General features: G+C 71.9%; 68 protein-coding genes (2 of these 68 only partly in view). 35 read left to right on the top strand and 33 right to left on the bottom strand.

The window, feature by feature from the left end; genetic code table 11:
- Positions 1-42 carry the beginning of a hypothetical protein gene (locus IH25_RS41145; RefSeq protein ID WP_157846962.1) on the bottom strand. 615 nt of this gene lie to the left of the window's left edge, so the window shows 42 of its 657 coding nt (coding positions 1-42); it begins with the start codon at positions 40-42; the stop codon falls past the left edge of the window.
- A 154-nt stretch (positions 43-196) separates the two neighbouring features.
- On the opposite strand from IH25_RS41145, the gene IH25_RS0110300 reads away from it, so the two are divergent.
- From IH25_RS0110300 to IH25_RS0110230, 15 genes are all read left to right on the top strand, one after another.
- Positions 197-391, top strand: a complete 195-nt coding sequence (locus IH25_RS0110300) for a helix-turn-helix domain-containing protein (protein ID WP_030606305.1) — start codon at positions 197-199, stop codon at positions 389-391.
- Positions 392-517: 126 nt separating this feature from the next.
- On the top strand, positions 518-1,042 hold the full coding sequence (locus IH25_RS0110295) for a hypothetical protein (RefSeq protein ID WP_030606302.1): 525 nt from the start codon (positions 518-520) through the stop codon (positions 1,040-1,042).
- Between the two features lie 154 nt (positions 1,043-1,196).
- Entirely contained in the window at positions 1,197-1,670 is a 474-nt protein-coding gene (locus IH25_RS0110290) for a hypothetical protein (protein ID WP_245172748.1), read from the top strand.
- A complete protein-coding gene (locus IH25_RS0110285; RefSeq protein WP_030606297.1) occupies positions 1,667-2,077 on the top strand; it encodes a hypothetical protein in 411 nt (136 codons plus the stop codon). Before IH25_RS0110290 ends, IH25_RS0110285 begins: the two co-directional genes overlap by 4 nt.
- Before the next feature lie 5 nt (positions 2,078-2,082).
- The gene (locus tag IH25_RS0110280; protein WP_245172755.1) at positions 2,083-3,360 is read left to right on the top strand and encodes an AAA family ATPase; all 1,278 of its coding nucleotides are present in this window, start codon (positions 2,083-2,085) and stop codon (positions 3,358-3,360) included.
- 292 nt (positions 3,361-3,652) lie between these two features.
- On the top strand, positions 3,653-3,907 hold the full coding sequence (locus IH25_RS0110275) for a hypothetical protein (protein WP_030606291.1): 255 nt from the start codon (positions 3,653-3,655) through the stop codon (positions 3,905-3,907).
- The gene (locus IH25_RS0110270) at positions 3,904-4,296 is read left to right on the top strand and encodes a hypothetical protein (protein ID WP_245172747.1); all 393 of its coding nucleotides are present in this window, start codon (positions 3,904-3,906) and stop codon (positions 4,294-4,296) included. Before IH25_RS0110275 ends, IH25_RS0110270 begins: the two co-directional genes overlap by 4 nt.
- Positions 4,293-4,478 (top strand): hypothetical protein, encoded by a 186-nt coding sequence (locus IH25_RS0110265; RefSeq protein ID WP_030606286.1) that lies wholly within the window; start codon positions 4,293-4,295, stop codon positions 4,476-4,478. Before IH25_RS0110270 ends, IH25_RS0110265 begins: the two co-directional genes overlap by 4 nt.
- A 108-nt stretch (positions 4,479-4,586) precedes the next feature.
- Complete coding sequence (locus IH25_RS0110260) at positions 4,587-4,844, top strand: hypothetical protein (protein ID WP_030606283.1); 258 nt, start codon at positions 4,587-4,589, stop codon at positions 4,842-4,844.
- Complete coding sequence (locus IH25_RS37450) at positions 4,841-5,023, top strand: hypothetical protein (protein WP_157846961.1); 183 nt, start codon at positions 4,841-4,843, stop codon at positions 5,021-5,023. Before IH25_RS0110260 ends, IH25_RS37450 begins: the two co-directional genes overlap by 4 nt.
- Positions 5,020-5,307 carry a WhiB family transcriptional regulator gene (locus IH25_RS39225; RefSeq protein ID WP_051753864.1) on the top strand — a complete coding sequence of 96 codons (288 nt, stop codon included), beginning with the start codon at positions 5,020-5,022 and terminating at the stop codon, positions 5,305-5,307. Before IH25_RS37450 ends, IH25_RS39225 begins: the two co-directional genes overlap by 4 nt.
- Positions 5,308-5,390: 83 nt before the next feature.
- Complete coding sequence (locus tag IH25_RS0110245) at positions 5,391-6,050, top strand: hypothetical protein (protein ID WP_157846960.1); 660 nt, start codon at positions 5,391-5,393, stop codon at positions 6,048-6,050.
- Between the two features lie 113 nt (positions 6,051-6,163).
- On the top strand, positions 6,164-6,400 hold the full coding sequence (locus tag IH25_RS0110240) for a helix-turn-helix domain-containing protein (RefSeq protein ID WP_245172746.1): 237 nt from the start codon (positions 6,164-6,166) through the stop codon (positions 6,398-6,400).
- A gap of 80 nt (positions 6,401-6,480) precedes the next feature.
- Positions 6,481-6,753 carry a hypothetical protein gene (locus IH25_RS0110235; RefSeq protein WP_157846959.1) on the top strand — a complete coding sequence of 91 codons (273 nt, stop codon included), beginning with the start codon at positions 6,481-6,483 and terminating at the stop codon, positions 6,751-6,753.
- Between the two features lie 7 nt (positions 6,754-6,760).
- Positions 6,761-10,735, top strand: a complete 3,975-nt coding sequence (locus IH25_RS0110230; RefSeq protein WP_051753862.1) for a hypothetical protein — start codon at positions 6,761-6,763, stop codon at positions 10,733-10,735.
- A 331-nt stretch (positions 10,736-11,066) separates the two neighbouring features.
- On the opposite strand, the gene IH25_RS0110225 is transcribed toward IH25_RS0110230, so the two are convergent.
- From IH25_RS0110225 to IH25_RS0110210, 4 genes are all read right to left on the bottom strand, one after another.
- Positions 11,067-11,405 carry a hypothetical protein gene (locus IH25_RS0110225; protein WP_030606265.1) on the bottom strand — a complete coding sequence of 113 codons (339 nt, stop codon included), beginning with the start codon at positions 11,403-11,405 and terminating at the stop codon, positions 11,067-11,069.
- Positions 11,402-11,863: a hypothetical protein gene (locus tag IH25_RS41900; protein ID WP_030606262.1), complete on the bottom strand. Its 462-nt coding sequence runs from the start codon at positions 11,861-11,863 to the stop codon at positions 11,402-11,404. Before IH25_RS41900 ends, IH25_RS0110225 begins: the two co-directional genes overlap by 4 nt.
- A gap of 86 nt (positions 11,864-11,949) precedes the next feature.
- Positions 11,950-12,798 carry a helix-turn-helix domain-containing protein gene (locus IH25_RS0110215; protein WP_030606259.1) on the bottom strand — a complete coding sequence of 283 codons (849 nt, stop codon included), beginning with the start codon at positions 12,796-12,798 and terminating at the stop codon, positions 11,950-11,952.
- On the bottom strand, positions 12,795-13,532 hold the full coding sequence (locus IH25_RS0110210; RefSeq protein ID WP_030606256.1) for a DUF6879 family protein: 738 nt from the start codon (positions 13,530-13,532) through the stop codon (positions 12,795-12,797). Before IH25_RS0110210 ends, IH25_RS0110215 begins: the two co-directional genes overlap by 4 nt.
- Positions 13,533-13,710: 178 nt before the next feature.
- On the opposite strand from IH25_RS0110210, the gene IH25_RS41140 reads away from it, so the two are divergent.
- The gene (locus tag IH25_RS41140) at positions 13,711-13,917 is read left to right on the top strand and encodes a hypothetical protein (protein ID WP_157846958.1); all 207 of its coding nucleotides are present in this window, start codon (positions 13,711-13,713) and stop codon (positions 13,915-13,917) included.
- A gap of 146 nt (positions 13,918-14,063) precedes the next feature.
- On the opposite strand, the gene IH25_RS0110200 is transcribed toward IH25_RS41140, so the two are convergent.
- The 14 genes from IH25_RS0110200 to IH25_RS0110130 form a co-directional block, all read right to left on the bottom strand.
- Entirely contained in the window at positions 14,064-14,372 is a 309-nt protein-coding gene (locus IH25_RS0110200; protein WP_030606253.1) for a hypothetical protein, read from the bottom strand.
- 57 nt (positions 14,373-14,429) lie between these two features.
- On the bottom strand, positions 14,430-14,564 hold the full coding sequence (locus IH25_RS42790) for a hypothetical protein (RefSeq protein WP_280842472.1): 135 nt from the start codon (positions 14,562-14,564) through the stop codon (positions 14,430-14,432).
- Between the two features lie 114 nt (positions 14,565-14,678).
- Positions 14,679-14,900: a hypothetical protein gene (locus tag IH25_RS0110190; protein ID WP_030606250.1), complete on the bottom strand. Its 222-nt coding sequence runs from the start codon at positions 14,898-14,900 to the stop codon at positions 14,679-14,681.
- A gap of 127 nt (positions 14,901-15,027) precedes the next feature.
- On the bottom strand, positions 15,028-16,167 hold the full coding sequence (locus IH25_RS0110185; protein WP_030606249.1) for a hypothetical protein: 1,140 nt from the start codon (positions 16,165-16,167) through the stop codon (positions 15,028-15,030).
- Positions 16,164-16,616 carry a hypothetical protein gene (locus IH25_RS0110180; protein WP_030606247.1) on the bottom strand — a complete coding sequence of 151 codons (453 nt, stop codon included), beginning with the start codon at positions 16,614-16,616 and terminating at the stop codon, positions 16,164-16,166. The genes IH25_RS0110185 and IH25_RS0110180 overlap by 4 nt, the downstream gene beginning before the upstream one ends.
- 49 nt (positions 16,617-16,665) lie before the next feature.
- Positions 16,666-16,809, bottom strand: coding sequence for a hypothetical protein (locus IH25_RS41135; RefSeq protein WP_157846957.1), 144 nt, complete (start codon positions 16,807-16,809; stop codon positions 16,666-16,668).
- Positions 16,806-17,408, bottom strand: coding sequence for a hypothetical protein (locus tag IH25_RS0110170; protein WP_030606245.1), 603 nt, complete (start codon positions 17,406-17,408; stop codon positions 16,806-16,808). The genes IH25_RS41135 and IH25_RS0110170 overlap by 4 nt, the downstream gene beginning before the upstream one ends.
- A gap of 195 nt (positions 17,409-17,603) precedes the next feature.
- On the bottom strand, positions 17,604-17,747 hold the full coding sequence (locus tag IH25_RS41575; protein WP_167346018.1) for a hypothetical protein: 144 nt from the start codon (positions 17,745-17,747) through the stop codon (positions 17,604-17,606).
- A complete protein-coding gene (locus IH25_RS0110160) occupies positions 17,747-18,253 on the bottom strand; it encodes a hypothetical protein (RefSeq protein WP_030606243.1) in 507 nt (168 codons plus the stop codon). The genes IH25_RS41575 and IH25_RS0110160 overlap by 1 nt, the downstream gene beginning before the upstream one ends.
- Positions 18,254-18,376: 123 nt before the next feature.
- Positions 18,377-19,546 (bottom strand): helix-turn-helix domain-containing protein, encoded by a 1,170-nt coding sequence (locus IH25_RS0110150; protein WP_107058356.1) that lies wholly within the window; start codon positions 19,544-19,546, stop codon positions 18,377-18,379.
- Between the two features lie 87 nt (positions 19,547-19,633).
- A complete protein-coding gene (locus tag IH25_RS0110145) occupies positions 19,634-19,816 on the bottom strand; it encodes a hypothetical protein (protein ID WP_030606241.1) in 183 nt (60 codons plus the stop codon).
- A complete protein-coding gene (locus tag IH25_RS0110140) occupies positions 19,813-20,169 on the bottom strand; it encodes a DUF6907 domain-containing protein (RefSeq protein WP_030606239.1) in 357 nt (118 codons plus the stop codon). The genes IH25_RS0110145 and IH25_RS0110140 overlap by 4 nt, the downstream gene beginning before the upstream one ends.
- The gene (locus tag IH25_RS0110135; protein ID WP_030606237.1) at positions 20,166-20,519 is read right to left on the bottom strand and encodes a hypothetical protein; all 354 of its coding nucleotides are present in this window, start codon (positions 20,517-20,519) and stop codon (positions 20,166-20,168) included. Before IH25_RS0110135 ends, IH25_RS0110140 begins: the two co-directional genes overlap by 4 nt.
- The gene (locus IH25_RS0110130; protein WP_030606235.1) at positions 20,516-20,911 is read right to left on the bottom strand and encodes a hypothetical protein; all 396 of its coding nucleotides are present in this window, start codon (positions 20,909-20,911) and stop codon (positions 20,516-20,518) included. Before IH25_RS0110130 ends, IH25_RS0110135 begins: the two co-directional genes overlap by 4 nt.
- A 974-nt stretch (positions 20,912-21,885) precedes the next feature.
- On the opposite strand from IH25_RS0110130, the gene IH25_RS0110125 reads away from it, so the two are divergent.
- On the top strand, positions 21,886-25,683 hold the full coding sequence (locus tag IH25_RS0110125; protein WP_078844194.1) for an AfsR/SARP family transcriptional regulator: 3,798 nt from the start codon (positions 21,886-21,888) through the stop codon (positions 25,681-25,683).
- A 21-nt stretch (positions 25,684-25,704) separates the two neighbouring features.
- Here the strand turns inward: IH25_RS0110125 and IH25_RS0110120 are convergent, their stop codons facing one another.
- Both IH25_RS0110120 and IH25_RS0110115 read right to left on the bottom strand, forming a co-directional pair.
- On the bottom strand, positions 25,705-27,393 hold the full coding sequence (locus IH25_RS0110120; protein ID WP_030606231.1) for a bifunctional 3'-5' exonuclease/DNA polymerase: 1,689 nt from the start codon (positions 27,391-27,393) through the stop codon (positions 25,705-25,707).
- Positions 27,394-27,454: 61 nt separating this feature from the next.
- On the bottom strand, positions 27,455-28,201 hold the full coding sequence (locus IH25_RS0110115) for a Clp protease N-terminal domain-containing protein (RefSeq protein WP_030606229.1): 747 nt from the start codon (positions 28,199-28,201) through the stop codon (positions 27,455-27,457).
- Positions 28,202-28,357: 156 nt separating this feature from the next.
- Between IH25_RS0110115 and IH25_RS0110110 the strand changes: the two genes are divergently transcribed.
- Positions 28,358-29,467: a DUF2786 domain-containing protein gene (locus IH25_RS0110110; RefSeq protein ID WP_030606227.1), complete on the top strand. Its 1,110-nt coding sequence runs from the start codon at positions 28,358-28,360 to the stop codon at positions 29,465-29,467.
- Positions 29,468-29,555: 88 nt separating this feature from the next.
- Here the strand turns inward: IH25_RS0110110 and IH25_RS0110105 are convergent, their stop codons facing one another.
- From IH25_RS0110105 to rpmB, 3 genes are all read right to left on the bottom strand, one after another.
- A complete protein-coding gene (locus IH25_RS0110105; RefSeq protein ID WP_030606225.1) occupies positions 29,556-30,068 on the bottom strand; it encodes a DUF4232 domain-containing protein in 513 nt (170 codons plus the stop codon).
- Positions 30,069-30,214: 146 nt separating this feature from the next.
- Positions 30,215-30,520 carry a 30S ribosomal protein S14 gene (rpsN, locus tag IH25_RS0110100; RefSeq protein WP_030606222.1) on the bottom strand — a complete coding sequence of 102 codons (306 nt, stop codon included), beginning with the start codon at positions 30,518-30,520 and terminating at the stop codon, positions 30,215-30,217.
- Positions 30,520-30,756, bottom strand: coding sequence for a 50S ribosomal protein L28 (gene rpmB / locus IH25_RS0110095; RefSeq protein ID WP_030606221.1), 237 nt, complete (start codon positions 30,754-30,756; stop codon positions 30,520-30,522). The genes rpsN and rpmB overlap by 1 nt, the downstream gene beginning before the upstream one ends.
- A 62-nt stretch (positions 30,757-30,818) precedes the next feature.
- Between rpmB and rpmG the strand changes: the two genes are divergently transcribed.
- From rpmG to IH25_RS0110070, 5 genes are all read left to right on the top strand, one after another.
- The gene (gene rpmG / locus IH25_RS0110090) at positions 30,819-30,983 is read left to right on the top strand and encodes a 50S ribosomal protein L33 (protein WP_030606219.1); all 165 of its coding nucleotides are present in this window, start codon (positions 30,819-30,821) and stop codon (positions 30,981-30,983) included.
- A gap of 9 nt (positions 30,984-30,992) precedes the next feature.
- Entirely contained in the window at positions 30,993-31,247 is a 255-nt protein-coding gene (locus tag IH25_RS0110085) for a type B 50S ribosomal protein L31 (RefSeq protein ID WP_030606217.1), read from the top strand.
- Positions 31,244-32,452 carry a CobW family GTP-binding protein gene (locus IH25_RS0110080; protein ID WP_030606215.1) on the top strand — a complete coding sequence of 403 codons (1,209 nt, stop codon included), beginning with the start codon at positions 31,244-31,246 and terminating at the stop codon, positions 32,450-32,452. The genes IH25_RS0110085 and IH25_RS0110080 overlap by 4 nt, the downstream gene beginning before the upstream one ends.
- On the top strand, positions 32,452-32,685 hold the full coding sequence (gene rpsR, locus IH25_RS0110075; protein WP_030606212.1) for a 30S ribosomal protein S18: 234 nt from the start codon (positions 32,452-32,454) through the stop codon (positions 32,683-32,685). Before IH25_RS0110080 ends, rpsR begins: the two co-directional genes overlap by 1 nt.
- A 513-nt stretch (positions 32,686-33,198) precedes the next feature.
- Positions 33,199-33,468: a DUF397 domain-containing protein gene (locus tag IH25_RS0110070; RefSeq protein WP_030606210.1), complete on the top strand. Its 270-nt coding sequence runs from the start codon at positions 33,199-33,201 to the stop codon at positions 33,466-33,468.
- Positions 33,469-33,552: 84 nt separating this feature from the next.
- Here the strand turns inward: IH25_RS0110070 and IH25_RS0110065 are convergent, their stop codons facing one another.
- Entirely contained in the window at positions 33,553-34,026 is a 474-nt protein-coding gene (locus IH25_RS0110065; RefSeq protein WP_030606208.1) for an ATP-binding protein, read from the bottom strand.
- A gap of 369 nt (positions 34,027-34,395) precedes the next feature.
- Between IH25_RS0110065 and IH25_RS0110060 the strand changes: the two genes are divergently transcribed.
- The 6 genes from IH25_RS0110060 (at position 34,396) to IH25_RS0110035 (ending at position 40,315) form a co-directional block, all read left to right on the top strand.
- Positions 34,396-35,220, top strand: coding sequence for a helix-turn-helix domain-containing protein (locus tag IH25_RS0110060; RefSeq protein ID WP_051753873.1), 825 nt, complete (start codon positions 34,396-34,398; stop codon positions 35,218-35,220).
- Between the two features lie 95 nt (positions 35,221-35,315).
- A complete protein-coding gene (locus IH25_RS0110055; protein ID WP_030606204.1) occupies positions 35,316-36,776 on the top strand; it encodes an aldehyde dehydrogenase family protein in 1,461 nt (486 codons plus the stop codon).
- Between the two features lie 120 nt (positions 36,777-36,896).
- Positions 36,897-37,445 carry a DinB family protein gene (locus IH25_RS0110050; protein ID WP_030606202.1) on the top strand — a complete coding sequence of 183 codons (549 nt, stop codon included), beginning with the start codon at positions 36,897-36,899 and terminating at the stop codon, positions 37,443-37,445.
- Between the two features lie 23 nt (positions 37,446-37,468).
- Positions 37,469-38,110 carry a PadR family transcriptional regulator gene (locus IH25_RS0110045; RefSeq protein WP_030606200.1) on the top strand — a complete coding sequence of 214 codons (642 nt, stop codon included), beginning with the start codon at positions 37,469-37,471 and terminating at the stop codon, positions 38,108-38,110.
- 83 nt (positions 38,111-38,193) lie between these two features.
- Complete coding sequence (locus IH25_RS0110040; protein WP_245172745.1) at positions 38,194-39,012, top strand: MerR family transcriptional regulator; 819 nt, start codon at positions 38,194-38,196, stop codon at positions 39,010-39,012.
- 202 nt (positions 39,013-39,214) lie between these two features.
- Entirely contained in the window at positions 39,215-40,315 is a 1,101-nt protein-coding gene (locus IH25_RS0110035) for a DedA family protein (RefSeq protein WP_030606195.1), read from the top strand.
- A 33-nt stretch (positions 40,316-40,348) separates the two neighbouring features.
- Here the strand turns inward: IH25_RS0110035 and IH25_RS0110030 are convergent, their stop codons facing one another.
- Both IH25_RS0110030 and IH25_RS0110025 read right to left on the bottom strand, forming a co-directional pair.
- On the bottom strand, positions 40,349-42,010 hold the full coding sequence (locus IH25_RS0110030; protein WP_030606193.1) for a threonine/serine exporter family protein: 1,662 nt from the start codon (positions 42,008-42,010) through the stop codon (positions 40,349-40,351).
- A gap of 132 nt (positions 42,011-42,142) precedes the next feature.
- On the bottom strand, positions 42,143-42,634 hold the full coding sequence (locus IH25_RS0110025; protein WP_029381130.1) for an inorganic diphosphatase: 492 nt from the start codon (positions 42,632-42,634) through the stop codon (positions 42,143-42,145).
- A gap of 124 nt (positions 42,635-42,758) precedes the next feature.
- Here IH25_RS0110025 and dacB point away from each other — a divergent pair, with 124 nt between their 5' ends.
- The 6 genes from dacB (at position 42,759) to folE (ending at position 50,431) form a co-directional block, all read left to right on the top strand.
- The gene (dacB, locus tag IH25_RS0110020; RefSeq protein WP_030606191.1) at positions 42,759-44,303 is read left to right on the top strand and encodes a D-alanyl-D-alanine carboxypeptidase/D-alanyl-D-alanine endopeptidase; all 1,545 of its coding nucleotides are present in this window, start codon (positions 42,759-42,761) and stop codon (positions 44,301-44,303) included.
- A 112-nt stretch (positions 44,304-44,415) separates the two neighbouring features.
- Positions 44,416-45,549, top strand: coding sequence for a zinc-dependent metalloprotease (locus IH25_RS0110015; RefSeq protein WP_030606189.1), 1,134 nt, complete (start codon positions 44,416-44,418; stop codon positions 45,547-45,549).
- Positions 45,550-45,741: 192 nt separating this feature from the next.
- Entirely contained in the window at positions 45,742-46,770 is a 1,029-nt protein-coding gene (tilS, locus tag IH25_RS0110010; RefSeq protein ID WP_030606187.1) for a tRNA lysidine(34) synthetase TilS, read from the top strand.
- 125 nt (positions 46,771-46,895) lie between these two features.
- Positions 46,896-47,456, top strand: coding sequence for a hypoxanthine phosphoribosyltransferase (gene hpt / locus IH25_RS0110005; RefSeq protein WP_030606186.1), 561 nt, complete (start codon positions 46,896-46,898; stop codon positions 47,454-47,456).
- A gap of 195 nt (positions 47,457-47,651) precedes the next feature.
- Entirely contained in the window at positions 47,652-49,691 is a 2,040-nt protein-coding gene (ftsH, locus tag IH25_RS0110000; protein WP_030606183.1) for an ATP-dependent zinc metalloprotease FtsH, read from the top strand.
- A gap of 134 nt (positions 49,692-49,825) precedes the next feature.
- Complete coding sequence (folE, locus tag IH25_RS0109995; RefSeq protein WP_030606182.1) at positions 49,826-50,431, top strand: GTP cyclohydrolase I FolE; 606 nt, start codon at positions 49,826-49,828, stop codon at positions 50,429-50,431.
- Between the two features lie 28 nt (positions 50,432-50,459).
- Here folE and IH25_RS0109990 read toward each other — a convergent pair whose 3' ends face one another.
- From IH25_RS0109990 to IH25_RS0109965, 6 genes are all read right to left on the bottom strand, one after another.
- Complete coding sequence (locus tag IH25_RS0109990; protein WP_030606179.1) at positions 50,460-50,948, bottom strand: DUF3180 domain-containing protein; 489 nt, start codon at positions 50,946-50,948, stop codon at positions 50,460-50,462.
- 79 nt (positions 50,949-51,027) lie between these two features.
- Positions 51,028-51,639: a 2-amino-4-hydroxy-6-hydroxymethyldihydropteridine diphosphokinase gene (folK, locus tag IH25_RS0109985; protein ID WP_030606178.1), complete on the bottom strand. Its 612-nt coding sequence runs from the start codon at positions 51,637-51,639 to the stop codon at positions 51,028-51,030.
- Positions 51,636-51,995: a dihydroneopterin aldolase gene (gene folB / locus IH25_RS0109980; protein ID WP_030606176.1), complete on the bottom strand. Its 360-nt coding sequence runs from the start codon at positions 51,993-51,995 to the stop codon at positions 51,636-51,638. Before folB ends, folK begins: the two co-directional genes overlap by 4 nt.
- 251 nt (positions 51,996-52,246) lie before the next feature.
- Positions 52,247-52,780, bottom strand: a complete 534-nt coding sequence (locus tag IH25_RS0109975) for a nuclear transport factor 2 family protein (protein WP_030606174.1) — start codon at positions 52,778-52,780, stop codon at positions 52,247-52,249.
- On the bottom strand, positions 52,777-53,709 hold the full coding sequence (gene folP, locus IH25_RS0109970) for a dihydropteroate synthase (protein WP_245172744.1): 933 nt from the start codon (positions 53,707-53,709) through the stop codon (positions 52,777-52,779). The genes IH25_RS0109975 and folP overlap by 4 nt, the downstream gene beginning before the upstream one ends.
- A gap of 95 nt (positions 53,710-53,804) precedes the next feature.
- Positions 53,805-53,904, bottom strand: the 3' end of a protein-coding gene (locus IH25_RS0109965) for a phosphatidylglycerol lysyltransferase domain-containing protein (RefSeq protein WP_394298422.1). 1,736 nt of this gene lie beyond the right edge of the window; only the last 100 of its 1,836 coding nucleotides appear in the window; its start codon lies off the right edge, out of view — the gene reads right to left on this strand; the stop codon is at positions 53,805-53,807.

Raw genomic sequence — 53,904 nt, 5'->3', positions numbered from 1 at the left:
GGGGCGCATCTCGATATCCCACTCGTCGGTGAGGTTACTCATGGCGCGAGCATCCCATCAGCGGCCGTAGGTGAGCAAGTGGCGCCACGCGCACGAGCAACCGAACCCACATGCTTGCGCGACCCTCGGCGACCGTCTACATTGTTCATGAGCAAGCGGCGCCACGAACGCGCCGCCACCTACTCGGGAGTCTCGTATGACCCGGATTCTGTACCCCACCAACGAGGTCGCGGAGCAGCTCGGCGTGGGTCTCACCACCGCAAAGGCGCTCATCAAGAGCGGGGAGCTGCGCAGCGTGAAGATCGGCCGCGCCCGGCGCGTACCGGCGGACGCCCTGCACGAGTACGTGCAGCAGCTCGACCGCGAGCAGAACGGCGAGAACGCCGCATGAAAGCGGCCCCCAGCAGGTGCGCCAACACCTAACGCCAGGGGCCCAATCCGATCCAGCACACGCCGAAGCCCCGGCTCAGACCTCTCACAGCCGACCGGGGCTCCAACGAAGAAACGGACACCAGCCATGATGGCACAGAACATCAGCATCCCGCGCGATGTCTTCCAGCCGACCGGCCGCGCGCTGCCGTTCATCCCCGAGCAGCCCCGCGAGTACGCGGACGACAAGCAGGCGCTGCCCGACCTGGCCCGCGAGTGCCGCCAGCGCGGCCTCACCCTGAAGGTCACCAACACGTCCGGCCTGGCCACGCTCGACGGCCGCACGCTCGTCGTCCCGCGAGACAGCGTGGCCGAGACGCTGGACGACATCCGTCTGATCGGCCACTGCGTCGACTGCCGGAACGAGCTGGACGACACGGCGACCGCGTACGCCCCCGGTTACGCCCACGTCGACGGCACGCCGATCCGTCTCTGCCAGCCGTGCCGGATCGAGCGGAAGACCGCAGTCGCCGCAGCCGCTCCGTCTCGGCAGGCGTTCGCCGCCGCGCTCAGCGCGATCGAGGCCGCGTTCAAGGTGTCGCAGGACCCGGCGCGAACCCGTGAGGCGCTGGAGACGTTCGTCGGAATGCTCGCCGCCGAAGCGCACGCGTGACCTGCCGCCCCGACCCCTGTCGGCCCCGCCCGGCCATCCGCGCCGAGTGGGGCCCGGGGCCGTGAGCCCCAAGCGGTCCGCCACCCACCGCGCAGCGATCCAGTCCACAGGCCGCGCCGCCCAACGGCCTACGCGAACCGACAGGACGAACCACATGAACCACAAGCTGACTGGTCCCACGGGGGACGGGCCACAGCCACGCGGCGGCATGCGCTCGCTGAACCACGCTGACGACCCCACCGCTTTGTGGGCCGGTGCCCGCATCGCGGCCCTCATCGGCCACGACTCCACGCCCGCGCCGAAGTACGGCAGCAGGGAGTGGCAGCAGACCCCCAGCAACGACCCCCGGCGCGCCGTGGCCGTGATCGAAGCGGCCGAGCTGTGGCGGCGCTACGGCGACGAGGAAGGGCTACTCGCCTGGTTCCGGGACGCGCAGGTCGTCCGACCGTCGCTCGCCAGCAGGAAGACGGTGGCGGAGCTGAACGAGGCCGCGAAGCCGAAGCCGGCCGTCCCGGTTCAGGCGGCCGAGGGCTGGCCGCCGGTCGCAATCCCGGGTCGCCCCGGCTGGTACCGGTGCCTGGTCAACGGCCGTCAGGTCGACGTGCCGAAGGGGCAGGTGGCGGCATGAACGCGACCGTGACCAGACTGCCCTCGGTCCCTGCTCGGCCGGGGATCCGGATCGTGGGCGTGGTCGTCGTTGACCTCTCCGCGTACGTCGACCGAGGCACCCTGATGAGCTTTCGGCCGACCGTCGACATCCCCCCGCATGGGTACGCGCCCGGGGCCACCATCGAGATCCACATCGGCCGGGCGCACCGGGTGTACGAGGGTGACGCGAATCTGCGGGCCATCGTGACCGCCGCCCAGGCTTGCACGCTCGTCGTGAAAGGCCGGTACGCCGAGGGCGTGATCGAGGCGCAGCGGGTGCTGACCCGGCTGGCCGGCATGACCCCGCAGCCCGAGCGTCTCGGGTGCGAGCGCGGCGGCTGTGAGCTGCTGTACGGCCCGTCCGACCAGGAAGGGTCTCGCCCGTGACCGACATGCCCGACCTCTGCGTACACCCCACCAGTGACGGTGGGGTGTGCCAGCTGGCGTACGCGACCCACGCAACTGGACTGCTGGGCCACGAGTTCGTCGGCAGGGAAGACCTGTGGGCCGCCGAGTCTTACGGCGGGTCAGACGCAGGTGCGGGCGCAGCGGGATCGGATGCCCCTGAGAGCGCCAATCGCCGCCGCTTTCTGCTTTTGCGGCCAGCCTCTGGGATCCGGATCCGTCCGGTGCGCTGGTTGTGGGACACCACTCCGGAGGGGGCTCTCCCGACATCGCACGGCCGGATTCCGATGCACTCCCTCGTGCTCGCGGCTGGCGGTCCCGGGCTCGGCAAGTCGCAGTATGCGGTGTGGCTCACCGCGCAGATCACCCGCGGCCTGCTCCCCGGAGAGCTGTACGGCAAACCCCGCCCGGTCATCTACGCAGCAGCAGAGGACTCGTGGGCGTACACCATTGCTCCGCGCCTCATCGCCGCTGATGCCGACATGGACCTCGTCTTCCACGTCACCGTGCAGGACGACGAGCAGCTGCACGCACGTCTCAGCCTCCCGGTCGATACGGCTTTGCTCGCCCGCGAGGCGGAGGCACACAGCGTTGCTCTGCTCGTCATGGATCCGCTGCTGTCGTACATCGACAAGACCATCAACGACTACAGGGCGGCAGAAGTCCGGCAGGCGCTGGAACCCCTTGTGGAGGCAGCCGACCGGCACCGGTTCACCATCCTCGGCCTGGCCCACTTCACCAAGTCCGGAGGCGCCGACCCGCTCGCCCGGGTGGCCGGATCCGGCGCGTTCGGTCAGCTGATCCGCTGCCTGATCGCGTTCGCTCGGCACGAGGACGAGCAGGGTGAGGAACGGCTCGTCATGTCGCTTGAGAAAAACAACCTTGGCCGCCTCGGGCTGCCCTCCCACGAGTACACGATCCAGCCGGTGACCATCGACACCCCCGAAGGGCCGTCCTACGTCTCCCGGTTCGTCCTCGGCCCGGAGGTCACAACCTCCGTCCGGGAGGTCATGCGTGCCGAGAACGAACCCGATGTCGGCCGCGAGGAGACCAACGAGGCGTCCGTCTGGCTGCGCGACTACCTCACCGACCTCGGCGGCGAGGCGGACGCCAAGGAGATCAAGCAGCACGCCAAGGCCGCCGGGTTCAGCAGCTCGGCCATGGACCGCGCGAAGAGGCGCCTCAAGCTCACCTCCACGAACACCGGCTTCGGGAAGGAGAAGCGCGCCATCTGGTCCCTGCCGACCTCCCTCGACACACGCTGACGTGATTGACGGGATTGACGGCATTGGGCTTGACCTGCGATTTCGCAAGATCCCGGGGGTGACGAGATTGACGAGATTGAGTGACGAGATTGACGGCCCAATCTCACCAATCTCGTCACCCCGATCCTCAATCTCGTCACCAATCTCGTCACTACAAAACAGCAGGTCAGATCCAATAACACCAATTTCGTCACCCCCCAGCGTGTGTAGAGGGGCGAAGCAGACGGCTACGAACCGCCCCCAACTCCCCTTCCTGCCGTCCCTGACGGCAATCACAGAACAGGACCCCCGAATGACCGACCTCATCCCCGCCGCACCCGGTTGGTACCTCAAGACAGACGGAGACCTGGACCCCGTCATCGCTTGGCAACCCGGCGTGCAGCACACGTCCGCCGGTGGGGACCCCACGGTTCTGCTGCCGTACATCGCAAACGGTCCCGGCCTGGCCCCGAGCCTCGTTTCCGCCGAGTCGTTCGAGCGGGTTGGGTGGGAAGTTGTCTACCTCCCCAGCTATGACCCCGCCGCTGACACGGGGATGCCGGAATGACGAGCAACATCGATGGCCAGGTGCAGGCCCGTATCGCCCAGGCCCGGCAGCGCGCGGACGAGCAGAAGCGGCGCCGGCAGGAACTCGCCGAGGCCCGGCAGCACGGCCTCGCCGCCCGGCACGCACAGCGCCTCGCCAACCAGGCCCGGCGCCCGCTCACCAACGAGGAGAAGAAAGGGCCGGTCGGCTACCTCGCCGCCTGCCTCGCCATCCTCCGCACCGGTCGCAGCCTCGCAGGCGCTGGCGCCGTGCTCGCCGCGGTAGTGCCCGCACCGGACGACATCGCCGAGGCCCGCCGCATCGCCGAGGGCCTCGCCGCACTCTCCCCCAACCCCTCGGCCGCCGACCCACGGCCGGCCAGCCTGACAGATCAAGGAGAGACCTCATGACCACAGCAACGATCTTCATGCAGGCCGTGGCCGCCGCAGCGTGGACCGTGGAAGCCGTGCGCGCATGGCGGTTGGACCGGGAGGCCGCGCGCGCCCGCACGGCCCGCAGACGCGGCCAGGCCACCGCTCCCGTCGCCGAGCCGGTGCCGGCGCCCGTGCCGGTCTCGTCCGGCGCTTACTGAATCGATGTCCAGTTGGGTGCCCTGGTGCGCTGGTAGCGGTGTGCGGGTGCCACAGGTTCGAGTCTTCGGTCCGCGGTGGCGCGGACCCGGTCGAGAAGGAGTGATCAGGTGAACGGGTACGGGTTGGCCGCGGTGGTGGTGGCCTGCGTGACGGTGCTCGCGGTGGTGCTGCTGTGGGCCATGGTCCGGGTCGGTCAGGCGGCGCAGCAGCGGCCGGTGGATGGGGCCGGCATGGAGCTGGTGGAGCTGTCGCCGGACGAGGAGTTCCAGGCGATCCAGGCGCACAACCGCGCGGGCCGGGAGGAGCTGCGCCGGCAGATAGCGGAGGCCGCAGAGCGTTCGCGGCGTCGGCAGGGCGGCGAGTGATGGGGCGCGGGCAGCGGCTGCTGCGGGCTCTGGGCGGTGCGCGGTCGGACCTGATGGACGCGGCGGGGCTGGGGTTGCTAGCTGCGGGCGCGTTCGTGTGGTCGACGGTGGCCGGGTTCTTCGCGGCGGGCGTGGCTGTGCTGGCGCTGAACTGGCGGATGTCGGAGGGCCGCGAGTGAGCGGGCAGCGCCACGTGTTCGGGGCGCCGCTGGTGGCGTTGGGGATTCCGCCGTTCGTGTGGGAGGCGCGGGAGCGGTTGTTGTGCCGGGATGACCCGGATGCGTTCTTCGCGGACGGGGTCCGGCCCCGGCAGGCGCGGGCGTTGTGCGCGGGCTGCGCGTACCTGGACCCGTGCCGGGTGTACGCGGTGGAGCGGCCCGAGTTGGTGGGCGTGTGGGGCGGGACGACGACGCGGGAGCGGCAGGCCCTGCGGCGGTCGGCGGCCGGGAGGTCGGCGGCCTGATAGCGGGCGCGGTTGGTGTGGCAGTGGGGGCCGGGCGGACGTGGGTTCACCCGGTGGGCAGATCGGATCGAGGAGTGATGGAGATGGCAGTGCAGATCAGCGAAGAGCAGGTGCGGCAGGCGGAGGCTCGCGCGGTCCAGGCGGAGGAGGTGCGGGACCAGGCGGCGCGGCGGCTGGATGTGAACCCGTACAGCGACGTCGCGGCGATGGAGCACAGCGAGGCGGCGCGGACGGCGGCGCAGCTGCGGGCGAACGCCCGGGAGGTCCGGCAGGCGTACGAGCGGCAGGTGGAGGAGGAGCGGCGGCGGCGGTCGCGTCCGGAGCTGGAGAAGGCTGCGGCGGCGGAGATCCGTGCGGCGGGTCGGGAGATGGAGGGGCTGGAGAAGGGACTCGTCGGCGCGGTGGCGCAGGCGGAGGCGGCGTTGGTGGCGCTGCTGGACGCGGGTGTTACGTATAACGCGGGTGTCGTGAGGCACGCGCAGGCGTTGGCCGGCGCGGGCCTGGATCGGCGTGGGGGCGAGTCTGGCGGGGAGGAGACGAGTCTGGGCGAGTACCTGTTGCGGGTGAAGGGGCGCGAGTTCCGCAGGATGGACCCGGGGTCTGTGGCGGGGTGGCTGCTGCGTCGGGTGGCGGAGGAGCGGTTGGGGCAGTTCCACCACCTCGTGGGCGCGCTGTTCCCGGCGCATATGACCGCAGAGGACCAGGCGGAATGGCTGGTGGAGAAGGCGAGTAAGGGCCAGTAGCGGCCCCGCCTGTGCGCGACGCCCGGTTCCTCTGTGGGGGCCGGGCGTTTCGCGTTGTAGGTATCTGACAACTCGGAACCGGTTTTGCTTGCGTTCGTCCGTACGATCTTTGTATGGGACGGACAGATTTGGACAGTGACGGACTTGAGGGTCTGCCGCCGAAGATGCGGGCGGCGGTGCTGCTGGCGATGGGCCGGCCGACCGAGGAGATCGGGTCGGTGGTCGGGGTGTCGGGGCGGACGGTGCGCCGGTGGCGTGAGCGGCCGGAAGTGCGGGCGGACATACGGCGGGTGCGGGCGAGGCTGCTGAAGGGCGCTGTGGCGTCCGTCAGGGCGGGCGGCGTCCGATGAGCCGGGCGAGGGTGCGCGGGCGCCGTACAAGGCCCGTGAAGCGCGCCACGATCCCTTTGGTGGCGGGCGCTGGTGTGGGCGTGACGCTGACCATCACCGGGTTGAGCAACGAGGACGTCGCCCGCGCGCGGCGGCGGGCGCAGGCGGGCCACGTCGATGACCCCCTGGTGATGCAGATCGTGGCCACGCTGATCGAGGCGACCGGCGTGCGGCTCACGTCGTACGACTGGAGTAGCGACGAGTACATGGCGCTGCTCGACATGCTCGGCATGGCCCCGTCGCAGTGGACGGCGCGCGATGAGCGCAGCCTGGAGCAGCTGCTCGCCGACATGGCGGGGGGCGGCGGTGAGTAACAACGACGTGGAGATCCGGGTCAGGGTCACCAACAACACCGCGGCCGGGATCGCGTCGGTCAACCGGTCGATTCAGCGGCTCGGCGACGACGCCCGTGCGGCTGGCCGGGGCCTGGACGGGCTGACCGAACGAGCCACGGCCGCCAGCCTGTCCCTGCGCGCGCTGCGGGACTCGGCGCAGGATGCATCCCGGTCGCTGCGGTCGTTGAACAGCGCGGCGCGGTCCGCCGACACCCGCCTCACCACCCTCTCGGACCGGTCCCGCACGCTCCGCCGGGACACGGACGAGCTGGACGGCAGCATGCGCCGCCTGGGCGGCTCGATGGGGTCTCTGCGGGGCGGTGGTGGCTCGCTGCGCGCCTCGATGGGTGAGAGCGGCGACAGCATGGAACGGCTGCGGAAGTCGGCGCTGCTGCTGGCTCCCGCGCTGCTGCCGATCGCGGCGCAGGCTGTGCCGCTCGCGGCGAACGTCGGGGCCGCAGCGCTGTCGGTGGGCGCGTTCGGGCTCGCGATCGCGGGCCAGCTGAGCGCGGTGAAGGAAGCGTCGGATGCCGAGAAGAAGCTGAACGACGCGATCGCGCAGCACGGCGCGCACTCGGCGGAGGCGGCCAAGGCGCAGGCGGACTACTCGCAGCAGCTCCAGCGGATGGACCCGGCGACGCGTAAGGCGGCCGTGGGGCTGAGCACGCTGAAGGGGCAGTATGAGGCGTGGTCCCGGTCGTTGGCCGGGGACACGATGCCGGTGGTGACGAAGTCGTTCGTGCTGCTCGGTGACGTGCTGCCGCGGCTGTCGCCCATGGTGAAGAGCACGGCGACGCAGATGGACCGGCTGATGAACGTGGCGGCGGGCGGCATGCAGTCCGCGGGCTTCGACCGGTTCATGAAGAGCGTCGCCGACTTCTCGGCCGGCGCGCTGGCCCGGATGACGACCGGGCTTGTGCACCTGACGCAGGCCATGAACGCGGGCGAGATCGGCGGCGGCCTGCGCTCCCTGATGGACTACGCCCGTGAGAACGGCCCACTGGTCGCGGACACCCTGAAGAACCTGGGCGGGGCACTCGGGCACCTGGTGGTGGCCGCCTCCGACACCGGCGTCAGCATGCTCACGCTCGTGAACGCCTTCGCCAAGCTCGTCAACTCGATCCCGACCGGGCTGATGTCGAACGTGCTCCAGCTGTACGCCGGGTTCAAGCTGCTCCGGGTCGGTATGGAGGCGGTCTCGGCTGTCGCGTCGGCATCGGCGCTCGGCCGGCTCCGCGCGTACTTCCAGCTGATGGGCCGAGCGGGAATCGGTACGACGCTGCGGGCAACGGCGGCGTCGCTGACGACGATGCAGAGGCTCGGCGCGGTCGGTGGCGTCCTCGGTGCGGTTGCGATCGGCATCGGCGCGCTCGCGGAGAAGGCGCGCGGGGCGCCCCCGGACGTGGACAAGCTGACGACCAGCTTGAAGCAGCTGGCGACGACAGGGAAGTTCACGGGCGAGCTGCGGAAGACGTTCGGTGACGTAGACGGTCTCGTCGCCAAAATCGGCGAGCTGGGCAAGAAGTCCGAGCAGATGAGCAGGACGCCGTTCGGGTTCCGGATCCCGGGACTGGACGATGTCGCCGACAAGATCGAGGGCGCCGTCCACGACATCACGGATGGCGACAAGTCGCTGAACGCGCTGAAGGACGACTTCGAAGTGCTGGACAAGGCCATGGCCGGCCTGGTGTCCAGCGGCAACGCGAAGCTGGCCGCCAAGGACTTCAGCACGATCAAGGACGCGGCCCTGAAGGGGGGACACAGCCTGAAGGAGGTCAACAAGCTGTTCCCCGAGTACAAGGCGGCGCTAGCCGACCTGAAGGCGGAACAGCAGTTGGCCGCGGAGGGCATGGGCCTGTTCGGGTTGGCAGCGCAGACCGCGCAGGCCAAGCTGGACGCGCAGAAGGCGTCGGCGGACGGTCTGCGGCAGAGCATCCAGGCGCTGGCTGATGTGGCCCGTGGTGCGTACGACGCTGAGACCCGGTTTGCTGAGGCCCAGGACAAGCTCTCGCAGTCCATCAAGGACAACGGGAAGACGCTGGACATCAACACTGAGAAGGGGCGAGCGAACCGGGACGCGCTGTCTCAGATGGCATCGGCAACGCAGGAAGCTGCGGCGAAAGCCGTTGAGAACAACGAGGGCTGGACGAGAGCCGCGGCCATCTACGACCAAGGGCGCGAGGCGCTTGTCCGCAATGCGATGGCCATCACTGGCAACCGGATAGAAGCCGAGAAGCTCGCGGATACCCTGCTGAAGTTCGACGGCACGACGCGCACGGCGATGATCAAGGGAGACATCAAGGATCTCCAGGAGAAGATCGCAACGGCTCGGCAAAAACTGAAGACCGCTACTCCGTCACAAACTGCCAAGCTGCGAGGTGACATCAGAGACCTGCAAAGCAAGCTCGCTCAGGCGCAGCTGGCCCTGATGGGCTACGACGGCAAGACTGTCACGGTCACCCTGCAAGCGAAGATGGTTGGGTTCACCGCGGCGAACGCGGCCATTGCCGCGATGGGTGGCATACCTGTCTTCGCGCGCGGCGGCCCGGTGCGCGGCTACGCAGATGGTGGCCCGGTGCAGGTCTTCCCTGGCGGCGGCCTGGTACAGGGGCCAGGGACCTCAACGTCCGATTCCATCACAGCTCTGTCCCCTGCTGGCGGCGCGTACCGGGTGTCGGACTCGGAGTACGTTGTCCAGGCGAGCGCGGTACGAAAGTACGGCGTTGCGTTCATGGACTTGCTGAACTCCGGACGGCTGAAGGTCGCCGGGTTCGCCAAGGGCGGCAAGGTCTCCGCCCAGGCTAAGGCGGAAGCCGAGGCCCGCCGCGACGCCTACGGCGACCTGACCGTCTCGCACTTCGGCTACATGGCGGGCTACCGGCGCTCGGAATTCGGCAACGCGCTCGGCAAGCCGGACTCGGTCGGCTCGCTGGTGTCGACGCTGAACCAGTGGCGCTCGATCATCCAGAAGGCCACCCACGGCAGCACCGAGTCCCGGCTGCTCAAGCAGTTGGACAGCGCCGGCCGGTCGCTGTTCAAGTGGGAGCGGCAGCTCATCGGCGTGACGAAGTCGCTGGACTCAGCGAAGTCCAAGCTCAGCGACCTGAAGAACGCCAGCGCTCAGCTCGCGTCGTCGGTGAAGGGCAACCTCCTCAGCTCGGCGAACATCACCAAGGGCGCGTCCGGCGAGGGCACGGTCACGCTCTCCTCGATCCGCGCCGGGATGCGCACCAGCAAGGACAAGGTCACCGCGTTCGCCTCCGCGTTGAAGCAGCTCAGGGCGAAGGGTTTCTCCGCCAGCATCATCCAGCAGGTCGCCGAGGCCGGCATCGACGGTGGTGGTCTGGAGACCGCGGGCGCCCTGCTCCAGGCGTCCGGGTCCGAGGTCCAGACGATCAACCAGCAGCAGGCGCAGATCGAAGCTGCGGCCGGGTCGGCAGGGAAGAGCGCGGCGGACGCCGTGTACGAGCGGCAGATCAAGGCCCAGGAGCGGTACGTCAAGTCCCTGGAGGCGCAGCAGAAGAGCCTCCAGAAGAGCATGGACCGGCTCGGGCAGGCCATGGAGAAGGCCATCGAGAAGGCGTTCGGCAAGAAGGCGGCGGGCGGCATCGTCGGCGCGGCAGCCTCCGGCGGCCTCCGCTCCTCCCTGACCTGGGTGGGCGAACAGGGCCCGGAGCTGCTGGACCTGCCGGCCGGGTCCCGCGTGTGGTCCAACCCGGACTCGCGGCGGAAGCTCGCGGCGGCTCAGGCGCCGTGGGCGTCGATGCTCACCGCACCCCGCCGGGGAGGCGCCGCGGGTGCGACGGGCACAGGTGGGCAGCAGCAGCCGCAAGTCGTCGTCCTGGAGATCCGCGCGGGTGACAGCAGCCGCTACACCGAGTTCCTCGTCAGCGAACTACGCAGAGCCGTGAAGACCCGTGGCGGGGTGGAAGCTACGTTCGCGCCGCCGCGCGGCAGGTAACTCCCGCGGGACCCGTCCGCCCTCTCGCCTGGGGGGCGGGGGTGCCGAGGGCGGACGGGCGATCGTGGGCGGGTCCGCCCCTGAAGGGGGATTCAGGGGCGGGCCCTGGCCACCCGGGCAGGCCCTTCGCGGGTGGCCGCCGACGCCCACTCCCGGGCGCCGGAGTCTGACCGCTACCTCCGTAGGCGACGCGAGAGGTAGCTCTGCCGTGGAGGAGCCTTGCAGGGCCGTGTGTGGACGTACTGCGTCGGCTTGGCCCCGGACCCGCCGTGGCTGATGACCGTGTCGTAGCCCTCGTCCTCGCGGATCGGCCCGTCGCAGCGAGCGCAGATCATCGGCTCAGCCCAATGAAGAGTTCATGGAGAGCACGGCGTACGTCGCAGATGTCGGCGTTGTCGGCGCACTGCTCGCAGCTCCCCGGGTGGTAGTGGCGCGCGGCCCGCACGGCGGCGCGCGTGCAGGGTCGGCAGGCGCGGGGGAACCAGCTGAAGCCGCCGTCGGTGTGCTTGCCCAGGTCGATGGCCGTCTCGCCGGTCAGCCGTTCGCCGCCCCAGACGCACTCAGCGCCCCGCGTCCGGGCCTCCGACAGCAACTCCAGGCGTGGCAGCACGATGTGCGGCACCAGCGCGGCGGGGATCTCCAGCAGCTGAGTGCTCTGAGCCGATGTCACTCCGGGTCCCTCGCTTCCTGACGGTAGCCTCCGGGGCCTAGGGCGGCAGCGAGCAGGGTGGGGTCGGTGAGTCGGCCGGACCCGTCCGGGATGGTCAGCCACCATCGGCCGCCGAGTGAGTGTGTGACCGGCGGGCATTCCAGTGGCCAGCTGGCCGGGTGCACGGTGAGGCCGGCGATGTCGTCCAGCTGGTCCGCGAGATCGGGCAGCAGCAGCCACCACGCTGTGCTGCTGTGGATGTCGGTGAGTACCGGGCCCACGGGGATCGAGCCGAGCCTGCCGAGCGCGTCCAGGGACCGGGACAGCTCTACCTGGGCCACGCGCCAGTGTGGGCCGGACGGGATCGCGGCCAGTTGCCCGGCATCCCATGTCTGCTGTACTGCCGTCGGGTCGGGCGTGCACGACAGCAGCCAGGCTTGTCCTTCGCCGACTGGGGCGATGGGGAGGAAGGTCGCCATGACGCGACCGTATGCAGGGCGGTTGCGGGCCCGTGCGCCGATTGCGCGCGATTGCGCATGGTGCTGGACGGGTTGCTGCTGGTTGCTTACGAGAGGTCGAGAGAGGCCCTCGCGCGGCCGATCAGGCGCCGTGCCGGGGCGCCGTACTCGGCGGACTCAGCGAGCCACTCCCAGGCCCGTTCGTACAGCTGCACGTCCTCGTCGCCGGTCAGCCACAGTTCCTCGCTGATCGTCTCCACGATGACCAGGCGCCGGTCGTAGATCCAGAAGGCGTGGGGGGCGGTGCGGCGCAGCTGCGCACCGAAGGGGATGATGCCCAGCTCCACACGCTTCTGTCCGACGAGGTTGTACAGCCGGTCCAGTTGCTCGGCCATCACGTCCACCGGGCACGGGCGGTGGTACAAGGCCGCCTCGCACAGCACGAACCGGAACGACTTGTCCGGGTCGTACAGAGCTTCCTGCCTGCGCATCCGCTTCTCGACCGCTGCGTCGGTGGTGGCCGGGATGCCGCGGAACTCCGCGAGGGAGTCGAAGACGACGCGCGCGTACTCCGGTGTCTGGAAGAGCCCCGGGATCCGGGACACTTCGAGACCGCGAATCTGCTGGGTGTTCTCCGTCAGCCGTACCGCGATCTCCTGACGGCCGCGGTGCCCGCCAGCCAGCTGCTTCCGCCACGACCGGTTTCGCTGCTTCATATCGAGCCCGGCCAGCAGTCCGTGCAGCTCAGGCTCGATGTCCGGCCGGTCCAGTGCGCGGGCCCACGCGGTGAGGTCGTCGCGGGTGGGGGTCTGCTTGCCGTTCTGCAAGCGGCTTACCTTGGACGTCTGCCAGCCGAGCCGGGCAGCAAGGTCTTTCCCCTCCAGCCCGGCCTCGGTACGCAGCTCACGCAGCCGCGCGCCGAGGGCTTCACGGGCCGTCTGGAAGTCGGTTGTCACACAGTCGACGCTACCCGCCGCGCGAACTCCTGCGTAGGCACAGCGTGGTGCCAGGCGGCATCGCGGGCCTGGCAGGCGGCGAGTACCTCGGCGGGGTCCTCGGTGACGTACACGCCGAGGGTGGTGTCGTCCTCGGCGAACGCGAATCGGGCGACGAGCTTGGAGTCGAACAGCCAGAAGTCGCAGTCGGGGAGGCGCAGGTGCTCGGCCTCCGCGCGGGTGAGGTTGCGGATGTCCTCGCCGGCCGCGACGTTGCCGGGCGCGCTCGCGAGCAGGAACTGCTGCCCCTCAGTGGGTGGGTCGTCTACCAGGCGCACGCGCTCGATCCTTTTCCCGGCCGCCGTCTGCTCGGCGACGTTCTCCAGCCACGTGCTCGCCTCCCCCGCGATGTCCTCGCCGGCCTGCCAGCGTGCCCACTTCGTGCTGCGTCGGTCGGAGGCGTACCCGCGGCGGGTCTCCAGCCGCCATGCTGTGTGGCGGAACTCGCGGAACAGGTGGCTGATCGCCGAGAACGGTTGAAGCTCCGGGGCTGGGGTGCGCGGGGCGTATCGGGTCAGCAGGCTGCGCGGTACCCGGACGAACGTTTCGGAAGGCTTCACGTCGCGGAGCTGGACCAGGTGCTCGGGGTCGGTCTCTCTGTCGCCCTGGACGAGTACCTCGTCGGTGCCCTCGATCTCGTACAGGGTCGGGCAGTCGCCTTCGTCGCTGGTGGTGCCGATGAACCTGAGCGTCATCACGCCTCCGCTACTGGGTCGTTGGAGGTACCAGAATGCGCGGGATGGCTCGGCGGTGCCCCCTGATTGCAGCAGATTGCATAGTCCGCCTGGCGATGGTGGATTGCGCGCAACTGCGGCGGCTGGGCGAGCAACGCGTGGTGGCAGTACGGTGTGCGCACTCAACTCTGGGGGCCTGATGAGCAGGGGAAGCAACGGCGCGGTAGACGCCGGGGTGTTCGTGGCGGCGTTCGTCCTGCTGCTGGTGAGCATCGCCAAGGGGTGGCCGGTGCTGCCGTGGGTGTTCGGGGCCGTGCTCATCGGCGTGATGGTGACCACGGCCGCACGCCGGCAGCGGACCGGCGGACGGACCCAGGAACCGGGCGAGCGTCCGTGGCGAAGGTGATAGGGCGGACCGGTGCGCTGGTCGCGACCTGCTGTTTCTCGCGAAAGGGCACGACGCTGGCACGCCTTGGGGTGGCGCGCTGCGGACACGCAAAAGCCCTCGCGCGGTCGTGGTGACCGGGCGAGGGCTGGGCGTCCGACGAGTGCTCAGTCGGCGAGCGTCACGTGGATGCGGGTATAGACGAGGGTCGCGTCGTCCTCCGGGCTGACGGTGTATTCCGTCTCGACTCCGACCACGGACAACGGCGTGTCAACGCCGTGCAGGCGGACCGTCTGTCCCACGAGCGGCGCCGGCACGCTGCCGAACTGGGCGATCGTGACGTCCTCATACACGAACTGGGTGTACTGGATAGTGCGCTCGTACTCGGGGTGTTCGTCGGCAGCGGCGACGATCGCCTGGACCGCGGGCGGTAGCGCACCGACGATCTCCTGCATCTCGTTGGACAGCTGGTTCATGGGGTCATCCTCTCGTGGAAAGGGGCTTCGTGCCGGGCTGCCTGCTGAGCCGGTGGCCTACTTCTTCGGCTTGCCGGGGACGGGCTTTTCGGCACGCTTCACCCAGCCGCCGCGCGAGCTGCTGTACGTCGTCTCGTGCTCCTTCAACCGGGGGTCGTCGGGCTCGATGGGCCTCTTGAATCCGAGTGCCATGATGATGCTCCGTCTCTCTGAGGGATGGAGCCGGGGCGCCCCGCTGCTTGGTCGTGGAGGGGCGCCCTCGGCGTACCCCGGCCCGGCCGGTCCGGGGAGTTGAGGGGGCGGCGGCTACTGCTGCTCGATGCACCAGGCCGGGGCGAGGTCCTGGATGTCGTAGCCGAGGCCGTACCGGCGGGCCAGGTCCTCGTTGAGGTCGGGGTAGAGGCGCTCCCGAACCGACTCGCTGGTCGCGTCGGCCGAGGCGATGGTCTCCCCCTGCCGCGTGATCCGGCGGCCCGTCCTGGGCTCGTCGCAGACCACGGTCCAGGTCCAGTACGTGGTGGTGGGCATGAGATCTCCTTGGTCGCCTGGTCCCGCTCCCCGGACCGGGAGCGGGGGTAGAGCGGTGGGTAGACGGCTAGGTAGCCGGAGGTAGACGCCGGGGTAGAACCGCAGGTCAGAGGCGGGGTAGCCGGGGCTACGCCGCTCCCTGGGCGGACCCCTGGGAGCCACCCGAGGGGAGGGGCTCAACCAGGGCCAAGCGGCGGTCCGTGCCGGGCGCTGCGGCGGCCGGGAGCGGGGCCTCGGCGGGAGCCGGAACGGGAGTGCTGACGGGGGTCTCGGCGGGGGCCGGCGGGGCAGTGCGGGCGCCTCCCCCGAGGAGCCGGGCGAGAGCCTCCCCCGGGCCCATGCCGAGGGCCTCACGGACCCGGTCGACGCGGACCCCGTAGTCGACGGTCCCGCCCACCTTGACGCTCTTGGTGACGGGCAGTCCGCTGGCCTCCAGCCACCGCCGCATCCCGCCCTTGTCCAGGGACTGGGGGGCGAGGATCTCCGCCTTCTCGGCGGAGGCGATGAGCGCGGTCACGTGGATCGCGGACTTCCCCGCGCTCTCCAGCGCGGCCAGCTCGCCGAGGACGTGCCGGGCCAGGCGGACGGACATGGTCTCCGCCGGCTCGTCGGCGGGACCCTCCCCCTCCTCCGGGTCCTCCTCGGCGAACTCGGCGTCGCCGTCTACCCCGTGGTCCTCCGCCTCCAGCTCGTCTACCTCCTGGCCGTCTACCTCCTCGGCCGGGGCCTCGGCCGGGGCCGGAGGAGGGGCGACCATCCACGCGGCCGCCATCCAGGCCAGGCCGCCCACCGTGAGGATCACACCGCGCCAGGGGGCCAACATCTGGAGGTAGGGCACCACGTGGGGCCAGGCGAGGGTGACCGCGGTGCCGAGGGCACCGGTGGCGAGCATCCCGGCGATGGCGAGCATGCCGAGGGTCTCGGGCACCGGCCGGCGCACCGGCGCCACCCGAGGGACCGTCACCGTGGGCTGGTCCTCAGGCTCCTCGGCCTCGTCCTCGTCGCCCTCGTCGCTCTCCGCCTTCACGGCCTTGGCCTTCGCGTCCTTCTTCGCCTTCGCGGCCTTGGCCCGGGCCCGTTTCGCAGCGGCGGCCTGGGCGGCGGCGGTGGCCTCAGGGTCGACGGACGCCTGGTCCCACGCCCACCGCACAGCGGTGGTGACGCAGCCGCAGACCTTCCCGCCGAGGACCATCGAGCCGGACTTGAGCGCGGTGAGCGCGGCACCACTGCCCCGGATCACCTGGAAGACCTCGCCGGTGGTGCTCACATCGCCCCCACGGCGGACGCGATCCGCAGGACAAGGTTGTGGCCGATGGCCCAGATCCCCCCGGCCTGCCCGTAGACGACCCCGGCGGAGATGCCCAGCAGGGACGGCCAGATCAGGCGGCGCCATTTGAACAGGAAGGTCCAGCCGGTCAAGGCCAAGGCGACGCCGCCCAAGCCCATGTTGCCGGTGAAGGTGCCCTGGATGAGGGAGGTGGGGACCTCGGCCACGCCGCTGGTCAGGTCGGCCCACAGGTCACCGGCGGCGCCACCGAAGGTGCCCAGGGCGATGCCGATGCCACCGGCCTTGTCACGGTCCAACTTGACTCGGTCGCTGCCGCGCAGTCCGGCGAGCATCACCATGCCGGTCGTCAAGGTCAGACCTGAGGTGCCGACCGAGCCGAGGATCGGACCGGCGGCGATCACGGTGTTGAAGGTCTCGGGCGTGGTCACAGCACAACTCCGGGGATGTAGAAGGGGGACGACTGGGAGCTGGTGGCGGTCACAGGACCCACCACAGTTCGACGGCGATCAGCACCGCCATCAGCAGGGACATGCGCGCGAGAAAGCGCATGTCGGACGCCCGTGAGCGCCAGCCGATCAGGGCGAAGAGGGAGAAGGCGCCGAGGAAGACGAAGCCGGTCACAGGGCCACTCCCGGGGCGTACAGGAGGGAGGAGAGGGTGACGGTGGCGAGCGGGACCCGGGCGAGCCAGCGGACGGCCGGGACGGACTGGCGGCAGGGGCGGTCGAACGCCCACACGCAGAAGGCGGCGACGGGACCGGCGGCCAGCAGCGGCGCGACGAGGGAGCCCCACGGCTCGACCGAGTACATGAGGTCACGGACGACGGGGGCGGTGCCCTGCCCCCACAGCGCCGCCGCCAGCGCGGCGGCCGGACGGGCAGCCAGCCCGAGCACGCCCGGGAGCTGGTGAAGGCGGACAAGCCCGGCGCCCTTCCAACCGGCCACCACGGCACCACCGGTGATGGCCGTGGCCGCCAGCTCGGGCACCGACCTCGTCATGTCGCCCATGAGGTGCGCGCCGGACATCGGGTCCCCGGTCACCGACCAGATCACCAGGTGACCGGCAGCAGCGGCACCGCCGTTGAACGCGGCCCACCTCAGGCGCGGGTCACGGACCTTCGGCTCGGGCTCGGGCGCGGCCGGCGGAACGTCGGTCGTCTCGGTGAACTCGATGTCCACCAGCTCGACCATCTCCGGCCCGCCCGCGCCCGCCTGCGCCATCCGGATTCGACGGGCCCGAGTCCGCGCGCTCTTGGTGCTGCTCTGCGGCGGCACCGTCGACGTCGACTCGGACTCCGCCCCGGCCGTGGCCTCGGTGCTCGGGGCGGGAAGGACAGCTGACTTGGGCCGCCACCAGGCGGGGAGGCGATTCCCGCCGGGGCTCGGGGGTGACGTGGTGACCACTGGAAGCCTCTTTCAGCGAAGGGTTGCCGCGGCGAGCGCGGCGAGGGTGAGGATCAGGGCGCAGGTCCCGGTGGCGGGCGGGACGGCGCGGGGGTCGACCAGGGCCAGGCCGATGAGCCCGGCCCCGGTGGCGACGGCGAAGAAGAGCGCGAGCATCAGCTGCTGCCCTTGAGCGGTACCGGCTTGATCAGCCATGCCGCTTCGTCATCGGGGTACTGCGGGCCGGTCCCGCCCTGGGTGTACCAGGCGGCGGGGTCGGCCCCGTCCCGCTCGGCGGCTTCCTCAGCTGCCTCGCGGGTCTCGTGGAGGCTGTGAAAGGAGCCGTACCGCAGCAGGACGTACATGCGCTGGGGCGCGGTGGCCGCCTTCCGGGCCTGGCGGAGCAGCATCCGCAGGACGGCGCGGTCCTCGGTGTCGAGCAGGGCCTGGGAGCGCAGGGCCTTCAGTTCGCCCTCAACGCGGGCGCCGTCGGCGATGCTGCGGGCGTGCGCGTCGCGCAGGCTCTCCAGCGCGGTCTCCGCGCGGATCGCCGAGTCCGTGGCGGTCTCGGCGTCCCGCCGGTGCTGCTCGGCCAGCGCGCGAGCGGTCTCGGCCGCGGAGTCGGCGGCGGCCAGGTCGGCGCGCAGGGCGCGCAGGGTGCGGGTACGAACGATGGCGATCATCGGGTTCCTCGAAGATGTGGAAGGTCCAGATGCGCGGTGGAAGGGGGCCGCGGGCGGGGACCGGCACCGCGGCCAGTCAGAGCACCAGCAGCAGGCTGCGGAGAGACCTGCCGGCCGATCCCTTCAAGCCGCTACGGCCTCGAAGTTGGGCAGGTCGTCCGGGTGGAACAGGTTGCGTCCGGCGGCGTCCTTGGAGTGGACGGGGATGCGTCCGTCAGCGACCCAGTTGCGGACGGTGGACGGCTTGATGCCGTAGTGCTGGGCGACGTCGGCGGACGTCATCAGGGGCGGCGTAGGACGCGGGCCGTCCTGGGCGTCCTCGTCGTCGTCGCGTCCCAGGTCAGGCGTGGATTTCGGACGGGCGACGATCGGCAGGATGCGGGCGCCGGCCGGGGCGACGACGGGGAAGAGAGAGGCGCTCCGGACGGGCGCGGACGCGGGCGCGTCCGCGGCGTCCTGCGCGTCCTCGGCGGCGTCCTGCCACGGAGAGCGCAGGTTGATCGTGGCGAGATCGGCCGCGTTGCGCCGGGCGGCGAGCAGCTCCAGCAGCTTGTCCCGCTGCTCTTCGGACGCGCCAACCTGGGCCTTGCCCACCGCGACGGACAGGCGTCGAGCGACCCGGGTACGGCCTCGCGCGCCCGGCTCCATGTCGGCGAGCTTGGCGGCCAAGCCGACAGCCTTCACGGTCCACCGGTCGCGGGTGATCTGCTCGGCGGTACGGTCGCGGGTGGCCAGGCCGAGGTAGGACAGCAGTCGTTCGCGCAGCTCGCGGGCGAGCAGGGCCGGCAGGCTGCTGGAGTCCGTGCCGGGCTTGGCGTGCCGCAGCTCGATCCCCATCGCGAGGTGCCACAGCAGGGCTGCGAGGACGGGGCCGACCACGGCGCGGACGGTGCCGCCGACGATGCCCGACTCGGAGTAGGCGGGGATGATCTGCACGCCGGTGATGACCCAGACCAGCAGGCCCGGGGCGCCGGGGGCGCCCTTCTTCGGGTCGCGGAGGTTCTGCCGGGCCATGAGGCCGCAGGCGAAAAGGGCCAGTTCGGCGGCGGCGAACATCGCGGCGCGCTCGTTGGTCGACGTCATCCCGAGACGGTGCTCGGCGAAGCGCCATGAGGTGTCGGCGCTGTAGGCGGTGCAGGCCAGGGCCGCGAGCGACGCCATGACAACGGCGATCGGTGTGCCGATGGCCTTGCGGCTGACACGGACGAGCAGGGCAGCGGCGGTCAGGGTCAGGAGACCGGCGAGTGCTGCCGGTACAGGGTGGGTCTGGGCCCACGTCATCAGGGAGTTCATTCGCCCACCTCCGGGGCGGTAAATCAAGGGGATGGCGCTGAAGGCCGTCCGTGGCCCGGCCCCGGGGAGGGGCCGGGCTGGGCGGAGTTAGCGAGTGGCGGCGCGCACGGCGCGGTGTGCGGCGAGGCAGACGCCTTCGCGGTCGCGGCGGTCGTTGGCGACCAGCAGCGCGGCCATCAAGGCGGGGACCGGGGGGAGGGGCCGGGCGGACCGGGCGGCTGCGCGGATGGCGGCGCGCTCGGTCGGCCGGGGGATGTGGCTCTTGCTCACCGGTCGCCCCCGTCCTGGAGTGCGTCCAGCTCGCGGGCGAGGCGGCGCAGCTGCTCGGCGTGCACGGCCTGGGTGTCGGCCAGCTCGCGCAGTCCGGCCGCGTCGAGCGTGCCGGCATATCCGGTCTGCTCGACGTACACGCCGACGTGCGGGGAGCGGCTGAACGGGGCCTGCACGAGCATCGCGACCCACAGCAGCTCACCGCGGAAGTGCAGCGGCTGTTCGGCCCCGTAGTGCGTGAAGTCCTCGCGGTGGCCGTCGAACGGGTCGTGGTTGATGCACCAGGCCGGTTCGGGCACGACCACGTCTCCGTGGTCCAGCGTGTGCACCGTGACGGTGCGGGGCGCGGTCATCGGCCCTCCCCGGCGGGGAGGGCGACGGCCTCGGACCAGGTCTTGCCCGCGCCGAGCGCGGCGTGCGCCTGGTCGCAGGTGACGTAGCCGGTGGGCGGGTGCTCGGCGAGTCGCTCGCGCAGGTACTGCGTGTTCCAGTCGAGGCCGAGGACGTGGTCTTCGAGGGCGCTGCGCAGCGCGATCTTCGCGTGCATGGCGCGTTCGCCGAGGACGCGGTCGTACGCCTCTTGTCCGCCGTAGGTGGCGGGGTGGGGGATGTCGAGGGCGTCGGCGATGGCGGTGAGGAATTCGGTGACGGCCGGGGGCAGGGCGCTCAGCCTCACGCTGGGCGCCGTGGTGTTCTCGGTCATCGGGCACCGCCGGCGAACGCGGCGATGAGCGCGACGGCGGCGACGTACTCGGCCTTGCGCGGCCGGTAGGCGGCCGTCAGGCGGCTGATCTGGGTGAGGGTCCAGCGGGCAACGGTGTGGGTGCGGTGGGCGCGGCCACCGGCGACGGTGCGGCGGGTGCGAGCGGTGGCGGCCGGGGTGAGGCCGAGGCGCTTCGCGACGGAGCGGAGACCGTTGGCGACGCCGGTCACGGTGTCCTTCGCGACGCCCGCGGCGATGGCCACGGTGGCGAGGGAGCGGGGCCGGCGGCGGCAGCTGGAGGCGAGGCGGTGCGCGGCGGTGCGGCGGCGCAGCTCAACGCGGAGGGTACGGCGGTTGGCGCGACGGGCACGGCGAATGAGAGAGTTCTGCACAGCGGACTCCTGTGTAGGCAGGTGATTCCGTCAGGCCCCGTTCGGTGTTGGTAGCACCGAGCGGGGCCGCTTGCGTAAGCGGTGTCGCTTGCTTAGAGCGTAGGGGGTCGCGGCGGGTCACGCAAGTACGTGGAGCCACTTACTTGCATCGATCTTGGGCACGTGGCGCCGCGCCCGCGACCCATGGGCGGTGGTAGTTGCGTTCCCAGTTGCGGTTCGCCCTCGGTCGGGGTCGGTCGTGACCGAGAGAAATGGCCGATGAACTGGGGATACGGCCGCCGGTGACGCGCTACGACCACTCGTCATGGAAACTCGTAATGCGTAGGTCTCGGGTTCGAATCCCGAAAGCGGCTCCACTGGAAACCCAGGTCAGATATCAGCTGACCTGGGTTTTTTCATGCAACGGATGCAGTGGATGCGGCGTCGGCGGGGGGCTCGTTTCGCTCGGGGGGGCGAAGGCGGTCGCGCCGGGACGGTCTTGGGCGTCGGCTGGGCGCGTTCGTCGGGGCACCGTGGGAGACGGGCTGTGGGGGGTGGGGTGGCGAGGAGCGGCGGCCGGGTGAAGGCGGGCGCGTGGGTGCGGGAAAGGCGGGACGGGGCCCCGGTCGTTCACCTCCGCCGGCCGGGGCCCTTGTCGTCCCCGGATCCAGCCTGCGGCGACACTCCCCCGAGTTACGCGACATACGCGCGCGCCGTCGAGCCAGATCCGATGGAATGATCACATCAGGATTCGCCAACGGATCGCTAACATGTGGCCAACGGTTCGTCAGCTGACCGCTGGGCGGTTGGCGCGAACTCGCCCTTCAGGAACGGGAGCAGACCCTCGGACGAGGGGGTTCCGCAGGCCGTTCGGTGGGCATGAAGTGGCGGGAAACCGTTGGGTACAGGGCGGGTTTCCGCCAGACATCGGCGGGCAGACGTTCGCCGCGGAGTGCGGTCGGCCCGGCCGCGCGGGAAGGCTGTGGAGCGGCGTGATGCGGCGGTGCGAGCTGCGCTTCGGACTGCTGGGACCGCCGGTCCTCTACGACCGACCGTCGTACGGGGTTTCGTACGAACCCTCTCCCGGAGCCTCGGGTGGCCCCAGTGCCGGGGCCTCGGGTGCCCCCTCCGCCGGTGCCTCGGGTGCCGTATCCGCTGTGCCCTCCGCTGGTGCTCCGGACGGATCCCCTGCCGGTGTTCCCGGTGGCGTTTCTTCCGGCGTCCCGGGTGATGCCTCGCCCTGGGCCTTCGGTCCCACCGGTTCCCGCCGCGCTGCCGAGGAGGTCGGTGGTTCCGGGGCCGGTGCCCGGGACCCGCGCGTCCGGTCCATCGGCAGCCCCAAGGTCCGTGCCCTGCTCGCCGCAATGCTGCTGGAGCCCGGCCGGGTCGTCTCCGTCGAGGTGCTGAAGGACGCGCTGTGGGGCGGCGCGCCGCCCGTCTCCGCGCGGGCATCCCTGCACAACCACGTCACCCGGCTGCGCCGGCTCCTGGACGGCCCCGAGCGGCTCCGGGCCGTACCGCCGGGCTATGTGCTGCGGGTCGACCACGGCGAACTGGACGTGCACGTCTTCGACGCCCGGGTCGCCGAGGCGCGGGCCGCGCACGTCCGGCGGGACTGGCCGGGCGTGCTGCGGGCCTGTGCCGGCGCGCTCGCGCTGTGGCGCGGCACCCCGCTCAGCGGGCTCCCCGCCGACATCGGCGGCTACGCCTTCGTACAGCGTCTGGAGCAGGCCCGGCTGCTCCTGCTGGAGTGGCGCTACGACGCCGAACTCGCCCTCGGAGGCGCCCGCCTGGCCGCCCTCGTACCCGAGCTGACGGCCCTGGTCGCCGAGCACCCGCTGCGCGAGGCGTACCACCGTCAGCTGATGCTCGCCCTGCACCGCACCGGGCGCCAGGCCGAGGCCCTCGCCGTCCACCGCGACCTGCGTGCCCGTCTGGTGGAGGAACTCGGTATCGAACCCGGTCCGGCGGTCCGCGAGGCGCATGTCGAGGTGCTGCGCGACCGTGGTGGGCAGGTGCGTGGTGACTCCTCGTCAGAGGCCTGGCCGGGGGAGGAGCCGCGGGCCGGTGGCGCCGGTGACCCGGCCGCTTCCGGTGGTGTCGGCACCGACGACGGCACCGGCTCCGGCAGTACCGTCAGTACCGGCAGCGATGGCGCCGGCCTCGGAAGCGCCGTCGGCGGACCCGTCTCCGCCGCGGAGCCCGGCACCTCTCCCGCGACCCCGGTCCCACAGCCGGCTCCCGGGACCGCCCCCGGCCGCACGGCCTCCGACTGCCCGCAGGACGGCGCCGCCCCGCCCGTGCCGCAGACCCCGCGTCCGGCCCAGTTGCCCGCGCCGCCGGCCCATTTCACCGGGCGGACGGACGTACGGCGCGAGTTGCACCGGGCGCTGACCGGGCCGCCCGCCTCCGTCCCCGCCGTCGCGGTGATCAGCGGCATGGCCGGGGTCGGCAAAAGCGCTCTGGCCCTGCACGTGGCCCATGAGCTGCGGGAGCTCTTCACGGACGGTCAGCTCTACGTCAATCTGCACGGCGCCACCCCCGGCATGACCCCGCTCACCGGTGCCCAGGCACTCGCCGCACTGCTGCGCGACCTCGGCGTAGACCCCCGGAACATCCCCGAACACCCCGACGCCGCCGCCGCGTTGCTCCGCTCACTGCTCGCCCCCGCCCGCCTCCTGCTGGTGCTGGACGACGCGGCGAACGCGGCCCAGGTCCGGCCACTGCTGCCGGCCGGGCCCGGCTGTGCGGTGATCGTCACCAGCCGCTCGCCGCTCACCGCCCTCGACGGCGCCCGGCGCTTCCCGCTCGCCCCGCTGACCGGCGAGGACAGCGCGGCCCTGCTGCGCGCGGTCAGCGGACGCGCGGGGCTGGACGCGGGCCACCCGCTGGTCGAGCTGACCGGCCGGCTCCCGCTGGCGCTGCGCGTGGTCGCCGCCCGGCTCGCCGCCCGCCGCGCCCTCACCCCGGACGTCCTGGCCGGTCAGCTGGCCGATACCGGCAGTCGGCTGCACCACCTGGAGTACGACGATCTGAGCGTCCGCCGTTCCCTGGCCGTCGCCCACGACGCGCTCGCCGCCGCCGAGCGCGAGGCCGACCGGGACGCGGCCCTCGCCCTGCGCCGTATCGGCGCGCTCGACCTGCCGACGTACGGCGCCGCGCTGATCGCCCGCCTCACCGGCACCGACGAGCGGCGCGCCGAGGCCGCACTGGACCGACTGGTCGATGTCGCCCTGCTGGAGGAGACGACGTACGGCCGTTACGCACCCCACGACCTGGTCCGCGACTTCGCCCGCGAACTGGCGGACGCCGACGCGCGGGCCGGCCATACGCGAACCGCTCATCCGCAGACCGCTCATCCGCAGGCCGCGCAAACGCAGGCTGCCACCCACACACAGGCCACCCATCCGCAGACCACCCGTACGCAGACCACCCACACGCAGGCCGGCGCGCCCGCGCGGGCCGCTCGGGCGGGGGCCGCCACCGGGGACGCGTCGCCGGCGCCGGACGAGTCCGCCACCACCGACCCCCACGACTGTGCCGACCTCGTCGCCCTGCGCTGGTACGCCGCCGTGTCGGAGCGGGTGCTGGAGGCGATCGTGGAGCCCGGCATCGACCAGGACGACCGACGGCGGCCGACCTCGGCACAGCCGGCCGAGCACGCGGCGGACGTGGCCGCCCTCGCGTCCTTCGAGTCGGCCGAGGAGGCGTTCGCCTGGGGTGAGACGGAGCTGGAGAACATCGTCGCGCTGGTGGCGCGGAACGCGGACACCGAGGATCCGCGCAGGGCCGCCCACCTCTCGGTGCTCACACGGCTGCTGTCCCCGTACGCGCAGCGCAGGGGCCGGGTCGCCGAGATGGAGGTGCTGGGCCGGGCCGGGCTCGCGGCGGCGCGTCGGCTGGAGGACCCGGCGGCCGAGGGGTACGCGCTGTGCGACCTCGCCGCCCTGCACTTCCTGACGGGCCGGCAGAACGACTCCCTCGCCCTCACCGACGAGGCCCTGGAGATCTGGGGGCGGCTGGGCATGGTCTCCCGGATCCGGCGCTGCCTGAACAACCGGGGGCTGCTGCTGGAGGGGCTCGGACGGTTCGCGGAGTCGGGGGAGGCGCTGCGCCGGAGCCTCGCCTACTCCCGGCTGCTGAACGACCCCTACGGCGAGGCCGTCACCCGCAGCCACCTGGGCAACCTCTACGAGCACACCGACCCGCGTGCCGCCATCGAGCAGCACCGGCGTTCGCTGGCGATCGGGGACAGGATCGGCGCGGTCATCGTGCGGCACTCGGCGCACTGCAACATCGGTTACGCCCATCTCACCCTCGGCGAACCGCGGTCCGCCGCCCGGCACTTCGAGGAGAGCCTGCGCATCCTGGGCGGTCACGGCGACTGGCACGGCGAGGCCCAGACCCGGCTCGGTCTGGTCCGCGCGCTGCGGCAGCTGGGGCGGATTGGGCGGGCGGCCGAGGAGTGCGCCGAGCTGCTGCGCCGGGCCGACGCCCGCGCCGACCGCTACATGGGCGGGCTGGCCCTGCACCAGCACGGGCTGCTGCTGCGCGAGCAGGGGCGGCGGACGGAGGCGTACGACGCCTGGCGCGCGGCACACGCGGCACTGGACGGCACGGACGAGCAGGCGGTCCTGGCGGAACTGCGGGACCTGCTGGGCGAGGATTCCGACGCGTCCGACACCGCTGACACCGCCGACATCGCTGACACCGCTGACGCCGATGACACCGCTGTCCGAGCGGGGCCGTCGGGCAGCGGCCCGGACGCGATCGGCGGACGGGGCGGTCCGTAGCCCCCCTCCTCCCGCATCCCCTCACTTGGCGTCGGCGTAGCACTCCACCACCGCCGTCGTGAACGGGAACCGCACCGGGGTGTCGCCGAAGGTCAGCCGGCCGGCCAGGGCGGCGGAGTCGCGGATGGCCTGGACGACCGCCTCGGCCTCCCGGGCGGGGCAGTGCACGATCACCTCGTCGTGCTGGAAGAAGACCAGCTCGGCCGCCATGTCCCACAGGGTCCGGCGCAGGGCGGCGAGCAGCAGCAGGGCCCAGTCGGCGGCACTGCCCTGGACGACGAAGTTGCGCGCGAAGCGGCCCCGCGCGCGGGAGTCGGTCGAGGCGTATCCGGGGACCCAGCCGGACCGGCCCTCGGGCTCCTCCTCGCCGCCCGGGATGCCCGCCTCCTCCGCCGTGTCCTCGCCCGACCCGGCGGCCGGCGGGCAGGTGCGGCCCAGCCAGGTGCGCACCAGCCGGCCCTCCTCGCCCGCGCGGGCGGCCTCGTCGACGTAGGCGACGGCCTTCGGGAAGCGGCGGCGGAGCGCGGCGAGGTTCTTCAGGCCGTCGCCGGAGGTCTGGCCGTAGACCGCGCCGAGCACGGCGAGTTTGGCCTGCTCGCGGTCGCCGGAGAAGGCGCGGTCGGAGACGGACTGGTACAGGTCGCTGTCGCGGCCGGCCACCTCCATCAGGCCGGCGTCGCGGGAGATCGCGGCCAGTACGCGCGGCTCCATCTGGTCGGCGTCGGCCACCACCAGCCGCCAGCCGGGGTCGGCGACCACGGCCCGCCGGATCACCTTGGGGATCTGCAGCCCGCCCCCGCCGTTCGTCACCCAGCGGCCGGTGACCGTACCGCCGGCCAGGAACTCGGGGCGGAAGCGGCCGTCGCGCACCCAGTCCTGGAGCCAGGACCAGCCGTGTGCCACCCAGATGCGGTACAGCTTCTTGTACTCCAGCAAGGGGGCGACGGCCGGGTGGTCGACGGACTCGATCTCCCAGCGGCGGGTGGACTTCACCTTGATCCCGGCCTGCGCGAAGGCCCTCACCACATCGGCGGGCAGGTCCGGGCGCACCCGGCGGCCGAAGGCCGCGGACACCTCGTCGGCCAGTTCGGCGAGGCGGCGTGGCTCGCCGCCGCCCGCGTACCGCTCGCCGAGCAGTTCGTGCAGCAGGGCGCGGTGCACCTCGGCGCTCCACGGCAGACCGGAGCGGTTCATCTCGGCGGCCACCAGCATCCCGGCCGACTCGGCGGCGGTCAGCAGCCGCATCCGGTCGGGGTGGGCGGCCTCCTGGTGGCGGCGCTGCTGCTCGGCGTAGACCGCGAGCAGGTCCGGCAGGGGCAGATGGGCGCCGGCGGGTTCGAACAGCGGGGACTGCGCGCCCGGTTCGGCCGCGCGCTGCGGCGGGTCGGGCGGGACGGGGCCGCCGCGGAGGCGGGCCAGGGCGGCGGCGGCCGAGCGTGGCTCGCCGTACCGGCCCTCGTGGCCCAGCAGGAGTGTCTCGGCGTCCTCGATGTCGTAGCACCGCTCCACTCGCACCCCCGTGGCGAGCAGACGCGGATAGACCTCGGCGGTCGACCGCCACACCCAGCGCGTCACCTCCGGGCGGCTCCGCACCGCCCCGGCGAGATCGCTCTCCCGCCGCACCGGCCCGGCGGGCAGCCCGTCCGGGCCGAGGGGGGCGACGTCCACGCCTCCGTCCTCGGCCGGTGCGAGCGCCCACCGGTCGGTCATGTCCGCGAGTGTGGCAGGTGGGTCTGACAATCGGCCTCGACCTGCGGTTCTATCTGCGGTTCTACCCCTGCGAGCCGTCCGGACCGGGGGTGTTCTCCAGCAGCAGCGCCAGCATCTTGCGCAGTTCCTCCTCGGTGGCCGGCTTGGTGATGCCGAGGCCGCTGAGGACGCCCTGGCCGTTCTCGTGTTCCAGCAGCGCCAGCAGGATGTGCTCGGTGCCGATGTAGTTGTGGCCGAGCCGGAGGGCCTCGCGGAAGGTGAGTTCCAGGACCTTCTTGGCGTCGGGGGAGTAGGGGACGAGGCCGGGGACGTCGTCGGCGGCCGGCGGCAGCGCGGCGGTCGCGGCCTGGCGTACGGCGTCCAGGAGCACGCCCTGCGCGGTGATCGCCTTGCCGGCCAGGCTCTCGGGCTCGGACAGCAGGCCGAGGACGAGGTGCTCGGGGCGGACCTCGGTGTTGCGGGCGGCCAGCGCCTCGTTGTGCGCGGCCATGACCACGTTCTGCGCGCGCTGGGTGTAGCGGCTGAAGCCCTGGCTTGGGTCGAGGTCGGCGGACTCCTTGGGCACGAACCGCTTCTGCGCCGCCTGCCGGGTCACGCCCATGCTGCGGCCGATCTCGGTCCAGGACGCGCCCGAGCGGCGGGCCTGGTCGACGAAGTGTCCGATCAGGTGGTCCGCCACGTCGCCCAGGTGATCGGCGGCGATCACCGCGTCCTGAAGCTGGTCGAGGGGTTCGGGATGGACCTTTTTGATGGCCTCGATGAGGTCGTCGAGGCGCACGGAAGCCGTGACGTTCGGGTTGGTCGCCATAGTGTCAACCGTAGGTTGCCACCGGAGGGGTGTCAACCGATGGTTGTCAGTTGGGGGAGGGTGGTGACGGCTCGGCGCCGACGAGCCCCCGCGAGTTGTCCACAGCCTGTGGACGGCCGTGCCCGCCTGTCGGTGCCGCGTGGCACGATCGGGTCTGTGACCAGTACTGCCAGCACCGTCGAGCGGGCCTTCCGGGCCGCCCTCTACGACGACACCGACACCGGGCTCGACACGGGGGCCTCCCTGCTCGCCGCCGATCCGGGGGCCGACGCCGAACTCGTGCGGCGCGGCGAGGAGTTCGTGGCGGCGGCCTGGAGGCGCGGCTGGCAGCCCGCCGACGTCGTCCGACTGGTGCGGCGCGAGCTGGAGGAGGCGCACGTCCATCTGGCCGCCGCGCTGATCCGGGCGCAGGCCGGGCGGGACCGTCCGCGCGGGCGCCGCTGGGCCGGCCAGCTGGCCGCACTGCCCGCCGGCCCGGACCGCGCCACGGACCGCTTCTCGCACGCCACCACCGTCCTGGAGCTGTACCGTCTGCTGCTGCGCCTGCCCGTCCTGGAGCCGCTGGACGACGAGCCCCGGCGCGCCCTGGGCCCGGCCGCCTCCCGCATGCTCACCCGCATCCGCGCGCTGCTCGCCAAGGCCGAGGCCACCGGTTATCCCGAGGAGGCCGAGGCGCTCAGCGCCAAGGCGCAGGAGCTGATGGCCCGGCACAGCGTCGACGAGGCGCTGCTCGCCGCCGAGGCACCCGCGCCGGACGCGCCCGGCGCCTGCCGGATCGGGGTCGAGCCGCCGTACGAACAGGCCAAGGCGGTCCTGCTGGACGCGGTGGCCACGGCCAACCACTGCCGCGCGGTGTGGAACGAACCGCTCGGCTTCTCCACGGTCGTCGGCTTCGAGGCGGACCTGGAGGCCGTCGAACTGCTCTACACCTCGCTGCTGGTACAGGCCACGCACGCCATGACCAGGGCCGAGGCGGCGCAGCGGGCCGGCGGACGCAAGCGGACCAAGACCTTCCGGCAGTCGTTCCTCGCGGCCTACGCGCACCGCGTGGGCGACCGGCTCGCGGCTGCCGCCGAGACCCAGGTGACCCAGGACCTGCTGCCGGTGCTGGCCACGCGCGCGATAGCCGTCACCGGCCGGCTGGAGACCATGTTCCCGCAGACCACGACGACCCGGCTGCGGGGCGTCAGCGACGCGGCGGGCTGGGACGAGGGCGCCCGCGCGGCGGACCGGGCCCAGGTCAGGGCCCGTCCGCGGCTGGAGTGAGCCTCGGTGGGGCAGCAGATCAGGGTCCGCTCGCGGCCGGAGCGAGCCCCGGTGCCGCACTGCGCCGCACCGACCCCGACCCCGCGCCTCAGTCCCCGACCTGCTGGAAGGCGCTCACCGAGGCGTCCGGCCCGCTCCCGTCGGCCTTCCCGGCGACCGGGCCGTACTTCCACGGGAAGCTCCGGCCGGTGTCCGTACCGGGCAGGGTGATCTTCACGGTCTTCGCCGCGAGGGTGTTCCCGGCGCCCTCCTTGCCACGCACGTAAGTGAGGGAGAAGGACGCGGAGTCGCCCTTGGCCAGCTTCAGCTTCTGGGCCTTCGCGCCCTTGAGGGCCGGCACGGTGGTGTCGCTGCCGTCGCTCAGCACGACGTCCGGGAAGTGGTCCAGGGTGCAGGGCGCGCTCTGGTTGGTGAGGCTGACCGGGATCTCGCCGGTGTCCCCGGCGGCCGGAGCCACGCTCGCCGAGCCGATCTGCACCGAGACCCCGCCGATCTCGCAGGCGGAGTCGGCGTTGTTCCCGCTCTTTCCGCCACCGTCGTCGCAGGCGGTCAGCAGCAGGGCGGCGGCGAGAGCGGTGACGGTGAGCGGAATGGCGCGCATGGGCGGGTCCCTGTCCTGGTGGTGACGGTGCCCTTGCATCATGGCGCCTGCCCCCGCGCCCCGTACGCCCGCCCCTCCGGAACCGGGTCCCGGGCCCGGGTGAAGCCCGCCTGACCGGGTTCCCTCCCCTCCGGCTACCAGGACGGCTACCAGGACGACTTGCGCACCCCGGGCAGAAAGCCTTGGTGGGCCAGCGTGCGCAGGTTCACCCGGGACAGTCCGAAGGCGCGCAGGTGGCCGCGCGGGCGGCCGTCGATGCGGTCGCGGTTGCGGACCCGCGTGGCGCCGGCGTCCCTCGGCTGGGCGCGCAGTTCCCGCTGGGCGGCGAGCCGTTCGGCCTCCGGTGTGGCGGGCCGGCGGATGATCTCCTTCAGCTCGGCGCGGCGCTCGGCGTACCGGGCGACGACCTCCCTGCGCCGCTCGTTCTTCGCGATCGTGCTCTTCTTCGCCATCAGACCCGCACCCCCCGGGCGCGGATGCGGGCGACGGCCGCCTCCACACCGATCGCGTCCACCGTCTTGACCGCCTTCGCGCTCAGCCGCAGCCGGACGTACCGGCCCTCGCCGGGCAGCCAGTAGCGCTTGGTCTGGATGTTGGGGTCGAAGCGGCGGGAGGTGCGCCGGTGGGAGTGGGACACGCGGTTGCCGAAGCCCGGGCGGGCCCCGGTGAGCATGCAGTGCGCGGACATGGTGACGTAGCTCTCCTCGTAGCGGCTCAGCAAATGGAATTCATTTTCAGTAAGGTAGCAGCATGCCACGCAACGAGCTGCGCCCGGTCATCAAGCTCCGGTCCACCGCCGGGACCGGCTACACCTACGTGACCCGCAAGAACCGCCGCAACGACCCGGACCGTCTGACGCTGCGCAAGTACGACCCCGTCGCCGGCCGGCACGTCGACTTCCGAGAGGAGCGCTGAACCACCGCCATGCGCAAGGGAATCCACCCCGCCTACGGACCGGTCGTCTTCCGCGACCGCGCCGCCGGCCACGCCTTCCTCACCCGGTCGACCATGACGAGCGACAAGACGGTGGAGTGGGAGGACGGCACCACCTACCCGGTCGTGGACGTCGAGATCTCGAACGTCAGCCACCCCTTCTACACCGGCACCGCGCGCGTGCTGGACACCGCCGGACGCGTCGAGCGCTTCGAGCGCCGGTTCGGGAAGCGGGGCGGGGCGTGAGCCTGGCGGTGGCCGTCGTCGGCGGGCTGCACGCCGCGGCCCGCACGGCGGCCGTCGACCGGCTGCTGGCAGACGTGCCCGGGAGCGTCGTCCTGCACCACGACCTCTCCGCGGCCGGCGCCGGCCGGGTCGTGCGGACCGTCCGGGACCGTGACGGCATCGTGTCGAGCGGACAGACGCCCCTGGTGAACGACTGCGCCTGCTGCGCGCTGCGCGAGGATCTGGTGCCCGAACTGCGGCGGCTGGCCGACGCGGCGAGCACCCGGCTGGCGATCGTCGAGCTGTGGGACTCCGTCGAGCCCAAGGCGATGGCCGAGGTGATCGCCTCCGGCGGGCTGACCGTCACGTCCGTGATCACGGCCGTGGACCCGGCGCTGGTGCTGCCGTACCTCGGCAACGGCGACGACCTCGCCGAGGCCGGGCTCGCCGCGGCGGCCACCGACCGGCGCACGGTCGCCGACACCTTCGCCCGGCAGCTGGAGTACGCGCCCGTGCTCGCCGTGGCCGACTCCCCGGAAGCCGACGACGAGGACATGGAGCTGCTGGCGCAGCTGCATCCGACGGCCCGCCGGGTGCCGATCGGCGCGGACGCCGGGCACGGTGAGCCGCCGGCGGGGCCGTGTCCGACGGCCCGGCCGGGTCCGGGCGGCGCGGACGGCGGAGTCCCGGGACCGCTCGCCCGGGCCGCCCTCGCCGGCTTCGACGTGGAGGCCGCCGCCGCTGCCCAGCACCCGGCCTGCGCGCTGCTGCCCCAGGAGGCCGACGACCACGGCGTCTCCACCCTGGTCTGGCACCGCCGCCGCCCCTTCCACCCGGAGCGGCTGTACGCGGCGCTGGAGGACCTGACCTGTGCCGCCGCCCGCAGCCGGGGCCGGTTCTGGCTCGCCGACAAGCCGGACACGCTGCTGCACTGGGACGCGGCGGGCGGGGCGCTGTGCGTGGAGAGCGCGGGGCCCTGGCTCGCCGCGCTGCCCGACGCGGCCTGGGAACTGGTCCCGCCGGTGCGCCGCGCCGCCGCCGCGCTGGACTGGCACCCCGAGCACGGCGACCGCTGCAACCACCTGGTGTTCACCTCGCCCGGCCTCGACCGCGAGGGACTGACCCGGCTGCTGGAGTCCTGCCTGCTCACCGACGCCGAGTACGCCGCCGGACGTAACTCCTGGCGCCGGCTCCCGCCCGCCTTCGACACCCTGCTGGAGGTCTGATGCCCCGCAAGAGCGACCGTTCCTCCGGACGCGACCGCCCGAACCCCCTGGACGAGGCCGGGGTCACGTACATCGACTACAAGGACACCGACCTGCTGCGGAAGTTCGTCTCCGACCGCGGCAAGATCCGCAGCCGCCGCGTCACCCGGATCACCGTCCGTCAGCAGCGGCTGCTCGCGCGGGCCGTCAAGAACGCCCGCGAGATGGCACTGCTGCCGTACGCCGGCCGCTGAGCCCCCCGCACCGGCAGGCGCCGCCCTGCGCTCCCCCCGCATGGCGGCGCCTGCCTCTTGCCGTACCCGCCGGTGCCGGGCGGCGGCCCCCTTCGGAGCGCTGCGCCGACCGGTACCGGATGATCTCCGTCACGTCTCCCGGCACCCGTGTCCCGCTGTCGTAGCGGTGGATCGGTGCGGTGGACCGGCGGGTCCACGCCACCGGGCGGAGGCCGTCCCTCCGGTCGACGGACGCCGTTCCGGCCGGTGCGCCGGGCCGATCGGCCGCCGGACAGGGGAACATGAGCGGTGCGGTACGCGTCTCCTTCTGTGCGGGGCGGGGCATGTCGTGCCTGCTCCGGGGCAGACGCCCGAGCGGTTCCGGTAAAGCACCCGTCAAGGCTGTAACCACGGGAACACCGCTCGTGCACGTGCATCTGCTCATGCATGCGCACGTGAACAGAGCTATGATCCGGGTCAGTTGACCACAGCACCTATGGCCTCACCAGCCAGTGCACCACCGGGGAGCGACCTGTGGACCGCGACGTTGACAGCGTGTACGGGGGGTACGACGTGTACAACGGCATGGCTGCCACGCAGCTGGACGGAGTGGCCTGGCAGAAGAGCAGGCACAGCAATTCGCAGGGCTCCTGCGTGGAGTTCGCGCGACTGCCGGGCGGCGATGTCGCCGTGCGCAACTCGCGCTTCCCGGACGGGCCCGCGCTCGTCTACACGCGCGCGGAGATCGAGGCCATGCTCCTCGGGGTCAAGGACGGCGAGTTCGACCACCTGATCGCGACCTGACCGCCCGCCCGCCGATGCCCGTGCCCGGCCGGAGCCACGGGTGTACGCGCGTAGAAACCGGGCACGCGCCCGCCCCGTACCGGATCAGCCCGCCGCGGGCATCCGGAACAGCGCCCAGACCACCTTGCCCTGGAGGGTGCCCGCGAGCGGGTGCCAGCCCCAGCTGTCGGCGAAGGAGTCGACCAGGAAGAGGCCGCGGCCCGACTCGGCCGAGAAGTCGTCCGAGTCCCTGGGGACGGGCGTCTCGTGGCTCGGGTCGCGCACCGCGCACACCAGCCGCTCGCTCCAGCGCATCAGGTGCAGCCGCACCGACGGGAGCCCGTCGGCGGGACGGATGTCCGCCGGCACCGCGTGGCGCAGGGCGTTGGTGACGAGCTCGGAGACGACCAGGCACACGTCGTCGAAGCGGTCGCCGATGTCCCACTGCCCCAGGGTGTCGCGGGTGAAGCGCCGGGCCTCGCGCACCGCCTCGTAACGGGCGGGGAGGGCGCAGGAGGCGGCATCGGACACGGCCGCGGGATCCAGCGGCGGAAGGCCCTGCCGTAACGGCTTGAGCATGGTCGATCCATTCGTCCCCATGCGAGGCACTCCCGGGAATTCGCGGTCGTTGCGATGCAGCGGTGGCGCGGCACCCATGGTTTCGGATGCGCAGAGCAGATGCAAGGGCAGATGCACGTGCACGCGGCCGAAATGGCACATCCCGTACCGCTTCTTGGCCATTTTTTCCGCCGACTTCACCCGGGTTCCCGCCAGAGGTCCGGACCTCTGGGCCGGTCAGGGCAGGGTGGAAACGGCCGAGCTCTTTCCGTTTGCGTAACCGGGCGAGTACTGCTCGGAGTGTTTTAGTGGCAGACTTCGGCCCCTGAGAGACGGTTGGGGAGGCTGGCGAAAGTGAGCGCGGGAGAGCCCGGATCGGTGGTGCGGCGGATGCTGCTCGGCTCGCAACTCAGGCGACTGCGGGAAGCGCGCGGGATCACGCGCGAGGCGGCGGGATACTCGATCCGCGCCTCCGAGTCGAAGATCAGCCGGATGGAGCTGGGCCGGGTGAGCTTCAAGACCAGAGACGTCGAAGACCTGCTGACGCTCTACGGCATCACCGACGAAGCGGAGCGCGAGTCGCTGCTGTCCCTCGCCCGGGAGGCCAACGTGGCGGGCTGGTGGCACAGTTACACCGACGTCCTGCCCAGCTGGTTCCCCACCTACGTGGGCCTGGAGGGCGCCGCCTCGCTGATCCGGGTCTACGAGGTGCAGTTCGTGCACGGACTGCTCCAGACCGAGGAGTACGCCCGCGAGGTGGTCCGGCGCGGCATGAAGGGCGCGAGCGCCGCCGACATCGAGCGCCGGGTCGCCCTGCGCCTGGAGCGGCAGCGGCACCTGCTCTCCGACAACGCCCCGGAGCTGCACATCGTCCTGGACGAGGCCGCCCTGCGCCGCCCCTACGGCGACCGGGACGTGATGCGCGGCCAGCTCCAGCACCTGATCGACATCTCCGGGCGGCCCAACGTACGGCTCCAGGTCATGCCGTTCAGCTTCGGCGGGCACTCCGGCGAGAGCGGCGCCTTCACCATCCTCAGCTTCCCCGAGTCCGACCTGTCCGACGTGGTCTACCTGGAGCAGCTGACCAGCGCCCTGTACCTGGACAAGCGCGAGGACGTCGCCCAGTACGAGCAGGCCCTGAAGGAGCTCCAGCAGGACAGCCCCGGCCCGGACGAGAGCCGGGACCTGCTCCGCGGCCTCCTGCAACTCTCCTGACCCGAGAAGGCTCTCAACTCGCCTTACCCACCAGTACGATGACGTCCTGTCAGACACGGTGTGGAACTGGTGTCCGCTAGCGATTGAGGGATCACATGGCGTCCTACTTCAGCGACCTGGCCCAGCAGTACATCGACGGCGAGTGGCGCCCGGGCACGGGCTCCTGGGACGTCATCGACTTCGACCCCTACAACGACGAGAAGCTGGCCTCGATCACCGTGGCCACCGTCGAGGAGGTGGACCTGGCCTACCGGGCCGCCGCCCGCGCCCAGAAGGAGTGGGCGGAGACCAACCCCTACACCCGGCGGGCCGTGTTCGAGCGCGCGCTGCGGCTGGTGGAGGAGCGCGAGCAGGAGATAGCCGATCTGATCATCGCGGAGCTGGGCGGCACGCGGGTGAAGGCCGGCTTCGAGCTGCACCTCGCCAAGGAGTTCCTGCGCGAGTCGATCCACCTCGCGCTGCGCCCCGAGGGCAGGATCCTGCCCTCGCCGGTCGACGGCAAGGAGAACCGCGTCTACCGGATGCCGGTCGGCGTCGTCGGTGTGATCAGCCCGTTCAACTTCCCCTTCCTGCTGTCGCTGAAGTCGGTCGCCCCGGCGCTCGCGCTCGGCAACGGCGTGGTGCTCAAGCCGCACCAGAACACCCCGATCGCCGGCGGCACCCTGATCGCGAAGATCTTCGAGGACGCCGGGCTGCCCGGGGGCCTGCTGAACGTCCTGGTGACCGACATCGCCGAGATCGGTGACGCGTTCATCGAGCACCCCGTCCCGAAGGTGATCTCCTTCACCGGCTCCGACAAGGTCGGCCGGCACGTCGCCACCGTCTGCGCCAAGCACTTCAAGCGCTCGGTCCTCGAACTCGGCGGCAACAGCGCGCTGGTGGTGCTGGACGACGCCGACATCGACTACGCGGTGGACGCGGCGGTCTTCAGCCGGTTCGTGCACCAGGGCCAGGTCTGCATGGCCGCCAACCGGGTCCTGGTGGACCGCTCCGTCCAGGAGGAGTTCACCGAGAAGTTCGTCGCCAAGGTCAGGACCCTGAAGACCGGGGATCCGCGCGATCCCGAGACCGTGATCGGGCCGGTGATCAACTCCGCGCAGGCCGCCGCGATCTCCGGCACCGTCGAGCAGGCGCTCGCCGAGGGCGCCACCGCCCTGGTGCACGGCGGTACGACCGACAACCTGGTCGAGCCGAGCGTGCTGACCGGCGTCCCGGCCGAGTCCCCGCTGCTCCAGCAGGAGGTCTTCGGCCCGGTCGTCTTCCTCATCCCGTTCGACGGCGAGGAGGACGCGGTGCGGATCGTCAACGGCACCCCGTACGGCCTGAGCGGCGCCGTCCACACCGGGAACATCGAGCGCGGTGTGGCCTTCGCCAAGCGGATCGACACCGGCATGTTCCACGTGAACGACGGCACCGTGCACGACGAGCCGATCGTGCCCTTCGGCGGGGAGAAGCACTCCGGCGTCGGCCGCCTCAACGGCGAGACCACGCTGGAGGCGTTCACCACCGTCAAGTGGATCTCGATCCAGCACGGCCGCAGCGGCTTCCCGTTCTAGCCGCGTCGCCTTTTCCAGCCCGGGGGTCATTGCGGTCAGGATCCGACCTCAATGGCCCCTAGCGTCTTTCCCGTCGGGGCGGAACGTCCCGGCGGACGGTCAGACGAGAGGCGGCGGGCCATGGTCATGCACGTGCCGGCGGAGGACAGGGGCGACGAGCGGGGAGCGCTGCTCGCGTTCATCGAGGAACAGCGCGGCGGCATCCGCAGGGCGCTGCTCGGACTGAGCGAGGAGCAGGCCCGTACCCGGCCGAGCGCGAGCGAGCTGTCCCTGGGCGGCCTGCTCAAGCACGTCGTCGAGGTGGAGCAGGGCTGGGTGGCCCGGGCGAAGCAGGAACCGCCCGCGGTGCGGCGCGACGCGTCGAACTGGCACGAGACGTTCCGGCTGGCGGACGACGAGACGGTCGCCGCGCAGCTGGCGTACTGGGAGCGGGTGGCCGCCGCCACCGATGAGCTGATCCGCTCCGCGCCGAGCCTGGACGACACCTTCCCGCTGCCGCCCGACCCGTGGTTCCCGCCCGAGGGCCGGGTCTCGCTGCGCTGGCTGTGCCTGCACCTGATCCGCGAGACGGCCCGGCACGCCGGTCACGCCGACATCATCCGCGAGTCCCTGGACGGCAGGACCGCGTTCGAGCTGGTCGCCCAGGCACAGGGCGGCTCCCGGGACTGATCGCGGGTCCTAACCTGGACGGCATGTCAGCGATCCGTCTCCTCGTGCTGGGCGCGGTCCGCCAGCACGGCCGGGCCCACGGCTACCAGGTGCGCAACGACCTGGAGTACTGGGGCGCGCACGAGTGGTCCAACGCCAAGCCCGGCTCGGTCTACCACGCCCTGAAACAGCTGGCCCGGCAGGGACTGCTGCACGCGCACGAGACGGCGCCGTCCACGGCCGGCGGGCCGCCGCGCACCGAGTACGAGATCACCGGCCGCGGCGAGGAGGAGTTCCTCCGGCTGCTGCGCGAGTCCCTGGTCGCCCACGACCAGAAGCCCGACGTCCGCGCGGCGGCCCTCGGCTTCCTGGTCGAGCTGCCCCGCGCCGAGGCCCTGGAGCTGCTGCGGGAGCGCATCCGCCGGATCGGGCGGTGGCGGGACTCCGTCACCGGGGAGTACCTCCCCGAGGGCGGCCCGCGGGAGCTCGGCCACATCGGCGAGATCATGCGGATGTGGCTCCACACGGCCGACTCCGACGCGGCCTGGACCCAGGGCCTGATCGGCCGCCTGGAGGCGGGCGCGTACACCTTCGCGGGGGAGGGCGAGCGGTTCGTCGGCGTCCTCGCCGAGGGGCAGGAGAACCCGTACGCGACGGGGGAGCGGCACCCGGAGGACGACCGCTGAGCGGATCCCGCGGCAACCGGCTTGCACCTCACGCGACGTGAGGCCGCAGGGTGGACGGCGTACCGACCGAAGGAGCGGAAGAAGTGAGCCACCCCGTGGGACAGGACCACCCCGTGGGACAGGACCGGTCACCGGACCGGGTCTACTCCGTGGGGCAGGTCGCCGGGTTCGCCGGGATCACGGTGCGCACCCTGCACCACTACGACGAGATCGGACTGCTCGTGCCCGGCGCGCGCACCCACGCCGGGCACCGGCGCTACACCGACGCCGATCTCGACCGGCTCCAGCAGATCCTGTTCTACCGGGAGCTCGGCTTCCCGCTCGACGAGGTCGCGGCCCTGCTCGACGATCCGGACGCGGACCCGCGCGCGCACCTGCGCCGCCAGTACGACCTGCTGACCGCCCGGATCGAGAAGCTCCAGAAGATGGCCGCGGCCGTGGAGCACGCCATGGAGGCACGCAAGATGGGCGTCAACCTGACCCCGGAGGAGAAGTTCGAGGTCTTCGGCGACTTCGACCCGGACGAGCACGCGGACGAGGTGGAGCAGCGCTGGGGCCACACCGAGGCCTACCGGCAGTCGCAGCGCCGGACCGCCGGCTACACCAAGGAGGACTGGAAGCGGATCAACGCCGAGCTGGACGCGATCCACGGCCGGATGGCCGGTCTGCTCGCCGAGGGCGTGCCCGCGGACTCGGAGCAGGCCATGGAGGTCGCCGAGGAGCACCGGCTGTTCATCACGGGCGCGTACTACGACTGCGGGCACGAGCTGCACGCGTGCCTCGGCGAGATGTACGTCACCGATGAACGGTTCACCGCCACGTACGAGGCCATCCGTCCCGGTCTGGCCCGTTATATGCGGGATGCGATCGTGGCGAACACGGCCCGGCACACCACGTCCTGAGCATGACCGGCCCGGGAGCGCACGGGGTTCGCTCCCGGGCCGGAACCCCCGCAAGTCCCCTGAGTCACAGCTTTCTCAGGGGCCTCGCACAGGGCATCCTGGAGCCACCGGTGGAACCTGGGGCGGTCACCTCGCGTTGATAGCTTTGTGCGGCCGCACTTGGACGCCGTAGCCGCCCTCACCCCTTCAGGAGCCCGGACCCGTGATGACACTCGCCCTAGGCCCGAGCTGGCTCGATCCCAACTACCTGCTCGACACCTACAGCATCTGGGGCCTGCTGCTCATCGTCTTCGCCGAGTCCGGCCTGCTCATCGGCTTCTTCCTGCCGGGCGACTCGCTGCTGTTCACCTGCGGTCTGCTGATCACCTCCGGCGATCTGGACTTCCCGCTGTGGGGCGCGATCGCGCTGATCTGCGTCGCCGCGATCCTGGGCGACCAGGCGGGCTACATGTTCGGCAAGAAGGTCGGCCCGTCCCTGTTCAACCGCCCGGACTCCCGCCTGTTCAAGCAGGAGAACGTCACCAAGGCGCACGAGTTCTTCGAGAAGTACGGCCCGAAGTCCCTGGTCCTGGCCCGTTTCGTGCCGGTCGTGCGCACGTTCACGCCGATCATCGCGGGCGTCAGCGGCATGAAGTACCGCTCGTTCCTGGTCTTCAACGTCATCGGTGGCGTCCTGTGGGGGGCCGGCGTCACCCTGCTCGGCTCCTGGCTCGGCAACATCGCGTTCGTCAAGACCAACATCGAGGCGATCCTCATCCTGATCGTCCTCGTCTCGGTGATCCCCATCGCGATCGAGTACCTGCGCGCCCGCGGCAAGGAGAAGAAGGCCGCCCAGGCCCGGCCGCAGCCCCAGCCGGTGCCGGCACAGCAGCCCGCCCACCAGCAGCCCCAGCCGTCGTACCGGCAGCAGCCCCCGGTCATGGACGACGCCACGGCCCAGCTGCGGCGCATCGAGCCGGAGCAGCCGCACCACGAGGAGCAGCGGTACGGGCAGCCCGGGTACCGGCAGCCGCAGCAGCAGGACTGGAACCAGCAGCAGGAATGGAACCAGCGGCAGGGCTACGACCAGTACTACGACGGGCAGCAGCAGTACCAGCAGCCGTACGCCCCGCAGCAGTACCCGCAGCAGCAGAACCGGGACCAGCGGCAGGGCTACGAGCAGCACCAAGGGCACGAGCAGTACCAGGGGTACGAGCAGCAGCAGGGCTACCCGCAGCAGCAGTACGGCGAGCAGCAGCACCAGTACGACGAGCGGCAGCAGTACGACGAGAACGGCTACCCGTACGACCAGCGCCGCCAGTAGCCCCGGGGCCCCGGTCCGTACGGCGCTCGGCGCTCAGAAGCCCCTGGTGCGCTTCGCCGCCCGGCGCTTCCCGGCGGAGCCGATGCGCAGGAACAGCCGGGAGATCTCCGACCCCAGGTTGACCCCGATGGCGATGGCCATGGCCAGCGAGACGGCCTTGGCCAGCGACACCAGCCCCTTGTCCACGTCGTTCTGGGCTATGGACAGCAGCCCGAAGTAGGTCGAGGAACCGGGCAGCAGCGGCCCGATCGCCGCCGTCGTGTACGGCAGCGCGGAGGCGAACCGGTACCGGGACAGCAGCTGTCCGAACAGGCCCACCAGGCCCGCCGCGACCGCCGTGGAGGCCACCGGCGAGATGTCGCCGGCGTAGCGCATCGCGCCGTACACCGACCAGGCGACGCCTCCGTTCAGGGTCACCCAGAGCACGGTGGAACGTTCCTGCTGGAGCAGGATGGCGAAGGTCAGGGACAACAGCATCGAGGCCGCGATCTGGAGCAGCGGCTCCTCCGAGACCCTCAGCGCGGCCTCCGGATCCAGCTCGCCGCCGATCTTCACGCCGAAGTACAGGACGGTCAGCACCCCGGTGACGATGCCGACGAAGAAGTACATGACCTCCAGCAGCCGCGCGGAGGCGGTGATGTAGAAGCCCGTCAGGCCGTCCTGCACCCCCGCGACCAGCGCCCGTCCCGGCAGCAGCGCGAACAGCCCACCGGTGATCACCGCGGAGCCCTGCACGTTCACATGGGCCAGGGTCAGCGCCACCCCGATCGCCGCGGGCGGCATCGCGGCGACCGTGAACTGGTAGAACTCCGGCAGCCCGCGCCCCGCGCACAGCCACGCCAGCCGGTCGCCGAGCATCGCGCCGACGGCCGCCGCGAGGAACACGACCGGGTCGCCCCGGCCCGCCACCAGCAGCGAGGCCGCGCCGGCCAGCAGCCCGCCGGCCAGGGTCAGCGCCCAGCCGGGGTACGGGTGCCGGTTCCGGCGGATCTCCGCCAGGCGCCGGTAGGCCTCCTCCAGGGAGACCTCGGTCTCCGGGTCGCTGAGGTCGTCCACGAGGTGGTAGACGGCCGCCAGCCGGGTGTAGTCGGTGCCCCGCCGCCGTACCGTCCTCGACGCCGTCACCGGGTCCTCCACCAGGGACGGCTGGTGCGAGATCGACAGCAGGGTGAAGGTGACGTTCGGCTCGCACCGGTCCAGGCCGTAGGACCGGCACACCGCGAACATCGCGGCCTCCACGTCCTCCGCGCCCTCGCCGCCGGCCAGCAGCAGCTCGCCGATGCGCAGGGTCAGGTCCAGCACGCGCGGGACGGCCGGACCGCCCTCCTCCTCGCGCTGCACCGGCTCCGGGGCCGGCCGCTCGGTCACCGGCATGCGCAGCATCGTGCGCATCCGGTCCTGCCAGGGCGCGTCCTTGATCAGGCTGACCAGCGGCACGCCGGTTGCCGGTGTGAACGCGGCCGGCGCCTCCTTCGCGCTGTAGGTGCGCGGCGGCGTGAACGCCGAGCCCTCCGGCTCGGCACCGGGCGGCTGCGGCGTCTGGAGCCCCTGCGGCACCGCGAACTCGGAGGTCGTCTCGCTCTCGCCGCCGGTCTTCGGGACGTCGAGACCCTGGGGGACGGCGAACTCGGAGGTGATCTCCGGGTCGTACCGAGCCTCGTCCGACCGGGGCTTGCGGTCCTCCGCCTCCGTCACTTCGCACCGCTCCCTGCACGACACCTTGCGTAGCCCTCAGTATGCGCACACGTACCCCGATGGGCCGCATGCGTGCACACACGCGAACGGGCCGCACGCCTGCGCGTGCGGCCCGTCCACGGGAGAGAGGGGTCAGTGACCGCCCTGCTCCTTGAAGCGCTTGTAGGACCGCTCGATCTCCGCCTCGGCGTCCGTACGGCCCACCCAGTTGGCGCCCTCGACCGACTTGCCGGGCTCCAGGTCCTTGTACACCTCGAAGAAGTGCTGGATCTCCAGGCGGTCGAACTCCGACACGTGGTGGATGTCACGCAGGTGCTCCACACGCGGGTCGGTGGCCGGAACGCACAGCAGCTTGTCGTCGCCGCCGGCCTCGTCCGTCATCCGGAACATGCCGATCGCGCGGCAGCGGATCAGGCAGCCCGGGAAGGTCGGCTCGTCCAGAATGACCAGCGCGTCCAGCGGGTCGCCGTCCTCGCCGAGGGTGTTCTCGACGAAGCCGTAGTCGGTCGGGTAGGCGGTCGAGGTGAAGAGGCGACGGTCCAGGCGGATCCGGCCGGTCTCGTGGTCCACCTCGTACTTGTTCCGCGAACCCTTCGGGATCTCGATCGTGACGTCGAACTCCACCGGTGGCTCCTCCATGATCAGCACATAGTTCTGGTGGTTAAGTGTCCCTCACGCAGGTGTGTGATCGCGAAAGGGGCTGGTGGTCGTGCCAGAGCTGGGGCCTTGGCGAGCCGCGGGACCGCGGGTGGCGCGGCTCGCGAACGCCGTCCGACCGGGTCTCGCGCGCGCCGTGACGGCCGTACGGCCGCGGCTCGCGCGGCTGTCGCGGGCCGTGCGGACCGGCCCTGTGCACCTCCCCCGTCTCCCCCGTCCGCGCACCGTCCGGACCTGGCAGTACACCGCGGGCGCCGCCACCGCCGGCCTGGCACTGGCCGCCGGTGTGGTGACCGTGGCCGGACCCTGGGACGCCTCGGGTCAGCGTACGGCCGAGCGGGACCGCGCCGCCGCCCTGGAGCGGACGGGTGGCGCAGATCACGGTCGCCCCGGTACGGCGGCCCGGCCCGCGCCGAGCGCCGGGCCGGTCCTGACGGGCCTCGGCGGCGTCACCGGCGCCGTGGGGACCAAACGGTCCGCGGCGGACGCCCAGGCCGTCTCGGACGCCCTGGAGCCGCTCCTGGACGCCTCCGCGCTCGGCGACAGTCACGCGGCGGCCGTCGTCGACGTCACGACCGGCGAACGCCTGTACGACGCCGACGCCGGCAAGGCCCTCGTCCCCGCCTCCACCACCAAGATCGCCACCGCCGTCGCCGCCCTGTCCGCCCTCGGCCCGGACCACCGCCTCACCACCCGCACCGCCCTGGAGCCCGACACCCGGGAACTCGTCCTGGTCGGCGGCGGCGACCCCACCCTCACCGCGCGCGCCCGCAGCGGCGGCTGGGCGAGCCTGCGGACGCTGGCCGCGGACACCGCCCATGCCCTGCACGAGCGCGGCATCCGCGAGATCACCCTGTCCTACGACACCACCCTGTTCACCGGCCCCGCCCTGCACCCCATCGGCGTCAACGACAACCTCGCCCCGGTCAGCGCCCTGACCGTCGACGAGGGCCGCACCGACGACTCCGTCAGCGGCCCGGTGATCCGCGTGGGCGACCCGGCGGCGGACGCGGCGATCCGGTTCGCGGGCTTCCTGAAGGAGGCCGGCATCACCACCACGCCCCCCGGCCCGTCCAAGGCCGGCACGCGCGCGCAGACCCTCGCCCGGGTCTCCTCGCCCCCGCTGTCCGCCCTGGTCGAGCGGATGCTGACCAACAGCGACAACGACATCGCGGAGGCCCTGGCCCGGCACACCGCCCTGGCCGGCGGACGTCCGGCGAGCTTCGCCGGCGGCGGCGAGGCCATCGCCATGCAGCTGCGGGGGCTGGGCCTGCCGACGGCGGGCGCCGTCTTCCGCGACGGCAGCGGCCTGGACCGCGCCGACCGGCTCACCGCCGACCTCCTGACCGGCCTCCTGGTCCGGGCGGCCGACCCCGGCCGCCCCGGGCTGCGCCCGGTCCTCACCGGCCTGCCGGTGGCCGGCTTCACCGGCACCCTGAGCAATCGTTACGCCGACGGCGCCTCCGGCGTCGTACGCGCCAAGACCGGCACCCTGACCGGCGTGAACACCCTCGCCGGCACGGTCGTCGACGACACCGGCCACCTCCTGGCCTTCGCCTTCCTGGCCTCCGGTACCACGGACCCGGCCGAGGCCCAGTCGACCCTGGACAGGGCGGCGACGGCACTGGCCGACTGACGCGCCGCCGGTCCCCACGGCCGGCCGCACCGGGTGCCGTGGCGACATCCTCGGCCCCTGCCGGCCCCTCACGGCCTGCCCCGAGCGGCGGTGAGCACGTACGGTTGACGACATGACTGGCTTCGGTGGCACCGCATCTCCCGGGATGGTCGACTGGAACCTCGCGGTGGCGACCGCGACACGGCTCGTACGGCCCGGCCCCGACGTCAGTCGCGACGAGGCCAGGGCCGTCGTCGCGGAGCTGCGCCGGCACGCGAAGGCCTCGGAGGAGCACGTCCGGGGCTTCACCCGGATGGGCACGGAGGAGACCCACGACACCCCCGTCCTCGTGGTCGACCGCCCCGGCTGGGTCCGCGCCAACGTCGCGGGCTTCCGGGAGATCCTCAAACCGCTGCTGGAGAAGATGCAGGAACGGCGCGGCGGCGGCCCGGGCGGCGCGGTCCTGGGCGCCGTCGGCGGCAAGGTCACCGGCGTGGAGCTGGGCATGCTCCTGTCGTTCCTGTCCTCCCGGGTCCTCGGCCAGTACGAGACCTTCGCCCCGGCCGGCCGCGACCTGCCGGCCGGACGCAACGGCGGCGGCCGGCTGCTGCTGGTGGCGCCCAACATCGTCCACGTGGAGCGCGAACTCGACGTCGACCCGCACGACTTCCGCCTGTGGGTGTGCCTGCACGAGGAGACCCACCGCACCCAGTTCACCGCCGTGCCCTGGCTGCGCGACCACCTGGAGGGCGAGATCCAGTCGTTCCTCGCGGAGACCGACGTCGACCCGATGACCTTCCTGGAGCGCATCCGGGACGCGGCCCAGTCCCTGGCCGGCGGCCGTCCCGAGGGCGAGGAGGAGGACGGCGGACGCTCCTTCGTGGAGCTGGTGCAGACCCCGGCGCAGCGGGAGATCCTCGGCCGGCTCACCGCCGTGATGTCGCTGCTGGAGGGCCACGCCGACTACGTCATGGACGGGGTCGGCCCCAGCGTCGTACCGACCGTCGCCGAGATCCGCGAGAAGTTCCAGCAGCGCCGCGCCAAGGGCGCCTCCCGGCTGGACGCGGCCCTGCGCAAGCTGCTGGGGCTGGATGCCAAACTGAGGCAGTACCGCGACGGCGAACGGTTCGTGCGAGCCGTCGTGGAGCAGGTCGGCACCGACGGCTTCAACCGCGTGTGGACCTCGCCCAACACCCTGCCCACCAAGGCGGAGATCGCCAAACCGGCGGACTGGGTCGCGCGGGTGCACGGCAGGGCCGAGGAGTGAGCGACGGGGCGGAGTCGTGAAGGGAATCCGGCCGACGGCAGGCGAACGCCCCTCCAATCACCCGTCCGAGGGACCGTATGCCATGCGTAGGCGTGCGATGCTCGGGGAACGCCCCGGTTCTGTCACCATCTACACACTCTGAGTGACCGTCCCGGGCTCACCCCCCGGAAAACTTCATGAAGGGAACCGGACATGGGTCCCCATCCTGCGGTCGCGGCGATACGCCTGGCGGTCCGCCGCGTCCTCCACGACATCCTGAACGACCAGACCTCCCGCGCCTCCGCGGGCCGGACGGCCGAGCGGCTCCCCTCCCCGCTCGTCCTCGTCGCGTGCTCCGGCGGCGCCGACTCCATGGCCCTCGCCTCCGCCCTCGCCTTCGAGGCCCCCAAGCTGGGCGTCCGCGCCGGCGGGGTCACCGTCGACCACGGCCTCCAGCCCGGCTCCGACCTCCGTGCCGAGGAGGTCGTCGTGCGACTGCGCGAGCTGCGCCTCGACCCGGTCGAGTCCGTCGCGGTGACCGTCGGCCGCGAGGGCGGCCCCGAGGCCGCCGCCCGGGACGCCCGCTACGCCGCCCTGGACGCCGCCGCCGAACGCCACGGCGCCACCGCGATCCTGCTCGGCCACACCCGCGACGACCAGGCCGAAACCGTCCTGCTGGGGCTCGCCCGCGGCTCCGGCATCCGCTCCCTGTCCGGCATGGCCGCGGTCTCGGGGGCCGGCGGCCGTTACCGGCGGCCCTTCCTGCACCTGGACCGGCAGACCGCCCGCAAGGCCTGCATGGTCCAGTCCCTGCCGGTCTGGGACGACCCGCACAACGCCGACCCGGCCTACACCCGCTCCCGGCTGCGGCACGAGGGACTGCCCGCGCTGGAGAAGGCCCTCGGCAAGGGCGTGGTGGAGGCGCTGGCCCGCACCGCCCAGCTCTCCCGCGACGACGCCGACGCCCTGGACACCTGGGCCCGGCAGGCCGAGGCCTCCGTACGGGACGCGGCCGGCCTGCTGGAGTGCGCCAAGCTGTACGCCCTGCCGCCCGCCGTGCGCCGGCGGATCCTGCGCCGCGCGGCCATCGAGGCGGGCGCCCCGGCCGGTGCGCTGTTCGCCCGCCACATCGAGGAAGTCGACCGGCTGATCACCGGCTGGCGCGGCCAGGGAGCCATCAATCTCCCGGGCCGGGTCGTCGCCCAGCGGCAGGGTGGCAGACTGGTGATTCGGCAAGGCTGACGACCGGACCCCGCGGAGTGCCCAGACCCGGTGCCCTCCGGCGGGCCGGGCGGCCCCCGGGGCCGTACACGCGGCCGTAGCCGGTGGCCGCGCACGCGGCCGTAAGTGCGGGACGACCGAAAGTGATGCGGGTGGACGCGAAAGACATGGGTGCCGACCTCCAGCGGGTGCTCATCACCAAGGAAGAGATCGACGCGAAGCTGGCCGAGCTGGCCGCGAAGATCGACGCGGAGTACGCGGGCAAGGACCTGCTCATCGTCGGCGTCCTCAAGGGCGCGGTGATGGTCATGGCCGACCTCGCCCGGGCGCTGTCCACCCCCGTCACCATGGACTGGATGGCCGTGTCCTCCTACGGCGCGGGCACCCAGTCCTCCGGTGTGGTCCGCATCCTCAAGGACCTCGACACCGACATCAAGGGCCGGCACGTCCTGATCGTCGAGGACATCATCGACTCCGGCCTGACCCTGTCCTGGCTGATCAACAACCTCGGCTCGCGCGAGCCCGCCTCCCTGAAGGTGTGCACGCTGCTGCGCAAGCCGGACGCCGCCAAGGTCGCCATCGACGTCGAGTGGGTCGGCTTCGACATCCCGAACGAGTTCGTCGTCGGCTACGGCCTCGACTACGCCGAGAAGTACCGCAACCTGCCGTTCGTCGGTACGCTCGCGCCTCACGTCTACGGCGGCTGAGCCACTCGGCCCAAGCCTGTAGGACGATCGGGAACCCCAGCGGGTTCCGCGCCGTTGAAGCAAGCGGAGACGGGTTTTCCCAGCCGTCGAATCGGCTCCGTGCGGCTTCGGGCAACAATGCTGGGGTACCGTCAGAAGAACTGTCTTATCAAACTCACTATGGCAGGAGGGACGGGGCGGCACCGCTCCGTATGGATGGACGTGAAGCGATACTTCCGTGGGCCGGTCATGTGGATCGTGCTGGCCGTCCTTGCCGTGGTCGTGTTGATGCAGGTCGTCGGCTCGTCCGGCGGCTACAAGACGGTGGACACCGGCCAGGTCGTGGCGGCGATCAACGCGAACAAGGTCGAGTCGGCCAAGATCACCACCGGTGACGATCAGAGCATCAAGGTCACGCTCAAGGACGGCTACAAGGTCGAGGGCAGCTCGAAGATCCAGGCGAGCTACATCGGCGACCAGGGCGTGCAGCTCGCCGGCACGCTGCAGACCAAGTACCAGGAAAAGCAGATCACGGACGGCTACACGGTCTCGCCGTCCAAGCAGAACCCGTTCGTCGGCGTCCTGCTCTCCCTGCTCCCCTTCGTCCTGATCGTGGTCGTCTTCCTGTTCCTGATGAATCAGATGCAGGGCGGCGGCTCCCGGGTCATGAACTTCGGCAAGTCCAAGGCGAAGCTCATCACCAAGGACACCCCGAAGACGACCTTCTCCGACGTGGCCGGCTGTGACGAGGCCGTCGAGGAGCTCCAGGAGATCAAGGAGTTCCTCCAGGAGCCGGCCAAGTTCCAGGCCGTCGGCGCCAAGATCCCCAAGGGTGTGCTGCTCTACGGCCGCCCGGGTACCGGCAAGACCCTGCTCGCGCGTGCCGTCGCGGGCGAGGCGGGCGTCCCGTTCTACTCGATCTCCGGTTCCGACTTCGTCGAGATGTTCGTCGGTGTCGGTGCCTCCCGGGTCCGTGACCTCTTCGAGCAGGCCAAGGCGAACGCCCCGGCGATCGTCTTCGTGGACGAGATCGACGCGGTCGGCCGCCACCGCGGCGCCGGCCTCGGCGGCGGTCACGACGAGCGCGAGCAGACCCTGAACCAGCTGCTGGTCGAGATGGACGGCTTCGACGTCAAGGGCGGCGTCATCCTGATCGCGGCCACCAACCGGCCGGACATCCTCGACCCGGCGCTGCTGCGCCCGGGCCGCTTCGACCGGCAGATCGCGGTCGACCCGCCGGACCTCCAGGGCCGCCTGGAGATCCTCAAGGTCCACCAGAAGGGCAAGCCGGTCGCGCCCGACGTCGACCTGTCCGCCGTGGCCCGCCGCACCCCGGGCATGACCGGTGCCGACCTCGCCAACGTGCTGAACGAGGCCGCGCTGCTCACCGCCCGCGGCGACCAGAAGCTGATCGACAACAAGGCGCTGGACGAGGCGATCGACCGCGTGGTCGCGGGCCCGCAGAAGCGGACCCGGATCATGTCGGACAAGGAGAAGAAGATCACCGCGTACCACGAGGGCGGTCACGCCCTGGTCGCGGCGGCCTCGCCGAACTCCGACCCGGTCCACAAGATCACGATCCTGTCCCGCGGCCGTGCCCTCGGTTACACGATGGTCCTGCCCGACGAGGACAAGTACTCGACCACCCGCAACGAGATGCTCGACCAGCTCGCCTACATGCTGGGCGGCCGGGCGGCCGAGGAACTGGTCTTCCACGACCCGACCACCGGCGCCGCGAACGACATCGAGAAGGCCACCAACCTGGCCCGCGCGATGGTCACCCAGTACGGCATGACCGAGCGTCTCGGCGCGATCAAGTTCGGCGGCGACAACAGCGAGCCGTTCCTGGGCCGTGAGATGGCCCACCAGCGGGACTACTCGGAAGAGGTCGCCGCGCTGGTCGACGAAGAGGTCAAGAAGCTCATCGAGACCGCGCACAACGAGGCCTGGGAGATCCTGGTCGAGAACCGCGACGTGCTCGACAACCTCGTCCTCCAGCTGCTGGAGAAGGAGACCCTGGGCAAGGAGGAGATCGCCGAGATCTTCGCCACCATCGTCAAGCGCCCGCCGCGGCCCGCCTGGACCGGCTCCTCGCGCCGCACCCCGTCCACCCGCCCGCCGGTGCTCTCCCCGAAGGAGCTCGCACTGACCAACGGCGCGAACGGCGCGACGGCGTCGATCAGCACCGTGAAGTCGACGGCGACGGAGTCCGCCCCGGTGACGGACCAGTCCCCGGAGGACCGCTCCGAGAGCTGACCGCCGCGCGGACACCGGCCCGGAATGAATGCCGCGACCCCCAGGTTCTAGCCTGGGGGTCGCGGCATTTCGCATGTCCGCAGTTTCGGCAAGGCGAGACACACGCGCGTCATGGCGCGGGAACGAGGAACCAGATGACCGACCCGGTGACGCTGGACGGCGAGGGCCGCATCGGCGAATTCGACGAGAAGCGCGCCGAGAACGCCGTGCGGGAGCTGCTGCTCGCGGTCGGGGAGGACCCGGACCGCGAGGGGCTCAGGGAGACGCCGGCCCGGGTCGCGCGAGCCTACCGGGAGATCTTCGCCGGTCTGTGGCAGCAGCCGGAGGACGTGCTGACGACGACGTTCGACCTCGGGCACGACGAGATGGTCCTCGTGAAGGACATCGAGGTGTACTCGACCTGCGAGCACCACCTGGTGCCGTTCCGGGGCGTCGCCCACGTCGGCTACATCCCGTCCGAGAGCGGCAAGATCACCGGGCTGTCCAAGCTGGCCCGGCTCGTCGACGTCTACGCCCGCCGGCCGCAGGTGCAGGAGCGCCTGACCACGCAGATCGCGGACTCCCTGATGAAGATCCTGGAGCCGCGGGGCGTCATCGTCGTGGTGGAGTGCGAGCACATGTGCATGTCGATGCGCGGCATCCGCAAGCCGGGCGCGAAGACCATAACGTCCGCCGTGCGCGGGCAGCTGCGCGATGTCGCCACGCGCAACGAGGCCATGAGCCTGATCATGGCGCGCTGAGCCGCCCGCCGCCGGGCGCGGCGGGCGGTCAGGCCGCCGGCTGCGCCCCCGGCGGGTTCTGGTCGTCGTCCTCGGGGAGCCGGCACACCCGCTCCAGGAACAGGGCGGCCGCTATCACGCCGAAGCCCGCCAGGGCCGAGAATCCGGCGTAGATCGCCTGGTCGCGGCGGGCCGGGAGGTCCAGCAGCTCCAGCAGGAAGACGCCCGCGCCGCCGTACATGCCGGCGACGAGGGCCGCGACCAGGGCGCTGGCCTGGCCGAAGACGACCGCCCGGGCGGCCATCAGCGGATCGACGCCCTTGGCGCCGGGCCGGCGCTCGCGCTGGGCCTTCAGCCGGGCGCGCAGCGAGAGCGCCGTGGAAAGCAGCACCACCGCGATCAGCGCGAGGACCACGGGGGCGGCCAGGGGGACGCTGGGGAGGGTCCCGATCGAGTTCCAGAGGCGGGCGCCCGCCCAGGACAGGACGCCGGCCACGACGAACACGCCCGCCAGCACCCTGATGCGCAGCTCTCTCACGGTGTCCCTTCAGTTGTTCCCCCGGACCGGCCCCGGACGGTGGTCGTTCTTCGGTCTTGATCCGTCTCGACCTTAACGACTACTCGGGCAGCCGGAGTTCCAGGTCCTGCCGGTGCGTCACACCTTCACGGGTGATCGTGGACAGCAGTTCGGCGACCGTGCCCCGGCCGGGGAGCTGGGCCCGGGGGTCGACGTCGTGCCAGGGCGCCAGCACGAAGGCGCGCTCGTGGGCGCGCGGATGGGGCAGGGTGAGCCGCGGGTCGTCCGAGGTGACGTCGGCGTAGGCGACGATGTCGACGTCCAGCGTGCGCGGGCCCCAGCGCTCGTCCCGGACCCGGTGGAAGGCCTCCTCGACGGCGTGCGCCCGCTCCAGCAGGGAGGCGGGGGGCAGGGTCGTCTTCAGGACCACGACCGCGTTGAAGTACGACGGCTGGCTGCCGGGCTCGACGCCCCACGGCTCGGTCTCGTACACCGGCGAGACGGCCTTCACCCGGACGCCCGGGGTGTCCTCCAGGGCGTCCACGGCCCCCTGGAGGGTATCCAGGCGGTTGCCGAGGTTGGAGCCGAGGGAGATCACGGCCCACTGGGGGTTGTGCAGGGTGGTGTCGGCGGCGTCCACCTTCTCGACGACCGAGGCGGGTACCGGCTGGACGGTGGGGTCGCTGTGACCCTGGCGGAAAGGTCGGGTCATACTCGGCTCCGGGTGATGGTGACGGTCACGTCGTCGAAGGGGACGGTGATCGGCGCGTCCGGCTTGTGGACGCACACCTCGACCTCCTGAACCCCTTCGTGCTTCAGGCAGGTCCGGGCGATCCGCTCGGCGAGGGTCTCGATGAGATCCACCGGCTCGCCCTCGACCACGGCCACGACCTCCTCGGCCACGATGCCGTAGTGCACGGTCTTCGTCAGGTCGTCGTCGGCCGCGGCCGGCCGGGTGTCCAGGCCGAGGACGAGGTCCACGATGAAGGTCTGGCCCTCCTCGCGCTCCTTGGGGAACACCCCGTGGTGCCCACGGGCCTTGAGGCCGCGCAGCGCGACACGATCCACGCGAATCACTCCTGCAATCGTCGGGAAGGACCGGCCCGTACCGCGTGCGGGCGGCACACCGGTCTCAGACGAATCTACCTGCGGGCACCGACAGAGCCCGGCCGCGGGGGCGCGGGCCCGGCCCGGGACCCGGAGGGTTCACCGCGGGTTTCCCCTGGGGAGCCCGGCCCGGTCACGGGCTGGTAGCCGCTTCTACCCGGAGGCGGGTGATTCAGACCACGTGTCCGTCCGCCGGCGGGTACGGGTGCCGGTCAGGCGAGGGGGCCGTCGTCCGGGTCCACGCCGTTCACGCCGGTGTCGTCCTCGTCGTCGGCGGTCTCGGCCAGGACGGGGGAGGCGTGGTGCGACCACAGCTTCCAGCCCGAGGGGGTGCGCCGGAAGACGTTGGTGGCGACGACGAGCTGGCCGACCAGCGGCCCCAGCTCCGCGCCCTCCTCCGGCGCGGGTCCGCCGCTGAGGATGTTCTCCGTGCAGGTCACCAGCGCGGTGTCGCCGGTCACGGAGACGTGCACATCGGTGAGGAAGAACTGGATGTAGTCGGTGTTGGCCATGATCAGGGCGTACGACCTGAGCACCTCGCCGCGGCCGGTCAGCACCGGCCAGCCCGGGTGCACGCAGGAGATCACGCCGGTGTCCGCGGGGTCGTGGTACGTCTCGTCCACGCCCAGTTCCGCGGGCGTCAGCCACAGCCCGGAGACCTCTTCGAAGTCGCCGCGCTCCAGTGCCTCGTAGAAGGCGGTGTTGGCGGCTTCCACCTGCTCGACGTCGGTGTGGGGGGCGCTCACCGGGTTCCTTCCGGTCCGCGCTCGCCGTCCGCGCCGGGCGTGCCGTCCGCGCCGGGCGTGCGCTGGGTGCCGCGCGCCTCTTCCACGGCGCGTGCGACCCGTACCGCGTCCGCCGTGGCGCGCACCTCGTGGACGCGCACTGCCCACGCGCCGGCGTGCGCGGCGAGCGCGGAGACGGCGGCCGTGGCCGCGTCCCGCTCCCGGGCCGGCGGGGGCGGGCCCTCCGGTCCGGCCAGCACCCGGCCGAGGAACCGCTTGCGGGAGGCTGCGACCAGCAGCGGGTGCCCGAGGGCCCGCAGCCGGTCCAGGTGGGCGAGCAGGGCCAGGTCGTGCTCGGCCTCCTTGGAGAAGCCCAGGCCCGGGTCGACGACGACGCGGTCCGGGGCGACGCCGCCGGCCAGCACGGCCTCCACGCGCGCGTGCAGTTCCCCGACGACTTCGCCGACCACGTCCGCGTAGACGCCCTTGACGTTGCCGCCCTGGAGGAAGCCGCGCCAGTGCATGACGACGAAGGGGGCGCCCGCGGCGGCCACCACCGGGATCATCGCGGGGTCGGCCAGGCCGCCGCTGACGTCGTTGACGAGGACGGCGCCGGCCGCGAGGGCCTGTTCGGCGACGGAGGCGCGCATGGTGTCGACGGAGACGACGACGCCCTCGGAGGCCAGGCCGCGCACCACGGGGACGACCCGGCGCAGCTCCTCGGCCTCGTCCACGCGGGTGGCGCCGGGCCGGGTGGACTCGCCGCCCACGTCGACCAGGTCCGCGCCCTGGGCGACCAGATCCAGGCCGTGTTTGACGGCGACGGTGGTGTCGAACCAGCGGCCCCCGTCGGAGAAGGAGTCGGGGGTGACGTTCACGACCCCCATGACCGCGCACCGGTCCCATGCCGGAAGGCCGGCCACCCGGCCGCGCCCGCTGATGCTGTTCATACGTTCAGCGTAGGCCCAGGCCGGTGCCGGGAACGCGCGGCGGCCCCCTCGGGGAGGGGGCCGGTCGGCGGGCCGTGACGTCCGGTGCGCGGGGCTCAGGCGGCCCGCACGTCCCGTTCGCCCACGTGCCCGCACGGGCGTCCGGAGGCGGGGCGGCGCCGGCGCAGGAAGCGCGGCAGCGGCACGGCGAGGTTG

Source organism: Streptomyces achromogenes subsp. achromogenes, assembly GCF_000720835.1.
Classification (GTDB): Bacteria; Actinomycetota; Actinomycetes; order Streptomycetales; family Streptomycetaceae; genus Streptomyces; species Streptomyces achromogenes.
The sequence above is the reverse complement of the archived record's forward strand: the minus strand, read 5'-3'. Positions and strand labels throughout refer to the sequence as shown.

Coding starts and splice junctions, on each gene's coding strand:
- IH25_RS0110300 (WP_030606305.1), top strand. CDS start 197: ATGACCCGGATTCTGTACCCCACCAACGAGGTCGCGGAGCAGCTCGGC.
- IH25_RS0110295 (WP_030606302.1), top strand. CDS start 518: ATGATGGCACAGAACATCAGCATCCCGCGCGATGTCTTCCAGCCGACC.
- IH25_RS0110290 (WP_245172748.1), top strand. CDS start 1,197: ATGAACCACAAGCTGACTGGTCCCACGGGGGACGGGCCACAGCCACGC.
- IH25_RS0110285 (WP_030606297.1), top strand. CDS start 1,667: ATGAACGCGACCGTGACCAGACTGCCCTCGGTCCCTGCTCGGCCGGGG.
- IH25_RS0110280 (WP_245172755.1), top strand. CDS start 2,083: ATGCCCGACCTCTGCGTACACCCCACCAGTGACGGTGGGGTGTGCCAG.
- IH25_RS0110275 (WP_030606291.1), top strand. CDS start 3,653: ATGACCGACCTCATCCCCGCCGCACCCGGTTGGTACCTCAAGACAGAC.
- IH25_RS0110270 (WP_245172747.1), top strand. CDS start 3,904: ATGACGAGCAACATCGATGGCCAGGTGCAGGCCCGTATCGCCCAGGCC.
- IH25_RS0110265 (WP_030606286.1), top strand. CDS start 4,293: ATGACCACAGCAACGATCTTCATGCAGGCCGTGGCCGCCGCAGCGTGG.
- IH25_RS0110245 (WP_157846960.1), top strand. CDS start 5,391: ATGGCAGTGCAGATCAGCGAAGAGCAGGTGCGGCAGGCGGAGGCTCGC.
- IH25_RS0110240 (WP_245172746.1), top strand. CDS start 6,164: ATGGGACGGACAGATTTGGACAGTGACGGACTTGAGGGTCTGCCGCCG.
- IH25_RS41900 (WP_030606262.1), bottom strand. CDS start 11,863: ATGGCGACCTTCCTCCCCATCGCCCCAGTCGGCGAAGGACAAGCCTGG.
- IH25_RS0110210 (WP_030606256.1), bottom strand. CDS start 13,532: ATGACGCTCAGGTTCATCGGCACCACCAGCGACGAAGGCGACTGCCCG.
- IH25_RS41140 (WP_157846958.1), top strand. CDS start 13,711: ATGAGCAGGGGAAGCAACGGCGCGGTAGACGCCGGGGTGTTCGTGGCG.
- IH25_RS0110200 (WP_030606253.1), bottom strand. CDS start 14,372: ATGAACCAGCTGTCCAACGAGATGCAGGAGATCGTCGGTGCGCTACCG.
- IH25_RS42790 (WP_280842472.1), bottom strand. CDS start 14,564: ATGGCACTCGGATTCAAGAGGCCCATCGAGCCCGACGACCCCCGGTTG.
- IH25_RS0110190 (WP_030606250.1), bottom strand. CDS start 14,900: ATGCCCACCACCACGTACTGGACCTGGACCGTGGTCTGCGACGAGCCC.
- IH25_RS0110170 (WP_030606245.1), bottom strand. CDS start 17,408: ATGGCGCAGGCGGGCGCGGGCGGGCCGGAGATGGTCGAGCTGGTGGAC.
- IH25_RS41575 (WP_167346018.1), bottom strand. CDS start 17,747: ATGCTCGCGCTCTTCTTCGCCGTCGCCACCGGGGCCGGGCTCATCGGC.
- IH25_RS0110160 (WP_030606243.1), bottom strand. CDS start 18,253: ATGATCGCCATCGTTCGTACCCGCACCCTGCGCGCCCTGCGCGCCGAC.
- IH25_RS0110150 (WP_107058356.1), bottom strand. CDS start 19,546: ATGAACTCCCTGATGACGTGGGCCCAGACCCACCCTGTACCGGCAGCA.
- IH25_RS0110140 (WP_030606239.1), bottom strand. CDS start 20,169: ATGACCGCGCCCCGCACCGTCACGGTGCACACGCTGGACCACGGAGAC.
- IH25_RS0110135 (WP_030606237.1), bottom strand. CDS start 20,519: ATGACCGAGAACACCACGGCGCCCAGCGTGAGGCTGAGCGCCCTGCCC.
- IH25_RS0110125 (WP_078844194.1), top strand. CDS start 21,886: ATGCGGCGGTGCGAGCTGCGCTTCGGACTGCTGGGACCGCCGGTCCTC.
- IH25_RS0110120 (WP_030606231.1), bottom strand. CDS start 27,393: ATGACCGACCGGTGGGCGCTCGCACCGGCCGAGGACGGAGGCGTGGAC.
- IH25_RS0110115 (WP_030606229.1), bottom strand. CDS start 28,201: ATGGCGACCAACCCGAACGTCACGGCTTCCGTGCGCCTCGACGACCTC.
- IH25_RS0110105 (WP_030606225.1), bottom strand. CDS start 30,068: ATGCGCGCCATTCCGCTCACCGTCACCGCTCTCGCCGCCGCCCTGCTG.
- rpsN (WP_030606222.1), bottom strand. CDS start 30,520: ATGGCGAAGAAGAGCACGATCGCGAAGAACGAGCGGCGCAGGGAGGTC.
- rpmB (WP_030606221.1), bottom strand. CDS start 30,756: ATGTCCGCGCACTGCATGCTCACCGGGGCCCGCCCGGGCTTCGGCAAC.
- rpmG (WP_030606219.1), top strand. CDS start 30,819: ATGCCACGCAACGAGCTGCGCCCGGTCATCAAGCTCCGGTCCACCGCC.
- IH25_RS0110085 (WP_030606217.1), top strand. CDS start 30,993: ATGCGCAAGGGAATCCACCCCGCCTACGGACCGGTCGTCTTCCGCGAC.
- rpsR (WP_030606212.1), top strand. CDS start 32,452: ATGCCCCGCAAGAGCGACCGTTCCTCCGGACGCGACCGCCCGAACCCC.
- IH25_RS0110065 (WP_030606208.1), bottom strand. CDS start 34,026: ATGCTCAAGCCGTTACGGCAGGGCCTTCCGCCGCTGGATCCCGCGGCC.
- IH25_RS0110060 (WP_051753873.1), top strand. CDS start 34,396: ATGCTGCTCGGCTCGCAACTCAGGCGACTGCGGGAAGCGCGCGGGATC.
- IH25_RS0110055 (WP_030606204.1), top strand. CDS start 35,316: ATGGCGTCCTACTTCAGCGACCTGGCCCAGCAGTACATCGACGGCGAG.
- IH25_RS0110050 (WP_030606202.1), top strand. CDS start 36,897: ATGGTCATGCACGTGCCGGCGGAGGACAGGGGCGACGAGCGGGGAGCG.
- IH25_RS0110045 (WP_030606200.1), top strand. CDS start 37,469: ATGTCAGCGATCCGTCTCCTCGTGCTGGGCGCGGTCCGCCAGCACGGC.
- IH25_RS0110015 (WP_030606189.1), top strand. CDS start 44,416: ATGACTGGCTTCGGTGGCACCGCATCTCCCGGGATGGTCGACTGGAAC.
- tilS (WP_030606187.1), top strand. CDS start 45,742: ATGGGTCCCCATCCTGCGGTCGCGGCGATACGCCTGGCGGTCCGCCGC.
- hpt (WP_030606186.1), top strand. CDS start 46,896: ATGCGGGTGGACGCGAAAGACATGGGTGCCGACCTCCAGCGGGTGCTC.
- ftsH (WP_030606183.1), top strand. CDS start 47,652: ATGGACGTGAAGCGATACTTCCGTGGGCCGGTCATGTGGATCGTGCTG.
- folE (WP_030606182.1), top strand. CDS start 49,826: ATGACCGACCCGGTGACGCTGGACGGCGAGGGCCGCATCGGCGAATTC.
- folK (WP_030606178.1), bottom strand. CDS start 51,639: ATGACCCGACCTTTCCGCCAGGGTCACAGCGACCCCACCGTCCAGCCG.
- folP (WP_245172744.1), bottom strand. CDS start 53,709: ATGAACAGCATCAGCGGGCGCGGCCGGGTGGCCGGCCTTCCGGCATGG.